47 protein-coding genes are annotated in these 51,357 nt (G+C 57.2%); 27 read left to right on the forward strand and 20 right to left on the reverse strand.

Features of this window, described 5'->3' with window-relative positions; genetic code table 11:
- On the forward strand, positions 1 to 387 hold a 387-nt coding region (locus tag KYG_RS00730), incomplete at its 5' end, for a hypothetical protein (protein WP_237707176.1).
- 329 nt (positions 388 to 716) lie between these two features.
- On the opposite strand, the gene KYG_RS00735 is transcribed toward KYG_RS00730, so the two are convergent.
- The 4 genes from KYG_RS00735 to KYG_RS00745 form a co-directional block, all read right to left on the reverse strand.
- The gene (locus tag KYG_RS00735) at positions 717 to 1,370 is read right to left on the reverse strand and encodes a DNA-binding protein (protein WP_008902883.1); all 654 of its coding nucleotides are present in this window, start codon (positions 1,368 to 1,370) and stop codon (positions 717 to 719) included.
- A gap of 180 nt (positions 1,371 to 1,550) precedes the next feature.
- Entirely contained in the window at positions 1,551 to 2,513 is a 963-nt protein-coding gene (locus KYG_RS24185; RefSeq protein ID WP_139019256.1) for a hypothetical protein, read from the reverse strand.
- A 1,579-nt stretch (positions 2,514 to 4,092) separates the two neighbouring features.
- Complete coding sequence (locus KYG_RS00740) at positions 4,093 to 5,190, reverse strand: ParB N-terminal domain-containing protein (RefSeq protein WP_085942461.1); 1,098 nt, start codon at positions 5,188 to 5,190, stop codon at positions 4,093 to 4,095.
- A complete protein-coding gene (locus KYG_RS00745) occupies positions 5,187 to 6,338 on the reverse strand; it encodes a ParA family protein (protein ID WP_139019257.1) in 1,152 nt (383 codons plus the stop codon). The genes KYG_RS00740 and KYG_RS00745 overlap by 4 nt, the downstream gene beginning before the upstream one ends.
- A gap of 413 nt (positions 6,339 to 6,751) precedes the next feature.
- On the opposite strand from KYG_RS00745, the gene KYG_RS00750 reads away from it, so the two are divergent.
- Entirely contained in the window at positions 6,752 to 7,078 is a 327-nt protein-coding gene (locus tag KYG_RS00750; protein WP_008902886.1) for an H-NS family nucleoid-associated regulatory protein, read from the forward strand.
- 151 nt (positions 7,079 to 7,229) lie between these two features.
- Here the strand turns inward: KYG_RS00750 and KYG_RS00755 are convergent, their stop codons facing one another.
- Together KYG_RS00755 and KYG_RS00760 are read right to left on the reverse strand one after the other, a co-directional pair.
- Complete coding sequence (locus KYG_RS00755; protein WP_008902887.1) at positions 7,230 to 8,318, reverse strand: hypothetical protein; 1,089 nt, start codon at positions 8,316 to 8,318, stop codon at positions 7,230 to 7,232.
- Positions 8,319 to 8,327: 9 nt separating this feature from the next.
- On the reverse strand, positions 8,328 to 9,383 hold the full coding sequence (locus KYG_RS00760) for a hypothetical protein (RefSeq protein ID WP_008902888.1): 1,056 nt from the start codon (positions 9,381 to 9,383) through the stop codon (positions 8,328 to 8,330).
- Positions 9,384 to 9,398: 15 nt separating this feature from the next.
- Between KYG_RS00760 and KYG_RS00765 the strand changes: the two genes are divergently transcribed.
- From KYG_RS00765 to KYG_RS00785, 5 genes are all read left to right on the forward strand, one after another.
- A complete protein-coding gene (locus KYG_RS00765; protein ID WP_008902889.1) occupies positions 9,399 to 9,800 on the forward strand; it encodes a hypothetical protein in 402 nt (133 codons plus the stop codon).
- A gap of 364 nt (positions 9,801 to 10,164) precedes the next feature.
- Complete coding sequence (locus KYG_RS00770; protein ID WP_008902890.1) at positions 10,165 to 10,677, forward strand: ProQ/FINO family protein; 513 nt, start codon at positions 10,165 to 10,167, stop codon at positions 10,675 to 10,677.
- Between the two features lie 156 nt (positions 10,678 to 10,833).
- On the forward strand, positions 10,834 to 11,640 hold the full coding sequence (locus tag KYG_RS00775) for a CBS domain-containing protein (RefSeq protein WP_139019258.1): 807 nt from the start codon (positions 10,834 to 10,836) through the stop codon (positions 11,638 to 11,640).
- A 744-nt stretch (positions 11,641 to 12,384) separates the two neighbouring features.
- Positions 12,385 to 13,221 carry a plasmid replication initiator TrfA gene (trfA, locus tag KYG_RS00780; protein WP_034692446.1) on the forward strand — a complete coding sequence of 279 codons (837 nt, stop codon included), beginning with the start codon at positions 12,385 to 12,387 and terminating at the stop codon, positions 13,219 to 13,221.
- A gap of 443 nt (positions 13,222 to 13,664) precedes the next feature.
- Positions 13,665 to 14,339, forward strand: coding sequence for a hypothetical protein (locus KYG_RS00785; RefSeq protein ID WP_139019259.1), 675 nt, complete (start codon positions 13,665 to 13,667; stop codon positions 14,337 to 14,339).
- A 9-nt stretch (positions 14,340 to 14,348) separates the two neighbouring features.
- Here the strand turns inward: KYG_RS00785 and KYG_RS00790 are convergent, their stop codons facing one another.
- Positions 14,349 to 14,855 carry a hypothetical protein gene (locus KYG_RS00790; RefSeq protein WP_008902894.1) on the reverse strand — a complete coding sequence of 169 codons (507 nt, stop codon included), beginning with the start codon at positions 14,853 to 14,855 and terminating at the stop codon, positions 14,349 to 14,351.
- Positions 14,856 to 15,005: 150 nt separating this feature from the next.
- On the reverse strand, positions 15,006 to 15,299 hold the full coding sequence (locus KYG_RS00795) for a hypothetical protein (protein WP_008902895.1): 294 nt from the start codon (positions 15,297 to 15,299) through the stop codon (positions 15,006 to 15,008).
- Between the two features lie 287 nt (positions 15,300 to 15,586).
- Here KYG_RS00795 and KYG_RS00800 point away from each other — a divergent pair, with 287 nt between their 5' ends.
- The 8 genes from KYG_RS00800 (at position 15,587) to KYG_RS00835 (ending at position 24,502) form a co-directional block, all read left to right on the forward strand.
- The gene (locus KYG_RS00800) at positions 15,587 to 15,898 is read left to right on the forward strand and encodes a helix-turn-helix transcriptional regulator (RefSeq protein ID WP_008902896.1); all 312 of its coding nucleotides are present in this window, start codon (positions 15,587 to 15,589) and stop codon (positions 15,896 to 15,898) included.
- Positions 15,895 to 17,226 carry a HipA domain-containing protein gene (locus KYG_RS00805; protein ID WP_008902897.1) on the forward strand — a complete coding sequence of 444 codons (1,332 nt, stop codon included), beginning with the start codon at positions 15,895 to 15,897 and terminating at the stop codon, positions 17,224 to 17,226. Before KYG_RS00800 ends, KYG_RS00805 begins: the two co-directional genes overlap by 4 nt.
- Before the next feature lie 10 nt (positions 17,227 to 17,236).
- Entirely contained in the window at positions 17,237 to 17,593 is a 357-nt protein-coding gene (locus KYG_RS00810; RefSeq protein ID WP_008902898.1) for a hypothetical protein, read from the forward strand.
- Positions 17,594 to 17,625: 32 nt separating this feature from the next.
- Positions 17,626 to 17,931, forward strand: a complete 306-nt coding sequence (locus KYG_RS00815; protein ID WP_008902899.1) for a hypothetical protein — start codon at positions 17,626 to 17,628, stop codon at positions 17,929 to 17,931.
- Positions 17,932 to 18,008: 77 nt separating this feature from the next.
- Entirely contained in the window at positions 18,009 to 18,350 is a 342-nt protein-coding gene (locus KYG_RS00820) for a hypothetical protein (RefSeq protein WP_008902900.1), read from the forward strand.
- A 120-nt stretch (positions 18,351 to 18,470) separates the two neighbouring features.
- Positions 18,471 to 20,081 carry an ATP-binding protein gene (locus KYG_RS00825; RefSeq protein ID WP_008902901.1) on the forward strand — a complete coding sequence of 537 codons (1,611 nt, stop codon included), beginning with the start codon at positions 18,471 to 18,473 and terminating at the stop codon, positions 20,079 to 20,081.
- Between the two features lie 3 nt (positions 20,082 to 20,084).
- The gene (locus tag KYG_RS00830) at positions 20,085 to 23,564 is read left to right on the forward strand and encodes a hypothetical protein (RefSeq protein ID WP_008902902.1); all 3,480 of its coding nucleotides are present in this window, start codon (positions 20,085 to 20,087) and stop codon (positions 23,562 to 23,564) included.
- Positions 23,565 to 23,608: 44 nt separating this feature from the next.
- Positions 23,609 to 24,502 (forward strand): hypothetical protein, encoded by an 894-nt coding sequence (locus KYG_RS00835; protein ID WP_008902903.1) that lies wholly within the window; start codon positions 23,609 to 23,611, stop codon positions 24,500 to 24,502.
- Between the two features lie 308 nt (positions 24,503 to 24,810).
- Here the strand turns inward: KYG_RS00835 and KYG_RS00840 are convergent, their stop codons facing one another.
- The 4 genes from KYG_RS00840 to KYG_RS00855 all read right to left on the reverse strand — a co-directional run bounded on the left by KYG_RS00840 (position 24,811) and on the right by KYG_RS00855 (position 29,869).
- Positions 24,811 to 25,368, reverse strand: coding sequence for a hypothetical protein (locus KYG_RS00840; RefSeq protein ID WP_139019260.1), 558 nt, complete (start codon positions 25,366 to 25,368; stop codon positions 24,811 to 24,813).
- A gap of 273 nt (positions 25,369 to 25,641) precedes the next feature.
- On the reverse strand, positions 25,642 to 27,345 hold the full coding sequence (locus tag KYG_RS00845; RefSeq protein ID WP_008902905.1) for a hypothetical protein: 1,704 nt from the start codon (positions 27,343 to 27,345) through the stop codon (positions 25,642 to 25,644).
- Positions 27,346 to 27,498: 153 nt separating this feature from the next.
- Entirely contained in the window at positions 27,499 to 28,335 is an 837-nt protein-coding gene (locus KYG_RS00850) for a hypothetical protein (RefSeq protein WP_008902906.1), read from the reverse strand.
- A 58-nt stretch (positions 28,336 to 28,393) separates the two neighbouring features.
- Entirely contained in the window at positions 28,394 to 29,869 is a 1,476-nt protein-coding gene (locus KYG_RS00855; protein WP_008902907.1) for a hypothetical protein, read from the reverse strand.
- A gap of 238 nt (positions 29,870 to 30,107) precedes the next feature.
- Here KYG_RS00855 and KYG_RS00860 point away from each other — a divergent pair, with 238 nt between their 5' ends.
- The 6 genes from KYG_RS00860 (at position 30,108) to KYG_RS24190 (ending at position 33,923) form a co-directional block, all read left to right on the forward strand.
- Positions 30,108 to 30,800 (forward strand): helix-turn-helix transcriptional regulator, encoded by a 693-nt coding sequence (locus KYG_RS00860; RefSeq protein WP_008902908.1) that lies wholly within the window; start codon positions 30,108 to 30,110, stop codon positions 30,798 to 30,800.
- A gap of 2 nt (positions 30,801 to 30,802) precedes the next feature.
- Positions 30,803 to 31,078 (forward strand): hypothetical protein, encoded by a 276-nt coding sequence (locus KYG_RS00865; RefSeq protein ID WP_034692455.1) that lies wholly within the window; start codon positions 30,803 to 30,805, stop codon positions 31,076 to 31,078.
- 31 nt (positions 31,079 to 31,109) lie between these two features.
- Entirely contained in the window at positions 31,110 to 31,457 is a 348-nt protein-coding gene (locus KYG_RS00870; RefSeq protein WP_139019262.1) for a hypothetical protein, read from the forward strand.
- Between the two features lie 255 nt (positions 31,458 to 31,712).
- On the forward strand, positions 31,713 to 32,162 hold the full coding sequence (locus KYG_RS00875) for a LexA family transcriptional regulator (protein WP_008902911.1): 450 nt from the start codon (positions 31,713 to 31,715) through the stop codon (positions 32,160 to 32,162).
- Positions 32,163 to 32,169: 7 nt separating this feature from the next.
- The gene (locus KYG_RS00880; protein WP_008902912.1) at positions 32,170 to 33,465 is read left to right on the forward strand and encodes a Y-family DNA polymerase; all 1,296 of its coding nucleotides are present in this window, start codon (positions 32,170 to 32,172) and stop codon (positions 33,463 to 33,465) included.
- 215 nt (positions 33,466 to 33,680) lie between these two features.
- On the forward strand, positions 33,681 to 33,923 hold the full coding sequence (locus tag KYG_RS24190; protein WP_139019263.1) for a hypothetical protein: 243 nt from the start codon (positions 33,681 to 33,683) through the stop codon (positions 33,921 to 33,923).
- 1,265 nt (positions 33,924 to 35,188) lie between these two features.
- On the opposite strand, the gene mobI is transcribed toward KYG_RS24190, so the two are convergent.
- Positions 35,189 to 35,665, reverse strand: coding sequence for a conjugative transfer protein MobI(A/C) (mobI, locus tag KYG_RS00885; RefSeq protein WP_008902913.1), 477 nt, complete (start codon positions 35,663 to 35,665; stop codon positions 35,189 to 35,191).
- Positions 35,666 to 36,281: 616 nt separating this feature from the next.
- Between mobI and KYG_RS00890 the strand changes: the two genes are divergently transcribed.
- The 3 genes from KYG_RS00890 (at position 36,282) to KYG_RS00900 (ending at position 38,513) form a co-directional block, all read left to right on the forward strand.
- Complete coding sequence (locus KYG_RS00890) at positions 36,282 to 37,274, forward strand: ParM/StbA family protein (protein ID WP_034692458.1); 993 nt, start codon at positions 36,282 to 36,284, stop codon at positions 37,272 to 37,274.
- A 579-nt stretch (positions 37,275 to 37,853) separates the two neighbouring features.
- Complete coding sequence (locus KYG_RS00895) at positions 37,854 to 38,258, forward strand: hypothetical protein (RefSeq protein ID WP_139019264.1); 405 nt, start codon at positions 37,854 to 37,856, stop codon at positions 38,256 to 38,258.
- A 27-nt stretch (positions 38,259 to 38,285) separates the two neighbouring features.
- On the forward strand, positions 38,286 to 38,513 hold the full coding sequence (locus KYG_RS00900) for a hypothetical protein (protein WP_008902916.1): 228 nt from the start codon (positions 38,286 to 38,288) through the stop codon (positions 38,511 to 38,513).
- Between the two features lie 119 nt (positions 38,514 to 38,632).
- On the opposite strand, the gene KYG_RS00905 is transcribed toward KYG_RS00900, so the two are convergent.
- Genes KYG_RS00905 through KYG_RS00925 form a run of 5 tightly spaced genes read right to left on the reverse strand, consistent with a single transcriptional unit; the run spans position 38,633 to position 42,222 of the window.
- The gene (locus KYG_RS00905; protein ID WP_139019265.1) at positions 38,633 to 40,162 is read right to left on the reverse strand and encodes a hypothetical protein; all 1,530 of its coding nucleotides are present in this window, start codon (positions 40,160 to 40,162) and stop codon (positions 38,633 to 38,635) included.
- Positions 40,159 to 40,755, reverse strand: a complete 597-nt coding sequence (locus tag KYG_RS00910) for a chlororespiratory reduction 6 domain-containing protein (protein WP_008902918.1) — start codon at positions 40,753 to 40,755, stop codon at positions 40,159 to 40,161. The genes KYG_RS00905 and KYG_RS00910 overlap by 4 nt, the downstream gene beginning before the upstream one ends.
- A 16-nt stretch (positions 40,756 to 40,771) precedes the next feature.
- Positions 40,772 to 41,350, reverse strand: a complete 579-nt coding sequence (locus KYG_RS00915; protein ID WP_008902919.1) for an RES family NAD+ phosphorylase — start codon at positions 41,348 to 41,350, stop codon at positions 40,772 to 40,774.
- A gap of 12 nt (positions 41,351 to 41,362) precedes the next feature.
- A complete protein-coding gene (locus KYG_RS00920) occupies positions 41,363 to 41,833 on the reverse strand; it encodes a hypothetical protein (protein WP_008902920.1) in 471 nt (156 codons plus the stop codon).
- Positions 41,834 to 41,856: 23 nt separating this feature from the next.
- On the reverse strand, positions 41,857 to 42,222 hold the full coding sequence (locus tag KYG_RS00925) for a ribonucleotide-diphosphate reductase subunit alpha (RefSeq protein ID WP_008902921.1): 366 nt from the start codon (positions 42,220 to 42,222) through the stop codon (positions 41,857 to 41,859).
- 314 nt (positions 42,223 to 42,536) lie between these two features.
- Between KYG_RS00925 and KYG_RS00930 the strand changes: the two genes are divergently transcribed.
- Positions 42,537 to 44,945, forward strand: coding sequence for a site-specific integrase (locus tag KYG_RS00930; RefSeq protein WP_008902922.1), 2,409 nt, complete (start codon positions 42,537 to 42,539; stop codon positions 44,943 to 44,945).
- Positions 44,946 to 45,376: 431 nt separating this feature from the next.
- On the opposite strand, the gene KYG_RS00935 is transcribed toward KYG_RS00930, so the two are convergent.
- Positions 45,377 to 45,961: a hypothetical protein gene (locus KYG_RS00935; RefSeq protein ID WP_008902923.1), complete on the reverse strand. Its 585-nt coding sequence runs from the start codon at positions 45,959 to 45,961 to the stop codon at positions 45,377 to 45,379.
- A gap of 117 nt (positions 45,962 to 46,078) precedes the next feature.
- Positions 46,079 to 46,726, reverse strand: coding sequence for a hypothetical protein (locus KYG_RS23165; protein WP_008902924.1), 648 nt, complete (start codon positions 46,724 to 46,726; stop codon positions 46,079 to 46,081).
- A gap of 142 nt (positions 46,727 to 46,868) precedes the next feature.
- Here KYG_RS23165 and KYG_RS00945 point away from each other — a divergent pair, with 142 nt between their 5' ends.
- Together KYG_RS00945 and KYG_RS00950 are read left to right on the forward strand one after the other, a co-directional pair.
- On the forward strand, positions 46,869 to 49,112 hold the full coding sequence (locus KYG_RS00945) for a Tn3 family transposase (RefSeq protein WP_008902925.1): 2,244 nt from the start codon (positions 46,869 to 46,871) through the stop codon (positions 49,110 to 49,112).
- 118 nt (positions 49,113 to 49,230) lie between these two features.
- Positions 49,231 to 51,357, forward strand: a 2,127-nt coding sequence (locus tag KYG_RS00950) for a Tn3-like element IS1071 family transposase (RefSeq protein ID WP_008902926.1), incomplete at its 3' end; no start/stop codon positions are given.

Raw genomic sequence — 51,357 nt, forward strand, 5'->3', positions numbered from 1 at the left:
GTGGGTCAGGTTTGCATGGAAATTAACACTGGACGGATGGAACCACCCAAACATGTGCTCAAAAAGCTCAACGAACTCTTCGTCGCGAGGAACGATCAGATCGAGATGGTTCGGAAGGTCTTTGAGTCTGTACCTGGCGCTACCTACGACGAGTTTTGGCACCGCACCATGGACGAATGGATGGCAATTGACGAACGCGAACCTGAACAGTTTCGGGTAGTGCAATCTGTCAATGCGCTACTCGCTACTGAGTTTCCAACGCAGTTCAAGATCTATCCATTCGATCTTGCTGAGTTCACTGCCTGGGCCGGTCGTAGGCCTGCTACGGATGAGCTGCAGGCGCAATACTTGGGAATGATCACCTCTCCTCGTCCCATCGAGAGCTGACAGCCCCCTACCCTACAGGTGCCGCGATGGCCCCCTCTAAAAGGCTCCTTCAAGGGAGCCTTTTTTCGTTGTTTCGAAAGGGTTAGTCACCCTATCTGCTGCAGACAGGGGGTTGGGCCCCACTGACTGCGAAAACCGGGGCTTCTGCTTGTTTGTAGGCTCTGTAGTAATGTAGGCCTACACACTACATATCAACCCGCTTCCCGCTTGTCGCTCCACAGTCGCTCCATTGAATGCGGCGCATCTTCCTTGTCGCCCTGCAGTCGCCCCATCAAGCACCTCGGTTTGCCAAACGCCCCACAGTCGCTCTATGGTGCTTAGCGTACCCATCACGCCTTTGGTCGATTGGGTGCGGTCGCCAGGATGATTGCGTTCTGATCACTGAGCGTCACGAGTTGTGCTCGCAGACTTTGAATTTCTTCCTGCAAGCTTGATGGTGCTGCCAGGGCTTTGGCATCAGCCAACTCCAACTTCAACTCTTCAGCTCGGACCTCCAGGTTGCCTAATTTGGAAGTCAATATTTGCGCTTGCGTTTCGGCTTCTTGCTTGCCTTTTGTAGCCAAATCCAGCTTGGCTTGCATGTCAGCCATCTGCGAATCAAAGGTGGTGATGCGACTCTCCATCCCCTCCGCACTCCGCAAGATCTCAGCCATCTCCTGCTGCAGCCGTTGGTTCTCGACTTTCAATGACTCACGTAGCGCTGCCACACCCATTTGCGCCTCCCCTTGCGCAACTTTCCAAAGCTCTGAAGCAAGTCGAGCCGCTAGGCCGGAGACGGCTTCCGGTGGGGCCTCCTGACTTGCCTGCGCTTTTTCGCGCTCAGTTCGCCACTCGCGTAAAGCCCTGGTGATGGTTGTATAGCTGCCGCCGACTTTCTGCTTGATGACCTCAAGGCTTGGTGTTTGACCACCCTCGGCCATTTCGTTAGCAGCCTCAAAAACCAATGCCTTGCGGCTGTCATAGTCCATGCGTTCTTTCGACATTTCTCCTCCATTCATTCCCAGTGTAGTTCTTGCGACTTGCTAACAAAGATTGGATCTTGCTAGACCGTTCTGCCTTCCACCAGGCAGGTTATCCACAAGCTGCAACGCATGTATTTCGTTAGATTGTTTATCTACGGATATAGAAGCCGCTGTTCTGCGACATAACCCCCCTTCGACTTCTCACTCCCCCCATTGTCTGGGCACGAGCTTGCCGGCCTCAATGGCGTCAAGGAAGGCACGCGTGAAGGGACTCATGCTCGATTTGCCTTCATACGTTTCCCGTACAGCGCCAGACTCAATTTGGTACGTTTTGCCAGTTTTTCGCGAAACAAATGTTCTTCCTTCAAAAATCTCAGATTTCTCTAAAAGATAGGCATTTTCGCGAGTTTCATCGGATTTGCGTTGATCTTCACGATGACTAGCGGAGAAATCTCGACCGCTGCCAAGGAGCGTTTGCAGGTAAGCGTAGAGCTGGTTTGATTTCAGCTTGTCTAGGTACTTGCGTGCAGCAAGCACCACATCTGACAGCCGCTGTGACGCCGCCCTAGCTCGCTTCATCAACCCAAGGACAGCGAAGGGTGACAGGCCTTTGGTGCATAGCCAAATCAGGTCTGTAGGCAGGCTCACGTTACCGATTCGGGTGAAGCCTCTGCCATCGCGATCTGCTGGACTGGCTAGGTTTTCAACGGTGCCTGTTTCTTGCCAGGTATTTGCAGATCGGGGGCTGAGGGGTTCAGTTGAGGGAGGAGGGCTGGAGGGTTTCTTCTTCTGCTCGACTGAGATGCCGCGTTCGTCCACCAAGCCCAGTGCTGTGAGCAGTTTTAAGGTGGGCACCAGGGGAGAGCGGGACCCGCGAAGGCCTAAGCGCGCCTTCCGTTCACGCTCAATAAAACAGTTCTGCTCAAGCCATTGGATTGCGCGGTGAACCGTATCCGTGGATTTTCCTGCCTCATCTGCCAAGGTTTGACGGGATGCGAATATTTCAGAAAAAGGATTGCGAAGATTGATCTTTTGAACAATCTTTAAGACAACGCGAAGAAAGCCATCAGGCATTTCAATGAACGTCGAAAGGTATGGAAGCTCCGAACACGCACGAACAATTGCGTAGGGGTATCGGATTTCAGTAGGCGCGAGTTTATCCATCGCAGTCTCCAAGTAAGGACACGATTTCCTTGACGGCGAGGCTTGGAGAAACTACTATTCATTCCTGAGTGGTCTGCTGTTTACCGATTGGCGTCGGTTGCAGAATGAATAGCAGAGTCGAGCATCACCATCACGATGCAAAGAACCCTGGTAGTTAGTCGCTACCGGGGTTTTTTATTGGCCGGTTCTTAGGTCATGTTCAATCTCCATTTCCCATACCCCAGATGAACCGAACCCCGCTCTAGGCGGGGTTCGGTTGTGTCACTGAAGTCGGATCGGTTCAATTGGTGTGAAGCAGGTGAGGGGAGCCGAATTTCAACTCCCTTGAACCCCGATGTCTGAATCCTCTTTGCCTGGCTCAGGGTGAGATGCCAAAGAACATCCATGCCTGGATGGCCCTGCGCACCGACCCTTGTACGTACAAGGGAGACTCGTTCCACGACTGATGCGCGAGCTACCCCACAGGCAAAACGATTCACGGATGCGCTCTGTATGGCTTTGCCACCAAAGAGCATTCGAGAACGGTTGGATTGGCAAGTCAGCCCTTGTACGTACAAGGGCCCCTGATCAGCCTCTGATCCTTGTACGTACAAGGCTCCACCAACGGACCCAGACCCTTGTACGTACAAGGGAGGCAACCTGGGCATGAGCCTGTGTGTGGAGATGGTCATTGGGAGCGTGTGCAACTGAGTTGCCTCCGGCCCTTGTACATACAAGGCTCTACCAATAGACCCCAACCCTTGTACGTACAAGGGTGACGAGCGAGTTGCCAAAGCAGCGTGAGAGTGTGTTGCGCATGACCCGTGTACGTACAAGGCTGGCTCTGAGCATCCCAAGCTAGCGGTCGGCGATGTAGCCCGCCAACTCGTGCTCAAGCTGCGTTGGCTCTTGCGCCGACCAGAAGGAGCTGAAGATTTGAGCCAGCCGTTAATGGGGCAAAGTTCTTTTGGCTTTCTCGGTATGGGGCGGGGTTGAAGTAATGTGTGTGCCTTGTACGGACAAGGCTGATCGACAGACGGGCGCTGTTCAGGTGTAAGCGTGGAAGCCTTGTACGTACAAGGGTCTGCGTCCAGCCGACCAGTGCCACCTATCAAATCACCCTTGTACGTACAAGGGTGGCGCAAAGAGCGATGCAGATGGCGGACTCCAGTTGCAGGCAGGTAAAAACGAAACTCAACGTTCTGTATTGGAGCCTTGTACGTACAAGGGTCTGCGTCCAGCCCACTAGCGCTGACTGCAACTGGTAAGTCGCCCTTGTACGTACAAGGGTGCAGTGCGAACTGGTTGGTTGGGTTCACCGGCATGAGAGCCTTGTACGTACAAGGGTCTGCGCCCAGCCCACTAGCGCTGACTGCAACTGGTAAGTCACCCTTGTACGTACAAGTCTCAGAGTAGGTCTCGATCATTACGACCTTTTTGGCAAATGCTTGAGATGATTTAATTAAGCAGAAACGGTTGGCAAATAGATCTACCACCCCAAGAGTCACCCTCTTTGGGGGAAACAACAATTCTGGTCGCCCATAAAGAACAAGGGACAGCGAGTGTCCCTTGTTGGTTTCATGAGCGAGGCCCAAATAAGTCATTCTTGACCGGTCGAGGTAGGCGATGAAGGCTCAGCTCCATCCTCCGGGCCTACAAAGAACGGGGCCAAAGATTTCTCGATCAGAGCGTTGAACTCTTCGAGTCTTTCAGGCGAGATCGTCCCGGTAATCTCTACTTGCCCATCCGTGCGAAGACGAAAATGTCCGTTGGGAAAGCGACGCTGGAAATTAACCTGGCTTTTCTTTCGGCCCGACTTCTTGCCAGCGGCCTCACTCGCAATTTCAACCTTTTGCTTCAGCCAGCGAAAAGTTTCGTCTTCATCAACGAAATGTCTGCACACTTCGACTGCGTAGTCTCGATCTTTGAGTTCAGTGAGTCGTTTGAAGTGAGAAATCGCATTGACCGTCACTTTCTCTGGATGACGTTTCGCAAAGTCAACGAGATCAACATCGAGATTGTCGTAAGCGCTGTATTGGTAAAGAGTACCTATTGGAATGCCTGTTTCGTGAGCTATCTGATCCCAAGTCCATCCGTTGTCGCGAAATTTCTTGAAAAACAAAGCTCTGTCGTAGTCACTATGGCCCCGACGTTCTTCATTCTCTGCATAGCCTAGCCAAGCCGCCTGCTGCTCAGTGAGGTCATAGTGAATGACCGCTTTGACTTTGCGATCCTGGAGATCCCTGGCACGTATTGCCTGTACTCGCGTCCACCCGTCGCCGATGATGAAACGGCCGGGTTTGGATGGATTTGGAATGACGTGAATTGCGTCCCGCTGCCCGTTTTCATGAATCGAGTTCGCAATTTCCATAATTGCGGTATCGTTGTATTGAGTGCGGGGAGGGTAGGCGTTTTCGTCTACATCGAACACATCAATCCAGAATGTTTCCTCGACCATCACTAGGCCTGTTGAGGACGCTACCGATCCATCCTGCATCTCCGAAACATGCATCGAGGTCGTACGATTCGCCTCATCAGCTGCAGAACCGCTCTCAGAATCTGCTGCAACATCGCCGTCCTCGACTATCTTCGGCAATCGCAATGGTGGTACGAATGGCGTAACTTTGGTCCTCTTGACCGCAGCTGGTGGCGTAGCCGTTTGGTCGTCCTCTACCGGAGCAAATCCTCTCCGCTTCATGATGGGGCCCCCTTCTGGTCTGGTTGCGACCTTTTCTCCTCGATTGCAATCAGTCGCTTAATCAAGTGATCTGTGAATAGCTTGTATTCGTTGCTTGCCTGGCTGAGTGGCTTTTGCAGGCTCATCGGGATGTAGCGCTCCAGAGATTTGGGGAACTCTTCGGATACAGAAATCGAGACCGGAGCTACCTGCTTTTCATACTGTTGGAGAGCCTGATTCATCCGTTGAATCCGAGACAACTGTGCGGCAAAGTGGGTTGCGAGAATTACCAATTCGCTGTGAATTGCGTCTTTGTAAGTCTCGCGCAGTAGCTTCAGCTCCTCAATCACGCGCGAAAGCCCCTTAACTGCAAAAGCGTCAAGACGAACCGGTGCAACAACGATGTCTGCAGCTGCAAGGGCCGCTGTGCTTGTCATCGAAACGTTTGGCGGGCAATCGAAAACAATTACGTCGTATTTACTTGTGTCGAACCCAGGCAGCTGACCTGTTTTCGCCAGGTTCAAGAGCTTGTCCAGCGCCATCTCGCGGCTCCCTTTTGCTGTACTTAGAGCGAACTCGATATCACCCAAGTTGGCATCCGCAGCAATCAGGTGAGGCCCGTTCTTGCCAAAGGGCATTTTGATCAAACTACCGACCGATTCGCCAGGTGCTCGATTCAAAAACGGGCAGACGACATGCGCAAAAGTTTGCCCAACGATGGCGTCGAGGTTGAGCCCGTAGCTGGCCAAATCCTTCTCTGTGAGGTCTGCCTCATAACCCATGTACTGGGTCAGATTGGCCTGCACATCGAGGTCGATAGCCAGTACACGCAATCCAGCCAGCTGCAGGTGGAGTGTTATCTCTGCAGCGGTGGTGGTCTTGCCAGTTCCACCCTTCACAATGTCCACAGTGATGACGTACGGGCCATTCTGCGGAGTCTTGAGGAGGTTCTTTTCTCTGCGCCACTGGGCAATTTGAAAGAGCGTGTCTGGATCAAACAACCTGACGGCCACGGACTTCGTTCCGTCATCATTCGCACGCCGCACCTGGATGTTTGACTCCTCCAAGTAACGCTTGGTGGTGTTGTCAGTGATCCCGAGGAGGGCCGAGGCTGCTCGCAGACGGTACTGAAGGCCCGAAGGGTCAGAGTAGGTTGATCGCAAAGTCATGGCGCAGCCCATCAAAAAGATGAGCAATTATGGGCATGGGTGATAGGGGTGTCAAGATAAACAAGCCCTGGTGGGCAAAACACCGGTCTACGGCGAAAAAGCCACCAATGATAAATTTGTAACGGAGGCCCTTTTGGCGCATGTTGTTGCAAATGCGTTGCTGTTGCTCTTCCCCACCTACGTAAAGTGAAAGACAAGATTCTAGGAAGCCTAATGCTCCGAAAGGGTGCCGAAAAGTAAGCAAAAACATGACGTTTAGCCTTTCATGGGCATCTGAGAGGCTGCTGAGTGTCATCTATATGCATTCACATTGACACAATGGAAGCTGGAGTTGCAATTAAATGTGCAATACAATCCAAAGTTATTGCGCCTCAAACAATGACGGATTGCACATTCGCAACTAGGACAGGACCATGTCAGAACTGAAACTACCTCAGGCCCTTGCTAAAAAGGCTGAACTTGATGCCAGTCTTGAAGCGATCCGGCTAAGCGAACTTGATACCGTGATTAAGGAGGTTCAACAGACCATCCAGTTGTATAAGCTCACGCCTACCGAGTTGTTCCCCGATATGAAGGTTGTGCCTCGCAACACCGTCCGCAGAAATGCGGGCGAGCGGCCGGTGAAATACCGAAATGAGTTGGGTGAAACCTGGGGGGGTGGGGTAGGGCCTCGTCCGAAATGGATCAAGGATGCAATCGCGCGTGGCGAGGACATTGAAAAGTATTCCGTCGCAAAGTAGCAAATGCTCTCGGACCGCCAGAAGGAACTCATTGCGAGTTCCTTTTTTGTTTTCTGCACAGTTACATTCGAGCCCCAGCTCAAATGCTTCTGGGAAATTGTTTTGGGCAGTTCGTACTACCCTTTTTGTGGCCGCACACCAATGGTTGACATCACACCCCCAACAGAGAGCCTATGCGTTCTTGCAGGGGCTTCACTGGTGATGGCTGTGATGTAGGAAGCTGCTTTTCTTGCGGGGTAGGTTGCAAAAGCAATCGTCGGAGAGTCTGGTTTTCGACCTCCAGCGTGCGGTATCGGTCTTGCAGCGCATCGACTTCACTTTGACGTGATTCAAACCCCTCATTCCATTCGTAGGCAAGTGCATCCTCGTTCTGGCGGGCGCGCGCATCCTCGGCGGCGCTCAAAATTGACTCACTCTCCATCAACAGGCCTGTTCCTAAGCTGCGAATGATGGTCCGCGCTATGTCGTCAAATGCAGAAGTCGGCCCTTTCGGGTCGCTACCTTGCGCCAACTGCCGTGCTCGCGTATCGAGCATGAGCCGATCCATTGCGTACTGGTTCTCATCGGGCCCGCGAATCAGATCTTTGGCGAGGAGCACCCGCGCGAGGGATGGCCAGAGTTCATCTCGCCAAATGTCAAGGTCCAGCCGATGCCACCCCTTCGGAGAAACGAAAAACACCTCAGGCAGTTCAACTGCGCTGGTCGTTGATGCAACGGCGAAATGAACCGCCAGATCGCGCACTGCGATCCCAAAAAAGTAGGCACCTTGCGTCGGCCCAGCCTCCAGTTCTTTAGCCGTGTTGGCAACCACCTCATCAGGTTGCCAGTTGGAGGCCAAGATGGCATTCAAGGGGAAGTGGCCTGAGCTGAACTGAGTGTCGCCATCTCCGTTGAGGAAGATCCGCCCATCCAGGCCAAAGCCCGCATAGTGAGCGCTGGGGTTCGCCTGCAGCAGTGACACCATACTCGTGGTGTATTTCCTGAGCCTTACCCATTCAGGGCTCTGAAACCGGGACTCTCGGTCGCTGGTTGAAACACTCTTTCCACCCCCGAGCCGTAGGACAGCAGCATCAAGCTCCTCCTGGGTGCCGGTGCCCTGCAGCGCTTGGGTGATAGCCATCATCAAGTCGTCAACCTTCTTGAAGTGCCGGTTGTCTTCGTGCTCGCGTCGCAGCCTGAGCTTGCGCTCCTCGCGTTTCTTCTTCTCGCGCTTTTGGTCCTTGGTCAGTTTGGATGCCACGGGTGCGCCTCAGGTGTAGCTGGTAGGGAGATGGGATGGCATGTGCCCGATGACCACAAGCTGCGAGCTTTCGTCCCAGCAGAAGTAGACCCGCATGCAGTACCGCGGATCTCGGGCGCCGCCTTTGCCCAGGTGCTGATCGAGAAACCGCCGCCTGCCGCCCAGACGGATGAAATACAAGTCGCCCAGCTCGCCGGCAACGCTGGGATCAACGGAGCCCCCGAAATCAACACCCATGGCCTCGGCCTTGGCCTTGAAGGCGTTCCGGTCGGCCTTGCCAGTTTTGACCGCTGTGTACTCGGTGGCCAGCAACTCCAGGCAGGCGTATAGAAGGTCTGGGTTCTCGAACGAGCTGCGCTTGGTCGCCGAAATCGCACGCTGCAAGATCGTGATCCGGTGAGCATTGGCCTCTGCGTACTCCGCAATGTCTTTGAGCCCCCACTTTCTGGGTGCGGTAACGCAATCCGAGGGCGCGGGTGGTGAGTCTGCGGGTGGGGGAGGGGTGTAGACACTCTCGCGGGTGAGCGCTGCTTTGCTGAGCGATGTGGCTAGGTGCTTCCAGTAGTCCACATCGGACTGCAGCCTTGCAACATGTGCGGAATCGTCCCTGACAGCGGTCACGCCTGACGGGTTGCTCCCAGCGGCAACCAGCTCGGAGAACGCCGGATACCTAGCTTGCGCAGCTGGAGAGTCGATCGCTTCACCGAAAACCTCAAGCCAGAGGCCATCGAGCACTTCAAGTGCAGGGGTGTCGCCCATGCAAAGTCTCCGCCCAGCCATCGGCTGGCCAGCGCTACCCGGCACCAGGAAAAGCTCCCAGGCACTGCGCGTAGCCTTATCAAACACCTGTGTGGCAAACCAGCCCCCAGTGTGATCTGTCCACCATTGAACATGCAGCCGCTCGCCGCTCACCGAACCAATGGTGTCAGGCGCTGGCTCACGCATGTGCGGGTCGAGCTTGGCAAGCCATCCCCAGAAAGACTTGGCCAACTTGCCGTGCTCGCCATTCAGGCTGAACACCTCGCCTTGTTGGCACAGCGTATCGACTTGTGCACTGATCTCCATGCTGAGAATTTGAACATGGCTTTTGTGCTGGCGGGCACTATCTCGCGCAACTCGCAGAGTCAAACCCTACAGGGGGGTGAAATCGTTCCGATTGCCAGAATGCAACGCTTTGGGTTCGCGCCCCCTGTAGGGTTTCGGAAAAAGTTGCTTCAGCGGAAAACTGTGCGTATGCATTTCGACGCCACAGGAACTGTCATGAAAACCTTCTTCAAAAGCCTTCTCGCCCGTGTGCCTGGTGACGGGCTGCGATTGCTCATCTTTTTCGTCATCGTTGTCATCGTCGGCGCCGTTGTGGCTGATCGCGCGATCAGCAAGGGCATGAACGTGTCGTTGACCGTGGCGAGCTTCTTGACGCTCACGGCAACTACACCGGCATCCCCGTATGCAGAGCCCCAACCCCCAGCTGTTGACCCTTGAGATGGCTGGAAGCGGGTTCGCGAATCTGTCAATGCAAAAAGGCCGTCTTTTCATCCGTGGTATTTGCACCAAAAGGTTGGCCCAACCACTTCAGCCGTTCCCCTGGCCACGCTCACGAACGGTGAGGCGGCACAGCCGTGCGATGTCCTAAAACGGCAGGCCCCCGAGCCTGTTCACCCAAACTCGACCAGGACCTGAAGACTGGTGCGGTCAGCCCAACTGATTCACAGCATGGTCGATGTGCGCTGCTAGATGCGCACCAAGGCATGCAAAATGCTTCTTCAGCCGTGACAGCGAGCTGCCGCAGTGGCGTTACTACCCCCTTGCCTGCCCACTGCCAGAACAACTATCGAGGGAACAACCCATGACAGCAGATGCGAGCGTTCTTGAATCTATTCAAGCAGTGGATACCGCAGTTGCCCGCGAGGTGGCCACCTTGTGGCCCAACCTGTTCGGACCCGGTGTGTTCGTTCCGCTGAAGATCGGCATCGACAAGATCCTGGCCATCGACGCCCAGCGTCGGGGCTCCGAATTGACGCGGGCGAAGATCCGCCTTTTCTTGGGGTGGCATGTGAGGCGAGCCCCATACCTTGAGGCAGTGAAGCAGGGCGGACCTCGCCACAGCATCAACGGTGCGGCCGAAAACGCGCGGACCGTTACCTCAGCCAATGCGGCATACGCTCAAGAAAAGCTCCAGGCCTTACTGAAGCGCGATGATGTGCCGTCCACAGAGCACTATGACGGCGAGGAGGGAATGTCTTGGTGGAACGGCCTCGACCGCCGCGAACGTGCGAAGTGGATGAAGGCTGCAGGTGACACGGGCGTACCCGCTGATGCCTGGAAGGCGTTCAAGGCTGGGCTATCGGCGTTGAAATGATGTTTTTTTGAACGGGAGCATTGAGTGGGACGAGTAAGACACCGGAGGCACGGCAGGAGGAGAAGCGCTGAGCGGCAGGGGACAGTCATCGTCGTCGCGGGCATTGTCTTGATACTGTGGTTCCTGTTTCGGTGAGGGCATTCGCCCCACAACAGAATGTTGATGACACCATCATCTGCGCCAGTATCAGCAGGCAGTGATTTGCTGCCGCAAGAGCGCATCTTCTACCGTGACCGCCTGCGTGAGGCTCGGTACGCCGCTCTGGCCGATGCTGAAGGGTTTGGGGCCATTTGCTTTGCCCTCGAAGCTCTGGGGCTCCGACTCCTGAAGAAACAGGCAGCTTTGGGGTCATACAGGGAAAAGATTGCTGAGCAAGCACTGCATTCCCTTGTCCTCGTGGACATGGCCGCTGTGTTTCCGTCGAGGTTCAAGTCGTTCGAAGCGCTCTACACGATTGTCAACAATGCACGCAATGACGCGATGCACACGGGTGCCTACGCACGGCATGCTACCGAAGCAGCCATTGAGTTGTGCATCGGACTTGAGGAGGCCTTGATGGCAGAAGTTGAGCAAACAGTGGGCAACCTGATGGTTTCATCGCCCATCACTGTTGAGCCGTGGCAACCAGTGGCTCATGCGCGGCAGCTCATGCTGATGCACTCGTTTTCCTTCTTGCCTGTGAGACTGGGTGAAGCATGGTGCCTTGTGTCTGAGCTGGGGCTGGCCAAGTACCTCAGCCTCGGTGCACGAAAGGCGCGACTGTCGGAGTCAATCGCAACCGCCAGTGAACGCGGCATGGAGGTTGTGGTGATCGAGGGCAGGGGGCTCCTTAGAGCTTCGATGCCTGTTGGTGACGTTCTTGCCGGCGCTCGTGTACAGGACGGGCCCATGCTCTGGCTTGTGGTGGAGGAGCAGCATCCAGAACGGCTTGCAGGGGTTCTTTCCCCATTTGAATTGATGTAGGGCGCGGGAATCCAGCCGGTGTTCAACACCGTCACTGTCGCTCCTGAATTTCGGGTTTGGTGTTGATGTAAACAGGCCTGTCACGCCCAGCGGAGCAGGAGTAGCGCCTACTCCGCAGCGTCACCGTTGATGCTTGATCCGTAGCTGACCGGGAGGCTAGTTCAGTGGTGACACCTGGCATGGGAGAGCAGGGCCCATTTTTTACTTGATCAAACGCGTTTTCGACAACTTGTCCACAAGCGCATAGCTCAACGGTGACATGAGTGTCTCTGTATTAAAAGAAGGCATTAAGAAGACATTAGCGCCTGAGGACAATTGAACTAAGTGCCTGTTTTCCTTGTAGTTTCAGGGTGACGCTGTCACCGTTGAACTCGTGGATGTCACCGTCGCACTACGTCGTGCGTCACCCATAAACTGGGGGCAACTTCCGATGTCACCCTTCCACTAGATGAGGGTGTCACCATTGGACTATGTGGCCTTGGGAGGGTGTGGGGTCCGATTCGGGCCACTTTCTGAAGCCGGTATGCCCTTTTGTCACCGTTGCACTATGCCCTGGGCTGCAAAGAGTGTCACTGTTGAGTTGTCGGTGTCACCGTTTGACTATGTCGAGGCCAGTGTAAGGATGGCCGCGTCACCCTTGAACTATGGAACGTCACCGTTAAGCTATGCCTTGTCACCGTTCCACTATGGACGCGCGGGGCACAGGCACCGCACACTCGCGCTTGCAGAAACCCACGCCCGCCCATGAAACCTCGATCTAGTGCAACAGTGACAGACACCAGCCAGCTTCAGCTGCCCATCTGGCCCCAGGATCTGCGCGGGTTGCCCAACGCCTTTGCCAGGTCTGCCCTTTTCACGGTGGCCAACATGCGCAAGGGAGAGCGCAAGCACATGAAGCGATCACTCATCGCCACGGTGTCTGGCATCAAAATCGAGTACACAGGGGAAGAGCTTAGGCAGGACGACGAGGACTGCTTCCTTCAGATTTTGCACATTGCTCGAAACCAGGAGCTGGGCACGGCTGTCCGGTTTACAGCGTATTCCATGATCAGCGAGCTGGGCTGGACGAAAAACACGTCGAGCTACAAGCGGCTGGTGGACTGTCTGGACCGCATGAAGGCTTCCTCCATCACGCTTACGGTGGCCGCAAAGCAAGGCGGGCAAGAAGGCTACTCGGGCTCTCTCATTCGGTCGTTCAGGTGGCGCGAAGAGGGCGATGGACAGACACCCATGCGCGAGTGGGAGATCCTGCTGGAGCGAGAGATTATCAGTCTGTTCAATCCGCACAGCTACTCGCGCTTGGACTGGAAGATGCGCCTCAAACTTCCGGCGCTGGAGAAGTGGCTGCATTCGTTCTATCACACCCACGCGCAGCCGTTCCCGTACAAGGTTGAGACCATCCACGGGCTTACGGGCTCCGAGATTGCCCTGAAGGACATCCGCAAGTTCCGCTACAAGCTCAAGAAGGCGCTGGAGAACCTGGTCGAACACGGTTTTTTCGCCAGCGCCATGATTGATCCGCGCACGGACCTCGTCCACGTTCTGCGCAACCGCCAACACATCTCCATAGTCGAACGGTGACACTCTGAGCGCGTAGACCGCTCCCATACGGCGACGGGCTACGTGATGGGTCATACCCATGGAGTGGTCCGTGCCGATGACGATCTATGAACGCTTCAGTGGATGGTCGCAATCCATGAAAGGTAAGCTTGACGAAACGAAAGCACCGTCCACCGAAAGATGCGCCACCGGCCGATAGCAGTCAGTTCCTCTCAAGGTCAAGGTTCCTTGACCCGGTCACTTTCAAGTGTCCATGCGAGGGCGAAAACCCCAACTGCGTTCACTGCAATGGCAGCGGTCGAACCTCACGGCAAGTGGAGCTGCGGTCAAACCGTACCCTGTCACTCGATCACCCCTCTACCGAGCCTTTTCGGAGCAAGAGAGAGCGGCTGTTTGAGATCCAGATCAGCAATGAACTTCCGTACCTGAGAGATGCATACCTGCGGCAAGAGGATGCGAGCCAGGTGCTTTTCTTCACCTACCTCCGGCGTGTGGCTTTGGCGCTCGAAAACACCTCCGCGTCTAAGGGGTTGATTTGGCTACCTGAGTTGTGGGGTGATGGAGACCTTTCGAGTCTTGCAAGCCGCCTGGGCGGTGGCGGGAAGATCAGCGAAGACATCCGCATCCTGGCCAAGGCTGCGCGGTCCTGTCTTGACATTGTGAAGAAGGCCGCACGAGCTAAAAGCAAGGCAACCGGCGCTGGTCAGGAGCAACCGCGCAGGGTTGTCGGTAGGGATAGCCAATTGCTGCGTTGCCCCCACTGCGGCACCATGATCTACAACCAGGACCAGCACAACATGCTGTTCCACCGAGGTCTGAGGGCACAGCCGAAGCGCGTGAAGCCACCAAAGCCTGAGGCACAAGCCCCAGCGATCAAACCTCTGGGGGTAGCGCCAGCACCAGCCGCGCGAGTACCAGCAAAAGCGAAGCCCCGGAAATCGGCCCCTATCACCAAGGTGCGGACGAGCCCCACGTCCACAAATGTCAAGGACGTGGAGAAGGGGCGAGCCGACACGGGACCAGTGGAGCGCGACATGGATGCGCGGCGAACATGGGGCGGCAGGTTCCGGGACACCGATGGCACCTTTGGCTCCCATCCACTGCATGACAGCATGGATGATGAGTCGAACGCCGGGTGAAGTAGCGGACTAGGCCTGATGAATGCAAACTGCAGTGGGGAATGCGCGGGAAACCCATGCTTCTTTGGCTGTCTCAACCATAAAAGGCACCTCTGATGCACCAATGGCCCGCGCGACAGTGAGCCTATGGTTGCCGTCAGAGACCAACCCTTTGTCAAGACTGCCGTGCTTCACAAGAAAAATTGGCGAAAGCGCTGTGCCTTGAGCCCAGGCATCGATGACACCCGCAATCTTTGAGCGAACATGAATATTATTCGACCAGAGGGTGTTCGATTCATAAAACTCCGGTCGGTCTAGCCCAGCCCAAAGTTCACCCATCTGGCAGTTGTAGATGCTCAGTCCAGATGACACGATTTCCTGGTGAATGTCATTGAACGAGATTGACGCAGGGGAGGCATCCCACTTCGGGACAATGGCAGGCATTTTATTTCTGTATTTGCGGATCAGTTTTTCAGACGCTGCAAATTCCTCCAGCGCTTTTTCTCGTTCCGCCATAACGCTTTCAATAGAGATCATGTTGGCTCAAGGCATGCGCCTGAGTTTTGCGTTTAAACACTTAAACCGTTGATTTTCAAACAGTTTTTTCTGCATGGGCTCTTGCAGAGCGACTGCATTTAAACACTCGCTCAGGGAGATAGCCAAGTAGGGCAGAGGTGTGGATTGCCTTCATGTGCGGACCGTAAGCGTCATCTTCTCGGCGAGCACCAGCGCCCACTTCGAGCCGTAGTCCGCAGAACCCCGCGCGTAGCGCTCCGCAGCAGCGACCTGCTCCAATGTCGGTGCATGTAGGCCGTGTTCTGCCGCATAGCTGCACGCTGCGCGGTGGACGGCCTCCAGCTCCAGCCTGATCCACTCCTCCACGTCGCGGCCCTTGCGGTGCGTGGCTTCTTCCTGGAAGGCGTCGTAGAGCACGCTGGCCGGGGCCTGTCGGGGCCTGAAAAAGTCGTGTTCGATGGTCATGGCATCCTTTGTCCTCTCTGCGCGATCATAGGCAGAGTGAATGATGGCCGTTCTCGGCGGGCCCTGATGAGGTTGATCGCCCCTAAGCCCCAAACACCAGAATCGCAACGCTCGCTGCGAAGTTTGACCTTAACCATGGGGTTGCACTCTTTTCGAAGAGAGCGCTTAGTTTTAACCCCGACCACCACCGCAATGAGTCAAAAACGAATAGTTCGTTGCGGTTGGCTTGTGGCCCGAGTCCATAATCGCTAGAATCTAAGCGATCATTGCGATATAGGAGTGCGACCATGCTGATACCAGTAACGTCAGTTGAAACGGTGGGTGCGGCCATCCGCGCTATGCGCAAGGTCAGCGGCATCCGTCAAGATGATGTTGCAGGCGTAAGCCACATGTTCCTGCGCGATCTGGAGAAGGGCAAAGAGACCGTGCAGTTCGGGCTCGTGCTCAAGGTGCTCGATGAACTGGGCATCCACATGTTGCTGGAGGTGCCGGAATCACAGGAACAAGCAGTGGCGATGGCTATGAATCGCCTCATGGGCCGTATGGCGCCTATGGCCCGCATCGTGCACACCCGGACCATAAAGAAGGACGGCGAATGACCGTCCGCACGCTCCAAGTCCTCATCAACGGTGCCCTGGTGGGCACGCTGCGTGATGCGGACAACATCTGGGCGTTCCAGTACGCCAGCACCTGGCTGGAAAGCCCCAGCGCATTTTCGCTGGCCCCCTCCATCCCTTTGGTCAGCGAATGGCAGGTGGACGGCGCATCGGTGCGGCCCGTGCAGTGGTTCTTTGACAACCTGCTGCCCGAGGAACTGATGCGCCAGGTACTGGCAAAAGAGGTGGAAGTCGAGTCCACGGATGCTTTTGGCATGCTGGAGCGCATGGGCATGGAGTCCGCTGGGGCTCTGGTGCTGCAGGCAGAGGGCGCAGCGCAAGCCGAAAAGGGCACGCTGCCGCTTTCCTGGAACGACCTGTCACAGCGCATCCGCAACCTGCCCAGGGCATCACTGAACAAGGACGCTCCCAAGCGCATGTCTCTGGCCGGGGCCCAGCACAAGATGGTGGTCCTCTTCGACCCCGAGCGCAAGGAGCTGAGCGAGCCCCTGAAAGGCACACCGTCCACCCACATCCTCAAGCCGAACTCCACGGCCGAGGGCTACCCCAACTCAGTGATCAACGAGACGTTCACCATGTTGCTGGCCGCGCGCCTGGGGCTCAACGTGCCTGAGGTCTGGAACTTGTACCTGCCAGAGGCTGCGTTCATCATCACGCGCTTCGACCGCGAACCAGGGCCAACCGAGCCGATCCGCCTGCATGCGCTGGACGGCATCCAGGTGCTCAACGAGCCCGCCCACAACAAATACACCAGCGCGACCCTTCCAAAGCTCAAAGTCCTCATCGGCCAGTGCCGCAACAAGGCGCTGGCGCGCATGGAGGTGTACCGCTGGATCGTCTTCAACACGATGGTGGGGAACTCGGACGCGCACTTGAAGAACATCTCGTTCCTGGTGGACCATGACGGCAAGCGCGTGGCGCCTTTCTACGACCTTCTGTGCACCGCGGTGTACCACACGCGGGTGTACAGCGACGACGCTGTGGTGTGGCCCAACGAAAAGCTGGCATCCCCCATTGCTGGAGCGAACTTCTTCTCGGACGTGACCTACGAAAAGCTGATCGATACCGGCATGGAACTGGGGCTTCCCAAGTCCACCGCAGCGCGAGAGGTTGGAAAGATCGTGGGCAAGCTGCAAGATGCCGCCGACGAGATCGCAGCAAAGCTGGAGGGCATCATGCGCGATCCAGGCGCCCCGCAAGGCGCTCCGACCAGAGAGACTATGGGCGCTGAAACCCATCTGCTGCGCTCCATCTGCAAGATCGTGATCGCGGACATGCTGGCGCGTGTGCGCTTGCCAACCCACCCGTGAAGGAGCCCCGATGACCAAACCTTTCAGCGTCAGCGCAGCCGTTCCGAAACCGAGCCGTCGCAACCCCTTCAAGGCAGGGGGACAGCCCGCCCGCCAGTTCGAACAAATGCGCAAGCTCTACGCTGAGGGCCACCGCGACCTCTTGCGCTTGGGACCGGCACGGTGCATGGGCAACAACATGGCCGTGGCCTTCTGGCGGGGCTACGACAGCACCCCACCGCACACCATTGCCAAGGACACCCCCTTGTGGGCCTGCTATCGGGCGGGGCAGGCCCAGCGTCTGCTGGACGATGAGCAGGACCGCTATGTGCCGCCCCGGACCAATTCCATCGTGCAGGTGGAAGCCCACGCAGGTGCTCCCCGCTGACGGGCGCACCATGCCCAGATGGAGCGAGTCCTGTGAGCACTGACCTGAAGCCCCAGCGCAAACTTTCCGCCACTGAACAGGCAGCGCTACGCGTGCTGCAGGAGCAAGGCGGCTCCCTGATCGAGTGGCGCGTGCCCGAGACCACCGACAAAGACCCGGTGTTCGGCACCATCACCCCCGGCATGCCCGTGTACCGCAAGCTGGAGCGGCAGGGCTTGGTGTTCTTCACGGAAGAAGACCCGTTTGACCTTCCTGGCGACCCGCTTGACGGCTTCCAGTTTTCCAGCGAGATCTACCTGACGGACGAAGGCAAAGCGGTGCTCCGCTCAGCGGCATAAATCCATCAATACATTCATATAGCTATTGCATTGCAATTAATTGCAATTGATAATTGCAGCAACTGCAATTCAATACTATGAATCCTTCCCACCTGTGTGATGCCCGCTGCGGCGGCATGTCGCCCGACACCCTGACGCCGGTCCCGAGTCTTCAACCCGTGCCCGTTGTCACCGAGGAATCGGCCTCTGACGAGCTGGTAGAGGCTCCCCCGCATCAACTGAAATCTGCCGGGATTGACCAGGTGCTGGGAGCGCTTCGGGCTGGGGGCTCCATCACCAAGCTGCCCAGCAGCTTCTACAGCGGCGGCTACAGCTACACCCATGTGCTAACGACGAAGCGTGGTACGCAGTACCGCGTGAGCAAGCAAGTCATGCGCTGGGTGCCAGACACCGCGATTGCTGGCCAAGCGCAGCCCTGACCCATTCACCAAAAGCAAATCGCAAGTCATTGATTCTGATTGTGATTTCGAAAATTTGAACAGCGGCAGCACCAAGGGCTGGCACGCACACCAGCCTCACGCACACGTTTTGGAGAACCAATGTCCCTGACAGTCAGCCCCGAACTCATCGCCGCAACGAACTCCAGCTTGCTTCAAACCTATCGCGAAGATGCTGACAGAGCCCGCCGCGACGTGGAGATTCACACAGCGAAGTTGAGCGATGAGGGCATGAGCGACCTGATCGCTGCGGCCCGTGCTGTGGAAGACAACAAGACCGAACGCGCACTCGAATCCATTTTGCTGGCCAGGGCTGGCAAGTTCGACAAGCCGGTACCGAATTTCAAGGCTTTCCAGGCGGTTTTGCTTGAGTTCATCAAGGCTGATCTGATCGACGGGTGGATTTACGTGACCGGCCCCGATGGGAAGCTGTACCCCCAGCTCGTGACGGATGTCACCTTTGAAAGCGGCCAGGACTATCGGCGCAACGGGACCCCAATGGTGATGATTGCGACCGCCAGCTACGGGTTCAGCCGCGACGGCAACTACAAGCCCACTTTTGGCGTGTTCACGCGCCGGCATGCGTTCCATCCCCAGATCGTTGCAAAGCGCCGTGTCGCGGACATTCTGGCCGAGCAGGGTATCTACAAGGAAACGCCAGCACTGAAGGCGGCGCACCAAGAGAGCCTGAAGCTGCACTACGGGGGTATTCAAAGCGCCTTTTCTCAGCAATTCCGCATCAAGGGGAAAGCCTTCCACTCGGAGTCCCGTGACGGCAATGATGGCGATGACCTGACGGGGCGCCGAGTGATCCACGATCTCGATGCCGGGGACTACGAAGCCGTGGTGCGCCATACAGACTCAGCACTATTCGATGCGGATGATGGCGTGGGCCAAGTGCCAGAGCATCCAGTGGTCAGGGTGTTTGACTTGAGCAGCCACGGTTTCTACTGGGTTCACGCGGACAACATGGAGCCCTACGTCTACGACGAATCGCTACGCCACAAGCTGGTCCTGCCCGACACTCACCGCGATCTGTTGGACGTTCTCACCACGGACCTCGATGCCTTCGTGAACGACATCATCGAAACCAATAGCGCCACCAACGTGATCTTGTGCAAAGGCGTGGCGGGCGTCGGCAAGACGCTGACGGCCGAGGTGTACGCCGAGCTGATCAACCGGCCCCTGTACGCCATCCACGCGGGCACCTTGGGCACCACAGCCGAGGAGATCGAAAAAAACCTAAAAATGGTCTTTGACCGTGCCACGCGCTGGGATTGCGCGCTGCTGCTGGATGAGGCGGATGTGTTCGTGGTCAAGCGCGGCGACAGCATCGAGCAGAACGCCATCGTGGCTGTGTTCCTGCGAGTGCTGGAGTACACCAAGGCGCTGATGTTCATGACCACCAACAGAGTGGACGACATTGACGACGCCATCATTTCACGGTGCGCGGCCATCATCGAATTCGCCGTTCCGGGTGCGGAGCATGCAGCGGCCATTTGGAAGGTGATGGCAACCCAGTTCAAAGCCGATTTGTCCCTCGATCTGATCGCCCAACTGGTGGACCTCTTCCCAGGCATTGCTCCGCGCGACATCAAGATGCTGCTGCGGCTGGCATTGCGCGTCTCGAAGGCCCACGGCGAGCCCCTCGATGTGGCCACGTTCCGCCGCTGCGCCATGTTCCGTGCCATCACCATGAAAGCCGAAGCCTGAGCCATGACCAACCACCCAGTGGCGCACACCGACGCTGAAGTCCACTCTCTGGGACGGTTCCAGACCCTTCAGGCGGGCCAGTATTGGCGCTCCCTTGTCAACGTGCCCGAGGAGGGCATCGATGCGGGCATGGTGCTGCTGATCCAATCTATTCGATTGGTGGATGACAAGCCCCATACGGTAGTTCTGCGCCCCCACCCCCTCAAGTTGGGCCAGTCCCTGTATCTGGAGATCCCTCAGGAGGAGGGCGGCACACTGCGGTCATGGTTCCGCTACGCCGAACACCGTTTCCTGCTGGACGACTTCCTGTCCCGATTTGAGTTCGAGCCAGACCACCAGAAAATCCGAAATGCAGAGGTGCAGGCGGTGCAGGCACGCATCGGCGCGCTTCAAGACGAGCTGGTGCAGGGCCAGAGCAACCCGGCCCTGATCGCCGCCCTCGTGCACGAAAAAGAGGCCGAGAAAGCCGCTAAACAGGCCCAGGCCGAGAAGCAAAACGACTCTGAGCCCCACGCTGGCCAAGAGCCCCCCAAGCTCCCCGCGCAGCTGGAGCCTCCCGTGAATGCCGCCGAGGTGGTGGACATGGCCACTGGTACGGTTGCTCAGGCCATCGAGGGCGGACTATCGCCGGAGCGGATGGCCGCGCTGCGCGCCGCTGCGAATCGCCAGCACGAGATTGCCACCGTGCGGGCCCAGTGGATCGAGGGCAAGACAAAGGAAATCGCCAACGTCATCCAGCAGCTCACACCCTTTTACAGCGAACAGGCTGCAGCAGCCCTGGCGCAGACCGAGGACGTGCGCGCCTTTGTGTCGGATCTCCTGAGGGGGATTGAGTCGCTGGACCTGTACCTGGGCAAGGATGTGGAGGTGCAGACGGTGCGAGAAGGGAAGGGGGCTTCCCGCGAGGTGCCTCTGACCTTCGTGCAGCGCAAATTGCTGGCCGACGAGGAGCTGGCTGTCTGGGCGGATGTGGACGAGAGGTTCGACCACACAAGTGACGATCAGCTTTTTGACGCGCTGCGCGAGCATGACGGCCTGGTTGAGCAGATCTTCCCCACCGAGCGCTGCGTGCTGGTGATGGCAACCACACGGCGCAATATCGACTATGGGGATTCGTGGTCGAACATGGCCCGCAATGCCCAGAACAAGGTGGTGTACCTGCTGGTGCGCGACGGCATGAACATCCACCGGGTGTTTTCGCCCGTGGAGTCCCACCTGGGGGCTGACAGGCTGTTCCCGACGCAAGACGATCAGGATGGGGTTTTCCGGGGGCTCGACGGCACCCGAATCAAGTTCGAGGACGTGGCCTACACGGACCACCTGCGCAAGCATGAGCGGTTTGCCTTGCACTTCAAGCGTTTTCTGCTGCTGGCCTGCGGCCTCGACCACCGGCTGAAGCTATTCGGCGACTTCTACGAGGGTCCCGAGTCGCTGGACTTCGTTTCCATGGTGTTCCAAGAGCGGTATTGCCGGTTCCTGCATGACGACGACGCCAGCACCATGATCGCGGGTGGCACCAAGCGTCCGGGATTTGAGGAATGGCTCTCCAGCATGAACGGCTACCTGCGCTCCGGTTCGCGGGTGCTCTGCAACTGGTACAGCCTGATGACCCCGCAGACGGCGCCGGGGGCCTGCAAGGATCTGTACGGGAGCAGTCGCGAAGGTGTTCATTTCACGTCCAAGCCGCTCGCGCGGGTCGAGTGCGCCGTTGTCTACCGCGAGGTCGACCAACTGTGCGTGGACGTGCGGGTGCAGAAGGACACGTTTCGCAGCGACCGGAAATTCAACTGCAAGGTGTCCCTGCTCAAGCTGCGGCGCTCGGACTGGTCAGGCGATGAGGTGCCGTTCCTGGTGCTGGATGCCGTTGATCCGGTTGACCTGCGCTGGTACATCCAGCACCGGGGAACGCGGGCGAGGCATCTGGAGTACATCCGGTTTTTCAAGCGGGCGCTGAAGCTCATCGAGAGCGACCGTGCGTCCGAGGCCGGCGCGAGGGCCCAGCTGCTGCAGGCCTTGCGTGATGGCGGTGTCGGCGAAGTGGCAGAGCGCTCCACGCTGGTCGACCGCGCGGTGATTGCATGGCGTGCAGCGAACCGGGGCCAGGCGCTGCCGCAGTTCGACGGCGCCAGCCCCGCCGATGCCAAGGCCTGGAAGTCGCTTCTGGACCAGATGTTCGTGATGGCGGGCGACGGCAAGGAGGACACCCGCAAGGCTGACGCCGAGGCCTTGGCGCGGAGGCTGGGCTACGAGCCCCTGCGGCTGGTGCTCTCTGGCGATGCGAAGTACATGCTTTACGCAGCGCCCAAGGACGACGAATGCGACAACCGGCTGGAGCCCCACGCTTGGGTGCACCGGATCAGCCTGGAACGGGGCTCAGAGGGGTTTTCTGAGGTGCGACGCCGCTGGGAGATCCTGCCCGAGCGTGATGCCTCGGTCACCGTCTTGGCCCAGTGGCCCGATCCCCTGGGGTGGACGGCACGGCGCAGCCGGTTTGCCAGCATCGGCCGCAAGGCAAGCATCTTCGCGGTGGTGGAGGAATGGCGCGAGCAGCTCGCTCCTTTCACCGCGCCCATGGATGAGGCTACCTTTGCCCACACCATTGCGCAGTGGCGGCGCTCCCGCGAAGGCATGAAAAGCAATGGCTACGTGAGGGTGATGCAATTGGCCATCCCCTTTGCCGCCGTTCTGCATGAGGGGCTGGTGTGGTACCTGTGCGTTGGATCGACGCAGCCTCAGGTGTTGATGTCCCGCTTCGCGCCGAGTCAGAAGTCCGTGGAGGATTTCAAAGCCATCTTCGTGAAGTCCTACGGGGACAAGAGCAGAGGCCGTGCGTTCTTCAATGGGAACCCTGATCACCCCGCATGGGGGCTCTTCGCAGTCTCTGCCGCCGACTACCTCGACCATGACGGGGTGTTCGTTCACGATGACATGGGCGTTTCGGTCGAAAAACTCGCAGGGGGCTCCATCAGTCCGCTGTTGGGGGATTGGTTCGAAGCCTGGCGTAGTCGCTACCCCAAGTCGGCGCTGTGGACAGCACCGGGGGTGGTAGATCCAAACGGACGGCTGTCCCTTGACGCGATCCTGTCCATTGCCCTGCCAGAGGACTACCAGCCAGTGCGGGTGCGAGAGATCACCCTTCGGCCCCACGATGACCCGGACAACACCCCGGAGTACGGGCACTGGTTTGACCTGTCGCCTCTACCGGATGCCGACGTGGATGACGATGGCTCAGGGCGACCTGGAGCCTTTCGCGGCCATGGTGTGCTGGATGAGTTGGTCAAGGGCCCCATATCGAGGGTGCGCGGTGGCTCAGGGTGGTCCAGCACATCCTGGGATGCGATCAGCCCCTCCAAGGCCGTCGCCAAGCTCCAGCGGGAGCACCGCCATGTGGTGGCTGCAGCAAATCTGCCAGAGGCCCCCCAGCCGCCCGAGGGCTTCGAGCGCTGGTATGTCATGCGTTTGAATGAAGGAAGTAGCGTGTAGAGGCGTCGACGAAAATCTCCTTTTGTTCTTCAACAGGGAATGACATGACAGCGCCGCAGCTTTCAATGATCGAACAGATTCGCAAGCACGCACAGGAGGTACAAGAGGAACTGCCTGAAGCATCATGGGAGGACCATATTTACACATTGGCGGTGAGGTTGCTGAACACGACTTTCGGCAAAGACTGGTTAGAGCACCACGTACTAGCCAGTGATGACAAGTCTCCCTTCTTCCGCAATCTCAATGCCGCCGCTGGGGACGACTCGTTCCATCGGGCGCGTGTCGTTGATCTCGCCGAAACCATCCTCAACCTTCAGAAGGTTCCAGGCGTGATCGATGTCCTGCGCGAGATGAAGCTTGGCCACATCGAAGATCGATTTGCTGAGCTGGAGGTGGGCAAGATGCTGGCTTTGGCGGGCACAAAGTTCAATTACGTAACACCTAGTGGCCTTCGCGGCAGCAGCTACGACCTGGAGATCGCGACGCCGGCCGGAGTGGTGTGTGCGGACGTTAAGTGCAAAGTCGAGAGCAACCTCACCCCGAGCGGGGGCGCGATTGTTACCACCCTCAAGGGGGCACGCACGCAGCTGCCAGATGATCAGATGGGGGCGTTCTTCCTCAAGTTTCCGCAGTCCTGGGCACCCGACGGCGACATCAAGCCGCTGATTCCGATGCTGGAGCAAGCTGCTGGCGAATTCTTGCGCGCAACGAGACGCGTCGTAGCGGTCGTGATGTACTTCAACTTTGTCTTGCCCATAGCGGGTGGTCTAGGTGTCTATAACGTGTATAGGCAGGTGCCCAACTCGCGGCACAAGTTCGGAACGGGTGAGGTCTTCGTTCTGCCCCCAGACCACCAGCCGTTCATGGCACCGCGCCCAGACTGGATTCGGTTGGCCGAAGTCTGCAAGTTAGCGCCACCGATTTCGCCCAGCACATGAGCGTGGTCAGTGGTACGGCGCAGTCAATCAGGTAGCCGTGTGCGCGGAAATCGCGTACTGGCAACTACGCGGCCACCCAAGCATTCGCAGCCGAGGCCAGAGGTGTGCAGTGGTTGGGCTATGAATCGGTGAGAGCGCCATGTGAGGCCTGTGCCGTGGCGTTCGAGCCTGAGGCACTTTTCGAGCCTCCTGGCTGTATTGACTCGACTCGCCAGCGCTGGATTTGCCGCAGCAAGATCATGCTGATGGCGAGCGGGATTTCGAAGGTTAACCCAGGTGCACGCTGTGGAGGTGCACTCAGGGGTTAGTCAGCGAGGTAGCCAGCCCTTTTCGGTTTTAATCATTTCGAAAGTGCCTTCGATCACTGGACCTTCGCCCTTGGTAATAGACCGTCCATAGAGGTGCTGATTTGCTGGGATGTTCACAATTGATTTCATTAAAGTCGCATACTGCGCTGGGCAATTGTCCGTCCAATACTTATCGGCCTGTCTTTGAGCTTTACCTGCATCATGAAGAGCGGCATAAAATTTGGCCGCTGAATCCGAGTCGTGCATATTGTAGTCGTCCATACTGACCTTGGGCTCTTTTGCGGAATCGGACCAAAGATTTTCGTATGCAACGTCTTGGACGAAAGCCATCTTATATGAAAAGTCCACAATATAATGGTCGCCTCGGTCGGCTCCATTCGTCTTGGTAATGTCAGTGGGTGTGACCATTTTGCACCCGCTCCAGTATTCATTGATCGGAGCGGTCAAATCTTTTGCTTCGGGAATAGAGGATGGTAGACATCCTGTTAATAAACCAATGAAAACTAATGCGACCGCTTTTTTGGCGTCACTACTGAAAATCCTGTTTTTTTGGCGCATAAATTAGTTTAATGAAATGTCTTGTTACAGTCTACATTGATTAATTGGGTAGTCAATAGCAGGCCGCGCTGTGGGGCCACTGGGCAGTGCCGCTGGCGCGGCTTCAGGGTAGTCAGCGGAGGCAATTTTGAAGGGCAAACGCAAGCGCAGCGCAGCGTCTCCGGGGCCATCCAACAGGCCAGCAAATTGACCACTTGCCAAGCTGGGGCTCAAACAAGAAACCAGGGTTTGAGTCCCAGCGCGAAAGGTCTACGGCCTCCCTTCGCCCCCCAGTCAGGACACGAGGTAGAGGTGTCCAAACTCTGCCTCGTCTTTCTCCTTTGCGCCCACCAGCATAGGCATCATCCAGATCAACTTGCGCAAGGATCGGCCTTGCCCGTGCACCTGGTTGCGCCAGTGCCCCCGGCGCCAGTGTGTAGCCATGCCGCCAACTGTCGGAGCGGCCATGTGCAGGCGGTCCAGCTGTTCTGCGATGCGCTTTCCGCAGATGTGTACCGGAACATAGCCCAAGGCGGATAGCTTGGAACGTGCGCGGGCTTGTTCTTTCCCCACACCAGAGACCGCCTTCTTCAGCAGAGCCTCAGGCGTTCCGGGAGGCCAAGCAGTATCAATGTCGTCTGGGTAGGCAGCGACGTAGCACAGCGCGTTGACGACCAACTGGATAGCGGCTTTATAAACCGGGAACCGGTGCTGCGTGATCTCTTCACGGACACCAGCCATCTTGGAGCTGATATCTACCAGATCCAGGTCCTTCGGAAACTCGCGCCCTGTAGCAGCCGCCTCGGCTTGGATCTCCTTGGTGATGTTTCCTCCAGCCCTTTCCTTGGCCTCTCCGAAGGTGGCAAGTCGCTTCGCCAGTACGGTGTCGATGGCGGTGGCAAGATCCATGGTTCGGAACTCGCCCACGAAGTCCTGGCTGAACTCCGGTTCGGGTCGTACATACCATTTCTCAGATTCCGCGTGGTCCTTTGGAACGGCGGTGATGGTGACACGCAGGTCACCCACCTCACCGCGCTGCTCTACGTAGGCCCCGTCCACCAGCCACCCTGGCTCAAGCTCTAGCTCAGGCTGCGGGCCGAAATGAACATACTGGGAGGCGTATGGCATTCGGATCGTGTTCAGCGGAATGTCGTCAATATCTGTCTTGGACAGCATCTCCGTGAGACTTGGGGGGAAGTCCATGATCTGCCTGCCGGCCTGCACAAATCGGCCATACGCGGTGCACAGAGTTTGCTCAGCGTCCACGATGAGTGATGGCCCCGGGCCATCAAGCGTCAGGCGCCTGGGGTGGTTCATTGCCTTGGCGTTGAGTTCCAGCACGACATGCCCCATTGATTCGTTGAGCTGATCAATGGTCATGAATCCAGTGTGAGGATCTACCCTTTGCCGGTACATCTTGCCAATGGTCTCTGCATAGGTACGGTTGGCCTTGTAGCGCTCCGGGTGGTAGCGGTACATCGGCGGTTCGACTCGTACGTGTGGTTTCGGAGCGCATTCGTAGAAGGCGAGTTCGAATTGGTCGGCCACAAGAACATAGGCCATCACCGGGTCTTCGAAGGATTGGGTCCACCGATCCCACACGACGCGTCCGACCCGCTTATCCTGCCAACCGATTTCCATGGTGACCTCTGGACCATGGTTGGTGACCTTCAGGTAGTCCACATAGTCATTCTTCCCCTTCAGAAACTCATGAAGGTGATCGAACGACTCCACCACCTTGAAAAACAGTGCATCTTGCTCTTTGGTGGCATACCAATTGAATAGATGTTTTAGTTGCTCGTCGCCAGCATCAATATCCAACGGCGGGTCCATCTCAAAGAGTGCCGCGTATGTCTTGCCCAGTAGCGCAACCTTTTGTGGGCTGGTCTGGATCTGACGGGTGTACTCCTTCAAGTCAGAGTTGTAGCGTTCACCAAAAAGAGCTTTTGCACTTTCCATGTCGATTGGCCCACCTTGTGGCTGCTGTTGTTGCGGCATGCTTCGTTTCTCCAGATTCTCAAACGGTAGGGCGTGAGGTGCTCGGAATATCATTCCAGGTTTGGCTCAATTCACGCATTTTCTCAACCATCTTGGCCGGGGCCTGGCGGGGGAGGTAAAACCGTATTCCTGCTCTCCTGGATACCGCGTTTGTCAAATCGTCTTCACGGTGCCGCCCGTGGGGCTCACGAAGAAAGTGCCCTTGAACCCGAGCAGGCGCAATAGGTACTCGCGGATGAGGTCGTTCGCAGCATCGTATTGAAGCTTCTGCTGTGCATGCGTCAGGCTTGCCACGCCCGTGTGAATCACCTCGTTTCTGAGGTCAACCAGCGCTTGCAGGTTGGGCGCCATGCCCACTGCGCCAAACATCAGGATCATCATGTCTTTGAAGCCGATTTGGGCTTTCGTCACCGGGTCCTTGAACTTTCCACCTTTGAAGACGTACTGCTGCTGCATCGCGTAGGTTTGCTTCATGTTCTCCAACAAAACAAACATGAAAACCAACTTGCATTCCATGGGGAGGCCTGGGCGAGCTGCCTGGAGCATGTAGTCGATGGCCACGCGCAGGCTTCGCGCGTTCTCCAGCGTCTTGAATGCAGGGTAGGTCTGGTCCACGAATTCACGAATAGCGGCTCCATCCGCTGGCTCTATGACTGGATCAGTGTTTTGCCCCGCGCGATTGATGCTTGTCAGCAAGCTGGGCCCGGAACCATCGGGATAGTGATGTCCGTAGCAGGCGACCTGTGATTGCGTTGCGAAGGCAAGAAGCCAACAGATGCGCTCAATCGATTCAAGGGTTGAGTCTTTCTGCGCTGCCGTCACGTTCTCGACAAGGATCTCAGCCAACTGTTCGCTCATCGTCTTCATGACGAACTTCTGGCCGTCGCATGTGAAGACCAACGTGTCGCGGCTAGCCTTTCCATCCACCTCATCGCTAAATGACTCCCCTTGAACTTTGGTATTCATGACAAATGCGCGGAGGTTGGTCATACGGTTGGCCTTATGTGGGTGTGGGGTGATTTAACCCTGCACAGTCTAATGACCACCTCTAGCCTTCGTTCCATCGGGCGCCCGCCCGAAAGCCTTCGGCGTATGCGTTCTTGACGATTTCTTCGATGGCCTCTTTCCCGAGCCCCGCTGCTAGGGCCGTCTCAATCATCGGACTCGCGTCGGAAGTCGCCAACCATTGTTTGGCAATCAATTCTGAGGCGAGATGAATGCTGCCTTCCTCATCTGTCTCCTCTTGCGACATCGGTTCAAGAGTGTCAAACCAATCGTCAAAATCTTCCCAGATTTCACTTCCAACATACCCAGGGTGGAACATGGCCGGGTCGTGGGTGGAAATGGCGAGAGCCAGCGCAAGATCGCTGGGGACTGCTATCGGGCCTTGGAAATTATTCAGTACGTTGCGACTAAGTGCTGACTCAGCTATGCCCCCTTTTTTGAACAGGATGATCGTGAGTTCACCTAAATCGGGGAGAAACAGGAGCACCCTGTACCCGTCAAAGTTGGTTGTGGGGCTCACTGCCTCAAAGCAGAATGCAACGTTTCCCTGGTCAGTCATGGTGTTGTAGACACACGCGACGTTTTCCTCGGTGTCTGCTACCAGCAAACATCCTCCCTCAGGTCGTAGGGTGGGCCTGGTGTCGTCGTCATCGCCCAGATACAGCATTTCGCAAATCGATTCGTACTCATCCTCGCCTATGGGGCCTTGGACCGAAAGCCACGACTGCAGTTCGGACTGTGTGACACCAACTTCCTCGCAGAAGGCGTTCGCTCCAGATGGCCACATCGACATGATCGCTTTCACGGCCGGAGCTTCCGAATCCAGCCATACCGGCTTAACGAAGGCCCTGCGCTTTGCGGGAGCCGAACGCACAACAACTGCGTCGGCATCCCAGTCCGCGTGTACTGAGGGTTGCTCATGCAGGTAGCCCTGACCCCGGTGAAGCCAGTGCTTGAACATTGTGAGGTCGGCTTGTTTCATGCCGGGGCGAATGCCCGCCGCCATGTTCTCAATGGTTTTTGTATCAAACGCGACGAGCGCGGCGTTTGCGTCCAAAAGGGACTGTGGGAGGCTTTCCCCCGTTCCTCTTCCCGCGAGGGCGGCATAGGCAACATCCAGCGTTGAGGTGGAATAGGCTGCGAGGGCTTTGGCCTGCGTCGGCGGCTCGCACTGCACACCGATTGATTTGGCCCATTGGACGAAGCCTCGGTCTGAAGCCAACAGCCCCGGTTTCATCTCCAGCCGCAGGGGCATCCCGAGCACTCGTTTCAAACCCCACGCTTGGGCGAGAAAGTGAGATACGGAAATGGGGGCTGCGGCGTCAACAAGCAACCGGGTCTGGCAGCGGAAGGCGGGGACCACGATGCTGTACACCAGCACAGGTCTGAGCTGCTGGGACTGCATGCTTCCAGCGGAGCTTTCATAGAGAGCGAGACGGTATTTTGGATCGAGCCCCACGTTCCTCGCCTGCTCAATGAGCAGGTACTGCAGTTCTGCGTCGTAGATCTTTGTCGCCATTGGCATCACTCCTCTGTCTGATTCTCGCCGCATCACGCCTCCAATCTCCTCATTTGCCCCGACCAAGGGTGACGACTATTCCGCACTTCAAACGCGCAGTCGCCAATGGGCAGTCCCTTGGGTCATCTTTCGAGGTGTGACGGCTTGGATTTCTTCTGAACGCATGTGCGTGGCACATCTTGAGTTTGCGCCTGCTAATTATGCTAATATCATTAATAAATTAGCGAAAGCATCGAAAATGGACGATCAAACCAATACGAGAGGCGCGGAGCTGAGTGCAATTCGACTTGCGAATTTGAAGATCCTGAAAGAAGGTATGACGCAGCAAGAGTTTGGAATGATGGTCGGATTTTCACAATCCGCAATTGCGCAGTTCCTGACCGGAAGGATGCTGATGAGTCGTTCGTCCTGCGAGCGCGTGGAGAAGGTCCTCAATCTCGCGAACGGCACCATGGATAAGGAGGGCGGTGTATCACCGTCAATGGTGCAGGAGTTTTTGACGCGGATGCATGCACAAGATTCAAGTTCGGAAGCGGCGACTGCAAAAGCCCCAATCCAGGCGAAAACTCTGCCCTTCACGGTTCTTCCCGCAACGGCAATGCACTATGTTTTGCTCGACTCTCTGGCCAAGCTGCTCGCGTCAGGCCAAGTCGGCGATGACCAGTGCAGAAAATTGCTCACCAAGTTCACTCTGATGCGCGCGGGAAGGAATGGACAGCGGGATGCAGAGGTGGATGGAATCCTCGCGCGGCTGGCCATCAATGAATTCCGCGTCGTCTACACGGGCGAGGGCCAGCAAGAGGAGGCTGTCAACCGGCTGAATGATGAGTTCGATCCAGCTTTTGCATCCTCCGTAAGCCGCTATTTGGTGGATGCAAGCCAGATGCCCGAAGAGATGAGGCGCGAATTTTGCAAGTTGGTGGGATCGTGAGGGTGCCGCAACCCCGCATCGATGTGACGGTTGTGAAAGACTCCAGTGACGCCTTGGTAGCGGCGCGGAGCGCGCTTTTGCAGGTGGATCTGATAGCAACAGTCGTGGACGTGTCTGCCGCGAGCGACCCCTCGGGCGTGAAAACCAAAATCACTTTGTCTGAAATCACCGATGGGCCCAACGGTGGCCAGCGTGGGGCTCGCACGCTCATGGTGATGGAAAGCTACCAGGCTGTGTGCATGCTTATCAAACACGCGGAAAACAATGAACGCACCTGACCCCAGCGCGCAAGCCACTTTGGCAGACACGTTGAAGCTGCTGGAGGAGGTGTCCCAGTATCTCAAGCGACTTCCGCATGTCCCAGTCACGGCCCAAATGGTGCGCAAGATCGATGCGCACCTTGAGAGCCCCCAAACCATCTCCGCACGCCGACTGGCCAGCGAGCACGAGCGTGCGCAAGGGGCTCGAAGCGCGGTTTTTTTGGACCCGCTCGGGGTTCCGCTGGTCGAGCTGGAGGTGTATGCAGATCGGGTGACTCTTCAAATCACCCCGGATCACCACTTCCGCTCAGTTGCGATTGCACGGCTTCAGGCCAGGGATGTGTTGGAGTTGCCGCTGGTGCCGCTTCGCAGAGGGCGCGGCGCCAGGTTTTTTTGACTCGCAAGCAAGAGTTCTGCTTTGCGATCTTTCAAAACTTTTCACCAGTCTTAAAGCGCCATAGACACTGCCAGCAATGGGTTTATTGCTATCATAAACCGTATTTGGATTACATGACGCGCCCCTAGCGCGGGCCCGACCTTGCTTGGGTTCGGGGTATCAAATCGCGAGTGCTTCGCACTACAAAAAGGGCGCGCCGTGGGGGAGTAGGGCGGTGCGCAACCGCAGCAATGGTCGCGCGTTTATACTGTGGTTATGTCCAGTATTCTGCGCGCCGAGACCCCGATTGCCGTCGAAAACGGCAACTTGGTCCTGCCCATGGCAGGCTGCAGCGTGCGAGGTGGTTTTCCCTCTCCGGCCGAGGACTTCCACGTAGATCGCCTGGATCTGACGGCCATCTTGGTGACGCGCCCCCAGGCAACTTTCCTTCTGCGGCTGCGGGGCGATTCGATGCGGGAGGCGGGGCTCTTCGATGGGGATCTATTGGTGGTCGACCGCGCGCTGAAGCCTGCGCACCAGGACGTGGTGGTTGCCGTGGTCGATGGTGAATTCACCTGCAAGTCGCTTTGGCTCAAATTTGGGCACATGAAGCTGGTGGCGGCGAACCCCACGTTCCCGGAAATCGTCCCGAAGGACGGCCAGACAGTCGAAATCTGGGGGGTCGTGACGGCTTCGATCAAGCGGCTTCGCGGGGGCGGGAGGTGAGGTGGCCATGTTCGCGCTTTTCGATGCATCGAACTTCTACGCGGCGGTAGAACAGAACTTTCGACCCTCCCTGAAAGGCCGACCACTCGTCGTACTTTCGAATAATGATTCTTGCGCAATTGCCCGCAGTGAAGAGGCAAAAGCTCTCGGGATCAAGATGGGGGCACCCTGGTTCAAGATTTCCCATCTGTGCGAGTCCCACGGGCTGCTTGCGCTCAGTGCGAACTTCACCCTGTACGGTGATATGTCCTCGCGTCTGATGAGCCTCATTGCGGGTTTTGGGCATAGCACGTACGTCTATTCGATTGACGAGGCATTTGCGGGATGCGATGGGATACCTGGAGACCTGACCGAGAGAGCTTTCAAGGTACGTGCGCGAATCGCGCAATGGCTCGGGCTTGAATGCGGAGTGGGTTTGGCGCAAACGCTGACCCTTGCGAAACTCGCAAACCACGTATCGAAGGACGCGCTTAGAAAACCAGGCAGCTATCCGGCGCACCTGGCGCAGGTTTGCAACTTCGCGGCCCTGAGCGCGGATGAGCAGAGGGCGATCATGCAGGCGACCGCCGTGGGTGATGTCTGGGGGGTGGGGCGCAAGATTGGGGCCCAACTCGCTGAGGGCGGCGTGCTCACCGCATGGGATCTTTCGAGGTTGGACCCAGCGACGGTTCGGCGTCGATGGAGCTTGGTGCTCGAACGGACCGTGCACGAGCTGCGCGGGCTATCGTGCATGTCGCTGGAAGATGTGCCCACCGATAAAAAGCAAATCGCGGTGACGCGGTCCTTTGGTCGACCGGTATCCGAGTTGGAGCCGTTGCTGGAGGCCGTGAGCGAGTTCGCATCGAGGGCAGCGGAAAAACTCAGAAAGCAGGGGAGCTTCGCTGGACAGCTTTACGTCTTTGCCCATAGCTCGCCATTCCGGCCACCACCCCAGTTCTCGCGCGGGGTAGTCGTTCCATTACTCAGACCGACCGCGGACACGTCCATTTTGGTTCAAGCAGCTCGCGCCGGGGTTCATCGGTTCTATGAACGCGGGTACCAGCTTCAAAAAGCAGGCGTCATATTGCTGGATCTCGCGAGTTCGTCGGTACACCAGGCAGAACTCGATTTGGGTGATTCGGGCCAGGATGACCAGTCCCATTTGATGACCACGATTGACCGGATAAACAGTCGATATGGGCGCGGCACTGTCTTTGTGGGTGGAACTGGCATGGGAGCGGAGCGTGAATGGGCGGCAAAGCAAATGCGGCTGACGCCGCAATACACCACGCGGCTTAAAGACATTCCAGTTGCGCGGGCGTAGCCGACCAGCGCAGTAATCGGTTGCTCTTAAAGACTCAATGATTGATCGTTTGGGGCTCAAAAGCGGATCAAAGCGAGTGGTAATGCCAAATTAATATGCCACTGGCGCGAATCAAATGCATTTAATATGCGCCATATGTATTTGTGCGGCTATCCTCAGACCGGGATAATGAGGGGCAATCATTCGTAGGTAATTCGTTGATTTTGGGAGTTGGTGTGCAAAAACTTGATCTTGTTGAATACGACTGCGGTCCCGGTTGTTCGTCGTTTGGCCAAGTCATTGCAGCTAACGAAGAGACCGAAATCGTAAAAGTGCGCGATTTAGAGGATGGTTCGGTTTGGCAGGGCCAAATGGAGCACGCAAGGGTTCTTGGGGAGGAGGAAGTTCAAGAAGCCCTCCTTTTTGCGGGCAGTCTCGCGAAAAAACTGTTGCCGCCCTTCGAAGCACCAATGTCCTGACCCGCCGAGGTCAGTTTTGAGAGGGTTTGCGCATAGAGGCCGCAGGAGGGCTTTGGTGCGATTCGCACGCTGCACCCGAGCCGAGGGGCTTTGGGCCCTTCCTGGGGCTCCCGCAGCCTTCTCTGGGGGTCTTGAAGGTGGAGCCCATCCGCGTCTTCAATCGATAACTGCACTGAGCCCCCTGGCGGGCGGGTCATGGGCGCACCGAAGGGCTGACGCCCCCAGCAGAAGCTGGCCTACTCCAGCAGAACCGAGATCCAGAGTCGGGGCCGGGGCCGGGGCCAGGCAAGCGCAAGGGGCTTTCTCCGAGGGCCGGGGAATTGAGCGCGTGCCCAACTTCGCAAGGGGATCAGCAAGGCAAACGCGGGGCCTCATGCGATGAGCAAAAGCGCCGACCCGGAGCGCAAATGGACCGGGGAAGCTTGAGCGCAGATGCAGGGTCAGGAGAACCAAATCCGAAGGGCGGGGTTTGAGCCCCACGCCCGAATAGGCCATAGCACCGCCCGAACCAAAAGCCACAAAAACCAATTGCGTTTTCATAGGGCGCCATCGCATGCTCCCGCTATATCGCGACCGCTGCCGCCAGATTCAAACCGGGAATTTTGAAACCGGGAGTGCAGTTTCGAGCCGGAGGGATAGCCGCAACTGGGATCAGCTCAGGCCAGCCAAAAAAAGGCCGAGAAAAACCGGGTGTGTGGAAACCAAATGCAGATCGCCATGAGTAAGGCCTAGGGCGGGCTGAGCCAAATGACGCCGGGGGAAATACAGCGCACTCCGGGGGCTTTTGAACGAGCGGGGGAGGGCGAGCGACGTGGATATGAAAACGAAATGCTATTGCATAGATATGCATCTACATAGGGCCTGATCGAGCGCCGTGATCTTTGAATCTGACCGGGGAAACATCAACGAACTCCGCATAAGTCGAATTCCGGGGATCAGCACGCGTGAATCTGGAGCGATGAAGGGGCCAATGGGTCTTTGATGCGCCTGTTGAGCCCGTCGATGTGGAGCCGGAAGGTGAAACAAGGAAACCCAGGTAAGAAGTGGCCGTAGAAAAAGGCAAATATCCGGGGGAAGGGTTGAAGAACTCCCCGAGCGCAGGTTTAAGGGCCTGAAATGATCGAAGCCCTATGCGCAACTACATAGGGCCTCGTGAATAAAGAGCGCGGGCTATAAAGATAGCGGGCGTGGTAAGTACAGGGTCATATGCATCTACATAGGGCACCAGGCAGCGTGCCGGGGGGCAATTGGATTTGCGTTGAACGCTACTCTTGGTCCTCATCCTCAGGCATGTCCGTTTCCGCATTAGCCTTTGCGACCCTTATCGCATTGCGTACGGAAATGATCGCTTTGACAATGTGTCGTGATTTGCGACGGATCACCTGTAATTTCTGTTCTGCTTTCATGACTTCCTCTATCTCCCATTCTTTAGCGAAGACTTTCAATTTATCTTCGGTATAGGCCATGGTGGTTGTGTTCTTGGGAATAGAGACTCTTATGCTGGTACGAGCAGACTGTTTTCCATACCATTTAACTCCAGTCCACTTCAAATCCAAGTGGTTGCCTTTTCGTGTGCATGAGAGCTGCAGCGTGCTCCGCGACTGCCATCCCTTCGCATTTTTCTCAACATGGTCCACGAACTTGAGGTAGGCGCCAGACACATCGGCCGCTTGGTCATAGAGTTCGCCGATGCAGGTTTCAAGAGCCTCAATCGAGGCCTGGTACAGGTTCACGTCATTCATGGGTAAATCCACATCTTTACTTTGGATTGATCCACCCTGTGCATCCACCCAAAGAAAACACACTTTCGAATTGCAGTTTCTTCAGGATGGAGCTGCCAGGTCGATTTCACCTAATAGGATGGAGATGCCTACATCATCTGCAAGGGAACGATGGGCATGGAAAAGGCGTTCCCCCTAATAGGATGGATCTACCCTACGTCTCCATCCTAATAGGATGAACTACTTTTTTGAGCATTCCTCAGCCGAGGACCTTCGAGTGCATCTTAGCTGGTAGGAACAACACCGTCCATCATACACGGGATGGATTGCAGGGGTGAATCCATCCTACTAGGGAGATTTCAATGCGCGAGCAAACAACCTAGTGGTACGATCAGCACCAGCAATGTCGGGATGGATTCACCCTATGGATTCATCCTATTAGGATGTATTGTATCAAAATTGGTCTTCTTACCAATTTCACCCCATCCCGTGCCCCGTTGGGGCGACTGTAGGGCGATTCGCCCATGCTGGGCAGTTCGCCTTTTCGTTGACCATGGAGCGACTGTAGAGCGTCATGAATTGCAATGAATTGCATTTGATGTACAATTGGATTGCAATTTAATTAGGGGATTTTGTAATGAATGTTGTCGGCATTGATGTTGGATACTCGAACCTGAAATTAGCTTATGGTCCAGCGCAGGGGAAGATGAAAATTCTTATCCGTCCTGCAGGTGCGGCACCAAAAGAGCATTTTGGGACACGCTTTGATGGTCGATCACAGGATGATTTTCTGCACGTCACCGTTGACGGTCAGGATTTCATTGCAGGGGTTTCCACAGATCGTGCGGAGATGTGGGAGCGGTCGCTTCATGCTGATTACGCAAAGACCGATTCCTACAAGGCGCTTTTCAACGCGGGATTGCTCCTCACAGAAATGAAGGAGATCGATGTTCTTGTTACTGGTCTGCCGGTGTCGCAGTTTCAAGATGATCAACTTCGTGCTGATCTAGTGGCGCGTTTTACCGGTGAGCACCGCGTCACACAAAAACGTACCGTCACTGTGAAGCAAGTCAAAGTGGTCGCTCAACCTATCGGTGGTCTGCTGGATTACGTGAATCAGGTTGCTGATGGCCCAGAGGAAGAACGAATTACCGACGAGCATCGGATTCTTGTTGTTGATCCAGGCTTCTATTCTCTTGACTGGGTTTTGGTCAGCAACGGGCAATTGCAGCGCCAGTCCAGTGGAACAAGCATTAAGGCATCTTCCGTTTTGTTGGAGCAAGCGGGTATTTTCATTGCCGAAGAATACGGTGCGAAGGTGAGTGTTGAGACTCTTGAAAATGCCATCCGCAACGGCAAAGAAAGTATTTTGCTGTTGGGTGATCGCGTGGTGCTGGCGCCATTTCTGAAGAAGGCTAGTGAAACCCTTTCTTCCGTCACTGCCACTTCTATCCAGAAAGCGCTGCGTGTGGAAAGCATGTCGCCAGACGTTATTGTTTTGGTCGGCGGCGGCTCGAACTTTTTTCAGCAGACCATCCAGGATGCTTTCCCTCGCCTGAAAGTCGTTTCTCCACAGAATCCGGTGCTTTTAAATGCCCGTGGTTTCTGGCTGCTGGGCGCAGCTGCATGAAGGAAACAAGCCTCAAGGTCGTGGTGAAGATTACTGAGGCATACCCCACACTGCAAAGTACCTTTGCGTGCACATCGCAACAGAACAGGGCTGAGCGCCTTCGTTCTTTGGCGATGGTGGGTTTGTCTCTTGAGGAGAATGGTTCTTTCATTCAAGGCGCAAAAAAAGCAGGGGAGGTAGTCTCAACGTCAACTCAAGTGCCAGTGGAGCCGGTGAAATTCGCGGTCGTGTTGAATGAGGCCCAGCCCAAGCTATTCCAAGCTGTCGCAGAAACTCCGCCTCGCTTTCGTGGTGAGCGGTTGCGGACTCTGGCGCTGTTGGGGTTGCACGTCGAGGTGGGAAGGCTGGTTATTGGTGGCACCGAAGACGGTGCCCCTGAACGAACTAAAGCCCCGCCGCCACCGACTTCATCTAAGCCTGCAGCAGTACGCTCGGGTCACAGTCCTTTACCGGCACCTGAGACCACCGTGATCAAGCAGGCGCCAGCTCCAGAAAATGCAGTTCCGATAAAAGCCCCCGATTCAGTGGACTGGGTGAGTAAGGGCGTCCGTAGTTTTGCAAGGTCCTTGGGATAATCGCATGGCAGAAAAGAAACAGAAAAGCGACCCGAAAGGGTCTATCAGTGGTTGGACGCCTGGAGTACCCCCAGCGGGTATCTGGCTTGCTATTGCCTGCAGGAAGTGGTCAGGTATTCACGATGGTCGATATCTAGAGGTGATAGCCGACAACCCTTCCGTGTACCTTGAAGCGCAAGGTATCGACGTGACGATGAAACCAAGTGTCACTGTGATTTATGGGAGTGTTTTCATCAAGGGGGGCGCCACGTTCATCCTCAATGAACATGGCATGCCTGTTGGGGCCTATCCCAATTCGATTTTGGCGTGGACCAAGGTGCCCGAGGATTTGCTCCTGAACCTGCAGGCTGCGGTATTGACTGACCTGGCCGTGGGTCGTGCGAGCCGCCGCTCGAAGTCGTCGCCTTAGGTTCGAACCTGGTTCTGTGGAGCGCGCATGCGTCAGGAATTTGTTCGAGGCAAACGGCGGTACATCCTGAGCCTGGATGTTGACCTGTTCGAGGCCTGCGTGATCAACCGTCATTGGTACGGTGAAACGAGTCGCCGCCATGGCCGCAGGCAGGAGCTTTTCACCGATCTGGAGTTGGCCAAGATCAGGTTCACGGCGGTACAGGCCTACCTTTTAAAGCGCGGCTACCAGCTACCGCGCCATCTCCCACTGTAGGCGGGCTGCGGAAACCTGGGAAATTTTTTCCCTGTGCTATCCGGCCGGGAACTCGCCACCGTTACGGTCGAAGGTATCGCGGGAGGTAGATTTGGGGTGACCAACAATTTGGTCGAACCTCATGAAGCACCAGACCAGTTGGTCCTTTTGAATGTCGCGGAGAGATCTTGAACGGATACCTCGCCACGCCAGTACCTTAGGAAGCACTGTCGACCACCCTGTAACTCTATTGGCACCTCGCATGCTGCAAAGTAGCCTTGGCCTGTCCACTGCCCAGCCTCAATCGCGTAGGCCAGTCGGTCAATGGCGTCATGCAAAGTGGGGCCTGCCAACGCTGCATCAAAAAGTCTGTCGGTGTATTTCCATTGGCCTCCACGCAGGATATCGCTCCGTGAAACTACCTCCGAGGCCAGAAGAATGCGGCGGACTATCCAAAGTGCATTCTTTTGCCAACCTGTGGGTAGGTGTGACACATCGATGCGTACGCCGAAAGGATGAAAGTGAAAAACCCCGTTTCCTATAGCGGCGGCCAAGAAGGCATACAGGTCTGCGCCGTCCTCTGTACCCAGAAGTAGCGACTCCCACGCCTGGGCGCGTAGATGCAGTTGCGGTGACCATTCACTGGGTGGCTTGTCCCAGCACTTGAGAAGCCTGCTGTTTGCAGTCCAGCATCCATCGAGCCGCATCACGTCAAACCGCCAATCGACCTCCTGGCTGTGAGTGCGAAAATTCAGAATGCTTCCATCGGTAGTGCGATCAACGGCGGCGGGGAAGATGGCGGTTCCCCTCACCATGGTCGCGAAGTCGCTGTCAGGATCAAGGGTCTCGTCTCCCGTCAGTCCAAAGACGACATTCAGATGTGCTTTTATGAGGACGCGGCCTGCAGGTGCCTGTCTTTCAACACTGGCGACCCACCCAGTCACCAGGTCAGCAACCTCCGAGACGGTCGTCTCGACTTCATCGTGCACATCGCCGGTTTCCATGCTGCCGGATAAAGGTTGGTGTATGTAGGCGGGGTTGGTGACGGCGCTTGGTTGGGCGGGGATTTTGTATGCAAGGGGCGACTGCCTCACCATTAGGGCCGTTTTACTTTGCGGGATGTGCTGAGGTGCAACCAATCCCGAATAGATCGGCTTGGAGGTTGAAATGCGCAGTGCGAATTCGGTGATGCATTCGCGCTTGACCGCTTCAGGGTCAAGTTGAGTTGTCAGATCAAACGGTACGTCTCCCCTGTGCTCATTAATTTGCTTCCATATGGCTGCATCTACCGCCTTCGCTCCAATCGTGGGTTGGCACTTCGCAATATCGTCGTCATGCACAGCAAGCATGACAGCACGCTCTCGGACTGCTTTCCATAGGCGAAGCTCCCATGCCTCGTACTTCCCGTTGGGTCCGTCAATGATCCCGTGATCTGTTTTACAAAGCCAGATGCCGTTACTTGCGCTTCGTAACTCCTCATGGGAAAGACCTCCCCAGCCGCGTTTCCAATTCTCTGCAGCACTATGGATGTGACATGCGTCGGCAATATTGGTATTTTGGCCATCCGATGTCAGGCGAAGGCAATCAGGCTTGGTACAGAGACCGCCAGCCTGTTCGCGGATTTGCTTGCGAACTGGCTCGCTGAACTTCGTCTTATTTTTCTCTTTCATCGGTCGGTCTTTCGGACATCCTGGGGTGCCTTCGCATCGCTGCGAAGATGGCTTTCATTCTGGGTAGGAGCCAACTCTGCACATGCGCTATCTGCGGATGCTTGGGCCTCGGCTTCACTGATACCAAACGCCTGAAACATTGCATTGCCGCGCTCGAACAGATCGATCATTTTTGCTGCCAACTCCTTGCCGTCAAGGAATTCGGTGCCAGTCCTCAGACCTGCGCGGTGGATCTTTATGCGGCACAGGAGCGCCATGAGCAGATGGATCGCGCCCACTTGGCGATGCAAGAACCACAGCCAATGGGGCCACTCCAGAGTCAGACGGGCGAAAAAGGCGCGTACCTCCGGGATTTCAGCCAGCTCTCGCGGATCATCGTCGTAGCCCACAACCTGAATGACCAGACTCTCCTTGTAGCGCATGGCAGTCTCTCTGGACTCCGCTACTGCATGCAGGCGCTCCAGTGAGCTGGCAATGCTGCCTGCCTCGATTTCACGCTTGCTGATCTCCAGGACCAGCAGCGCGTCATCTGTGAATGAGGCAAGGCCTGTTGCGTCAGTTCGAATCACCGTGGGTTTTGATGGTGTCTGCATGGTGGGCGTTCAATGATTACGGGACCACTGCCACTTGAGAGCGCAAGGCTGCGAGCACCACACTGCGGTGAAGGCGATCACTGCCAGGCTGCACGAGGGGCATGCTGGTGAACTTGGCCATGCGAGATATCGCCCGCTCGAAGAGGCAGATGCATGCATGGTAGGGGTGCTGCGCGGACGCAAACATAACGCCATGGGCGCCCGCTTTTCTGGCGTCGGCGGCGAACGCCTGGGTTGACTTGCTGCGTTCCGATTGGAGAACGGGGTACTGTTCTTCCAGCCCGCGCAGGTCAACGAGACGAATTCCCGGTGCCGTGCGGAATTCGATCAGGGTGCGTTCCCGGAGCTGGTCCAGCGTGTAGCTCAGCGCATCGCGACGAAAAATCGCCTCATACATCGCCGTCAATTCGCTATCGGCAAGGTACGCGGTGGACTCATCTGGCAGATCGAAGCGGCCGATGGGTACCCCGTACGGCGGCAGGATGAAGCCGCGCGTGCGCACGCTGCCTTTGCGCCAGCTTGTGCGCTGGATGCGATACCAGGACTGTTGATCGGGAAGTTCAATAAATGGCGGATTGAGATCTGTCAGGTTCATGGAGCGAGGTCATCAGTGAGCCTCAGCCGTTGCCAGTGCCAGGATTCGCTTGCCTGGCACGCCTTGTTCAAGTGCTGCACGCGGTGTCAGGCCGTGCAGGGCCAGCGATGGCGTCTCCAGGAAGGCGAGCATTTGCCAGCCATCCTTCGCGCCAAGGGCTGCGGCCAGTGGCTGCAGCACAGGCCACACGTTGGGCTCGAACTGCCAGCTCGGCAACTTGAACCCTCGGCGCAGATTGGACACGCCGATGCAGCGGCGCGACTTGATCCAGGCGTTGATCGTGACCCGGCTCGTGCCGGCCAAGAGAGCAGCTTCGTCCGTCGAGACCATGTCGGCGGCGTCCATGCGGTTGCGGCGGAACTGGGCGCCCGAGCGCAGCACAGCGGCCGACTGGGCTGCAGATGCGTAGGGATCGGACGACGATGTCTGGCTGTCCTGGACATTGAGGTGGGCAAACGGTGAGGAGATGGAAAGGGTGTTCATGGGGACTTCAAACCGTGGTGCGCTTATGGCGCGTTGCGCAGGTTGGGCTTTGCCGCCGAGAAGAAACCAGCTGCAGCTCCGTCGCGAAGGACAGTGTTGTCGCGCCGCCGAGCACTTGGGCGCGCGTCACCGGCCATTTTGAAAAAATAGGTATGCAGCAGCAAGTGGCTGCGCCACTGTGTGACGCGGCTGGACAGAGGGCTCACCAAGCCGGTAACCGACAGCCGGGTGGGAGCCGCCCTGGAAGTTGCCCAGACAGCCATGAAGGCTTTCATCATGGCCACTGCAATCATCTGGTGTTCAAAAGGAACCACGGCGCCGTTGCGGCGAATGATTGCGCGGTGAGCCGTTGTGCTCGATCCACTGGGGCCGTTCAAACAAACATGCATTTCGATCTCCTGTGGGCGCAAGGTGGGCAGCTGTTGTCCGCGCTTGCGCTCCAGAGGGAAATGTACAGCCGCACGGTCAAATTCGCAAGATTGGAAAACTCCGTAATTCTCGTTACGTCTGTTAAGTTCGTTAAGTTTTCAATCGATTTATTTTCCAATACATTTAACATTCACTGTTCGTTAAACTCTGTTAACGTGGAGCAAATGATAAAAATAAAAAGAGGAGGGGGGTTTCCCGGCTCCTCTATCGCTTAGTTGTACCTTTTGGCCCGGTGGTAGACCCGCTGGCCAATGTTCAAGACAATCGGTTTTTCATGGTCATGGCCCACACTACGTCCGAAATTCCTGCAGCGCAACCGCCCGCTGAAAACGGCGCCATCCCCGGCGCCGGAAATCTCGCGGTCGCGGATTTTGACGGTGGCCAGCCGCTGGAGGCCGCGCAGCCCGCCAAGCCCGCGCGCCGGCGCGGTCGACCACCAGGTTCGCGCACCAAGATCGCCCACGACACCGGCGCGACGGCCGACGAGTTCGCCATGCTGCGCGCGGTTGCCCAAGGTGTGGATCTGACGGTTGCCGCCCGCCAGTACCTGCTGTGGCCAGGCCGTGTGCCAGAGCGTCCAGCGCTCATCAAGAAATACCAGGAGCTTCTGGATCGCATCGAGGCTGCGGCCAATGGCATCGAGCAATCTCACGAGGCGCGTGCCATGGTGAGGGTTCTCAGGGACCACCAGACCATTGTGATCGAGGAGCCGCGGACTGCCGCCAGTGAGCCCGGTGCCCAACCATCGGCCCTTGCAGCGCAGTCCGTTGCCGTTTCCGAGCCGGTGGCAGCTCAGGCACCCCAGCCGCCGACACTGGAAGAGTTTGCGGCGCAGTTCGACCCGGACATGTTTTCTGAAGCGGAGCTGATCGAGCGCTATGAGGATGAGCTGGTCGAACTTGCCGCTGCCGCTGCAGCAGCCCTGCCCGCCACCGAGGCCGTACCTTCACCCCCACAGGCAGAGATCGCCTTGGCCAGCGAATCGACATTGATTCACGTCGAGCCTGTACAGGCGCTGGAGCAGGCCCGAAGCGCGGCTGAGCGCATGAAGGACGTGCTGCATGCGATCAACTGGCTGGATGAACACCTGGGCACCAAGCCCGAGCGGGCTCATCGTGTGGAGCAGTGGGTGATCATGTCGGCCGCACAGATGCAGGCGCTGCGCACAGCGGGTGTGATCACACTGGGGAACCTGGTGGACTGGATGTCACTGCAAGGTGCCACCTGGTACGACGCCCTGCCTGGCTATGGGGTCAAGCGGGCAGACAACCTGTTGGCGTGGATTTTGCGCTGGAACCTGGTGCCCGCCGAAGGACTGTCCCAGCTCCCTGCCCTGGCCAGCGCCTCCACCAATGCCACCTCCACCGAGCTGCAGATCTCGGACGACAACGGCCTGCAGCCGCTCACCTTGATGAAGTGGCCTGCAGATCTGATGGGAACCAAGGGCACGTTTCGCAAGCACGGCGTCAACACCATGAGTGCTTCCAACGACCTGGAGGCTGTGAAAGGATGGTTTCGCAAAATCAAGGATCTGTCGCCGTTCACCCAGGAGGCGTACCAGCGCTCCATCGAACGTTTGATCCTCTGGGCCATCCACGAGCGCAAGAAGGCGCTCTCTTCACTGGACGAAGGCGACTTTTTTGAGTTCAAGGATTTCTTGATCGCCCCGCCCCCTCACTGGGTTCAAGCTGCCAAAGGCGCGCCGAAGAAACAAACCACCGGCTGGAGGCCCCTGCGCGGGCCCCTGAACTCCATGAGCCTGAACGTGACGTTCGCCGCTGTGCGCAAGATGTTCGCGCACTGGAAAGAATCGGGTTACATCGGCGCCAACGCAGCCCAGGCCGTCCACGGCAAGAAGCGTGAGGAGGAGACGATGGACGTGTTCCGCTCGTTCACCGAGGCCGACCTGGAGGTGGTGGGCAAAACATTCGCCGACCTACCGGAAGGTGCTCCCAAGCGGAGGCTGCGCGCATTGTTCCGGCTCCTCGAAAACGCAGGGCTTCGCCGTGCGGAGGTGGCGCAGGCGCGATGGTCGCACGTAGAGACCGACCGAGCGCTTGAACGCAATTCTGAAGCGCGCGTGCTGCAGGTGCTGGGCAAGGGCAAAAGGTTTCGCAAAGTGCCTTTGAACGCCGAGACTATGGAGGCGCTGCGTGAGCACCGCAGGGATCGACAGGAGCTTGTGAACCAAGGCAGACTGAAATACTTCTCTCAAGTCAAACCCGAGGACGAGCCGCTGATTGGCGTGCTGGATGACCGCTGGATCTGGACAAAGAACAAGAAGCTTGAAGAGGATCGCAACGAGCAAGCCCAGGCATCACGGGACAACGCTGCATTGCCGTCGATTGAGATCGAGAGCGTCGCCGTGGCCGGCAAGCTCAAGTACACCGTCAACGAGCACGGAGCCTTGTGCGGCCACATGCTGTATCAGATCCTCAAGGGATTTTTTGCGATGTGCTCTCTCGCCGCTGGTGAAAGAACGGGCGAGGCCAAGGGGCCGTTCATGCTTGCCTCCACCCACTGGCTTCGCCACACCTATGCGCACAAGGCGCTGGAAGAGGGAAATCTCAGCGTGGTGCAGGGGCTGCTGGGCCACAAGAACATCAACACCACGGCCATCTACGTGAAAGCAGGCATGTCCGAGCGGATCAAGGTGGCGGAAAAGCTGAAGTCGAGTGTTTAGCTCACCGATGGTCAACGAGTCACCGAACAGTGCGACCCTGACCTATCTGCACCCCTACTGAGCCGCACAGATCTATACGCGGTGAAATTAAATAGCACCCCACCTGAAGTTACGGGACTATTATTCTTTGCCACGTATGGGGATTTGTTGCAACACTGCATGAAGCGGAAAAACCCCTCGATAGAGGGCTTCCTCCAGTCTGTCGTAACCGTATGGGCTTTGGGTTGAAGCCATCAACCACCAGTTTGCCGGATCAACAAAGTGTTTGGCGTATTTACGATAAAGCGTTAATATGCCAACACAAAGGCCGATATCCGCAAGCGGGAAAGATGGTGTCGGCGCCGCCTTACTTGAAAGAGTAGGGTCCCACCTGGAGTGGGATTGAAGAGAAGCCCGCATGCGACAGCCACCCTCGGGTGGCTGTTGTCTTTTCAGGGCCTGATCTTCCTGTTCTCGTGCACTGCGCGAAGAAGGACTTTCAAGTTCACCTTCCCGGACTTCTTCTGGCGAAGGGTGAGTTGCTCCAGCACATAGGCAGACTGGACACGGAGGATGAGTCGCTTACGGCGAGCGGCGTCTTTCTTCACCGTGAAGAAAACGGCGTAGGTGACTGAAACGCCTGAGCTGTTCAGCGCTTGGAAGGTTGCGAAGTTGCCCTGTGCGTTGTCCAGGACGCGGATACGGCTGGATTGAATCCATTGAACAAAGTTGGGTAGGTGAGCCTTGGACAACCGCCAGCGTTCCTCATTGAGCACCCGGCGGTCATTCCCATCCAAATAGATCTCCTCTGCGGGGATGCTAAGACGGGGATCATCCCTGTAGTCATGGGTGAAGCAGTGGCAGCTGAAGAAGACCACAACGTCTACTTCAACGCCGGGGGACAGTTCCTCACGGAAGGCAAACGGCTTCAGGTGGTGGAGGTCCCAGGCAGCACCGCGCAGCACGACCAATTTGAATTGTCCTGAGAGAGCAATGTCTTCGTGTTGGCTGATCAGCGGAGGTGTTGCGGCGTCCATGAGCACTCAAAGGGCACGCGACGCCAACATGGCTCTTCAAAATGCCTGAGGACCCACTCTAACAGTGAATGAGGCCCCCCTCACGCCCCACGCCGAGTGCAAGCCAGGATACGGCCTTCAAACTTGCATTGCCTGCGCAAAATGGCCGGGGGGCAGCACCATCCATTTCACCTCCAGCTTCGTGGCGAGTTCCTCCAGATCATCTGGGAGCTGCTTTTGCACCACCAGCACTGCCATGACTTGGATCTCTGCGCCTGCAGGTTCGTGAATGAACGCCTGAGCGCGCATGACGGCCAGGTACTTCACGCACTGGTAGATACCGCGTTCAAGGTCGTCGTATCCAGACCGGATGGATTTGACCTCGACGCCGACCAAACGTGTCTGCGTTCGGAAGAATGCGTCCAGGCGATCACCCGACAGGAGCGGGTACTCCGTCTCTGCGAGGAGCGTGTTCTTCAGGTCGAACAACTCCGGCCTGGCCAAGACATCGAGGCGCAGCTGCTTGTGCTCCTCTGACTCGCCTCCACCCCAGCCGTAGCGTTTGTCTTTGCCGTTTGCTGAATCGGGAGCTGCCGGCGTCGGTGGGGTGCCAAGGCCCACACTTTCGAGGACCTGGAGCCATCGATCACCGTAGGCCAGGATGCGGTCGAATTCATCCCGCACCTTTGCCCGCTTCTCAGCCGGTGTCAGCGCCTCGAATCCGGGCCAGTAGTCCTTGACGCCATCGCTGGGGAGACCGGCTGTGGCCCCCGATTTGGCGACCACAATGGGGTGATCTCACTTTCCGTGCAGAAAACCCGGTTAAGAGCTACGGGTTAACCCGCAATTTTTTATTGTCTGGAATTATCAGTAGCGAATACGTAGACTGCAGCAGGCTTGCGACCACGCCAGCCACGGGAGGACCAGCTTGTCTAGCTACTACCTACGTTTCGTTGGCGCCGATACCCTGCCCAAATCGCTATCTAAGCGGGAAGTCGAAGAGTGCTTTGGGCTGAGCATTGAAGACATCCAGGAGCTGCGCCCGCCCCGGTTCAGAGGGACTGCACGCCTTGGCGCTGCAGTCCAACTGGTCATGCTGCGCGCCACCGGGCGGCACCCCGATGCCTTTTCAGGCCTCCCCTCCGTTTTGCTGCGGTACCTGACCTCAGCGCTTGGTATGCATGCGACGGATATCGCTTCGGTGACCTCGCTGTACAAGGACAAGGACACGCGATACGAGCACCAGCTCTGGGCTCGGGAACGTGTCGGCTTCGCGGTAGTAGACGACACCACCAAGCCGCTCCTGGCAGATGCTTTGGGGGAGCTTTCCGCCTCAGCGGTATCAGTCGATGACCTGATCCAACAGTCAGAACACTGGCTTTTTGATCGACGGCTCGTCCTGCCTGGTGACCGGACACTGCGCGACATGGCGCGCATGGCATTTGCTGAACAGGAGAATGCAGCAATCGCAGCGGTCCGCACCTGTGCGCCACCCAAACAGCTTCAGGCGGCTCTCTCGCACGCATTCTCAAAGCGATCAGGGCCCGGCGGTCACACAGTGCTGGAGTGGCTGCGCACACCCCCAGGGAAGCACGGACAGCTCACGCTGAGCGAGGTCACCAAGAAAATCGAGTGCCTCAAGTCACTGCAAGTTCACAAGTGGAAGCTGTCGGCGATTCCATTGAATCGTCTCAGGGCGTACAGCCAGGAGGTGATCAATCGTCCACCCTCCGCGACGAAGTTTCTCTCTGAGGATCAGCGCGATCTGCGCATCGTCTCTTTCCTGCATGTAACCCTCTTGGATCAGACCGATCTCGCCGCAGACATCGGTGCGCGATGTCTCACGGATCTCTATCACAAGGCCTCTGGCAAGGTACTCAAGAAGCAAGCCGAAAGTGCTGTGGATCTGCGTGCTGAGCGCGTCAAGCTGAAGGACATTCTCTACGACACGCAGTTGACCGATGCTCAGATCGTCGCGGCGATGCGCGACCTGGTGCCCAAGAATGGAGAAAACTTTGCCGGTACGCGGGCTCAATTCGTCCGGGAAACACTGGTGAAAGAACAAGCGCCGCGTATGTCGGCCCTGCTCAATGCCCTCGGAGTCCTTGAGATCAAAGGCGAGGAAACGGACAAGGCGCTCAAGCAGCTCAAGACGCTGCGCGATTTGTCCAAACGCAGCATCAGCAGCCTTCCCGAGGGGTTTGATGTGTCGGTTGCGGACCCAAGCTGGCACTCGCTGCTGGAAGGCCCTGATCGCAAGGTTGCTCTTGCAGCTCTCAAAGCAAGCGCAGCGACTTCTTTGAAGAAAGCGATCAAGGGCGGAAAGCTGTGGCTGGAACACAGCAGCCGCCACCGCAACCGTGCCGATCAGCTGATACCCGAAACGCAGTGGGCCGAAAAGCACAAGTCGCTGATCCGAGCTTTGAGCTTGACGGACAATCCAGATAAGTTCCTGGAGCGCGTGCTGGGACGGGTCAAAGCGGGCATCGGCCAACTGGTGCAGGCCGTGGAGGACGGGGCCTTGACCATAGACAGCCAGGGGCATATTCACATTGCACCGATTCAGGCGCTTGAAGTCGAACCCCAGGTCACCAAGACACGCGAGAGCATGTTCAACATGATCGGCGATGCCCAGCTTGGCAACATGCTGGTCGAGATCGACGCAAAAAGCGGATTTAGCCAGGCTCTGCTAGGCCGCAGGGCCAAAGACATGGCTGAACTGAAGGCCGTCTACGGCGCCCTATACACACACGGAACAGAGAACACTGCCAAAGGTGTATGCGCGATGATCCCAGGCCTGCAGGTGTCTCAGGTCACTATGGCCATGCGTGCAACGGAGGCCAGTGGCCGTTTGCGGGAGGCCAACTCACGGGTCATTGAGTTCCAGCAAAGCATGCCTATTGCCAAACTCTGGGGCCAGGGCGACAAAGCATCCTCTGATTCGATGACGCTCGATACGTCACGGTACCTGCACTCGGCGCGTATGGAATACCGCCGCAAGCAGCATGGTGTTGGCATCTATGTGCACATGCTTGATACCTGGGCACTGTTTCATGACCAGCCTATAGTGATCAATGACCGGCAAGCAGCGCCAGCGGTGGACGGTGTCGAAGCGCACAACTGTTCCCGCCGCGAGGACCAGATCGGGGTCTCCTCGTTTTCAGTGCAATAAGTGACGGTACGCAAAGCTAGCACTGGCGCGGGGGTGGTCTGGGTAGACCGTTGATTTCATTGACTTTCCTGTTCGCTTTGTAAACGGGTATGGTGGCCTCCCACTTTTGAGGTTCACGATGCAGGGTTGGCACACAACGTTTTTGGGGATGCGTGGGCTCCCCCGCGATATCAGCGACTTCGAGATGAAGGCATTTTTCACCTTCGATGGTGCCGAGCGCGACGCAATCAATGCACGCCGAGGTGATTCCCACAAGCTTGGTCTGGCGCTCCATATTGGTTTCCTGCGCATGAGTGGGCGTTTGCTCGGTGCCTTTCGGGTAATTCCAGTAGCCTTGTGGCGCCACCTTGGCAACGAGCTTGGCATTGCAGCACCAGAAGTCGCCTCGCTGAGAGCCATGTATGAACGCGGGCGCACGCTATTCGATCACCAACAAGTAGCCTGCACGGTCCTTGGATTCCAGTGGATGAGCGAGCACCAGCGCCGCTCACTGGTACGTGAACTGCGCGACGAAGTGGCGCGCTGCGCCGACCGCGATCAGCTACTCGTGCGGGCGCGTCAATGGCTGTACAAGAACAAGCTGGTGATCGTGCACGAGCGGGCAATTCGGACACTGATTGCGGCGGCACTTGCCCAGCTTGAAGTTGAAACAGGCACCGCCATCGCCGCCAGCGTTGATCCAGCAACACTTGATCGCTGGCGAGCCTCAGTTTCAGAGCTGCGCCCAGATGGACAAACCCAGCAGAGTTGGCTATGGGCTGCACCGGCGAAACACTCAACCCGCCAAATCAGCGAGGTACTGGAGCGCATCGACCTGCTTTACACGCTGGACGTTCATAAGCACCTGGCAGACATCCCCGATCTCATCTTGCGCCGCTACGCGCGCCGACTTGTCTCCAGGCCGCCCTCAGCCGGAGCCAAGATCAAAGAGCCAGCGCGCACCGTGGAGGTCGCATGCTTTCTTCGGTATTGCCTGTTCACCACCACAGACCAGTTGATCCTTATGGTGCAGCGCCGGATCGCCGATCTGTGGCGTCAGGCTGCCGCCGATGTCCCCGCTACCGTCAATTGGGCCGCAATGTACAAAACGCTGCTCGGCGAACTTGTTGCCTTGAGCGCGCAAGGTGCGGTGCCAGATGCTGAGTTGCGTGCCCGTCTTGAAGCCTTGATCACCGAAACCCAGAAACGCAAACCACCGAGCAGGGCCTCCCTGGTCCGCGAGGGATTGATTGATGGAATTCGCCCCGTGCGGTCGTTGCTCGTCGCCATTGCAAAGCTGCCCTGGCAGGCCACCGGCGAGCATCCTGCCATCGAGTACCTTGCCAAGCTGCAAGCTTTATATCTCAAAGGATCCAGAAAGCTGCCAGTTGAAGTGGTGGCACCAAGTCTGGGAATGATCTGGCAGGTTTCGATCTCCAGCCCAGACCGGGAACGGGCGTTTCAGGCGTTGGAGGTGGCCACCCTGTTTGCCCTGCGCCGCGCGGTGCGCAATGGCTCGGTCTGGATTGAGCACAGCCTGAGCTTTCGGGGTCGTGCGCGCTTGTTCTTCACGGACGAGCGTTGGCAGGCAGAGTCCAAGAAACACTATGCCCGTCTATCGTTACCCAGCAAGGCTGCCACTTTCTTGAAGCCTTTGCTGGCCAGAGTAACTGCCGGTGTCGATGCGGTGGCCGCTGCAGCCCGCAGTGGCGTACTGCGCGTGGATGATGAACTCCATTTGTCGCCATTGCCCGCAGAGGACGAAGACCCAGAAGTGACCAAGCTGCGCGCGGCTTTGGATCACCGCATCGGTGAGGTTCAATTGCCGGAAGTGATTCTGGCCGTTGACGCCCAGGTGCGCTTTAGCTGGATCATGCTCGGACGTGAGCCGCGCTCTACCGACGAGCTGCTGATGGTCTATGCCGGCATCATGGCCCACGGCACCAGTCTGACTGCGGTCGAATGCGCGCGCATGATTCCGCAATTGTCTGCCACCAGCATTCGCCAGGCCATGCGCTGGGCGCGGGACGAACGGCGTCTGAGCCAGGCCTGCCAGGCTGTGCTGGAATTCATGCAGCGACACCCGATTGCCGCCACCTGGGGGCGGTCCGATTTGGCATCTTCTGACATGATGAGCATGGAGACCACCAAACGGGTGTGGCAAGCCCGGCTTGATCCTCGGCGCAACACACCTTCCATTGGAATCTACTCCCATGTAAAAGACCGGTGGGGCATCTTCCATGCGCAGCCCTTTGTGCTCAATGAG

Source organism: Acidovorax sp. NO-1 (genome assembly GCF_000238595.1).
Lineage (GTDB): Bacteria > Pseudomonadota > Gammaproteobacteria > Burkholderiales > Burkholderiaceae_C > Acidovorax.

Coding starts and splice junctions, on each gene's coding strand:
- KYG_RS00735 (WP_008902883.1), bottom strand. CDS start 1,370: ATGTCGAAAGAACGCATGGACTATGACAGCCGCAAGGCATTGGTTTTT.
- KYG_RS24185 (WP_139019256.1), bottom strand. CDS start 2,513: ATGGATAAACTCGCGCCTACTGAAATCCGATACCCCTACGCAATTGTT.
- KYG_RS00740 (WP_085942461.1), bottom strand. CDS start 5,190: ATGAAGCGGAGAGGATTTGCTCCGGTAGAGGACGACCAAACGGCTACG.
- KYG_RS00745 (WP_139019257.1), bottom strand. CDS start 6,338: ATGACTTTGCGATCAACCTACTCTGACCCTTCGGGCCTTCAGTACCGT.
- KYG_RS00750 (WP_008902886.1), top strand. CDS start 6,752: ATGTCAGAACTGAAACTACCTCAGGCCCTTGCTAAAAAGGCTGAACTT.
- KYG_RS00760 (WP_008902888.1), bottom strand. CDS start 9,383: ATGGAGATCAGTGCACAAGTCGATACGCTGTGCCAACAAGGCGAGGTG.
- KYG_RS00765 (WP_008902889.1), top strand. CDS start 9,399: ATGGCTTTTGTGCTGGCGGGCACTATCTCGCGCAACTCGCAGAGTCAA.
- KYG_RS00770 (WP_008902890.1), top strand. CDS start 10,165: ATGACAGCAGATGCGAGCGTTCTTGAATCTATTCAAGCAGTGGATACC.
- KYG_RS00775 (WP_139019258.1), top strand. CDS start 10,834: ATGTTGATGACACCATCATCTGCGCCAGTATCAGCAGGCAGTGATTTG.
- trfA (WP_034692446.1), top strand. CDS start 12,385: ATGAAACCTCGATCTAGTGCAACAGTGACAGACACCAGCCAGCTTCAG.
- KYG_RS00790 (WP_008902894.1), bottom strand. CDS start 14,855: ATGATCTCTATTGAAAGCGTTATGGCGGAACGAGAAAAAGCGCTGGAG.
- KYG_RS00795 (WP_008902895.1), bottom strand. CDS start 15,299: ATGACCATCGAACACGACTTTTTCAGGCCCCGACAGGCCCCGGCCAGC.
- KYG_RS00800 (WP_008902896.1), top strand. CDS start 15,587: ATGCTGATACCAGTAACGTCAGTTGAAACGGTGGGTGCGGCCATCCGC.
- KYG_RS00805 (WP_008902897.1), top strand. CDS start 15,895: ATGACCGTCCGCACGCTCCAAGTCCTCATCAACGGTGCCCTGGTGGGC.
- KYG_RS00810 (WP_008902898.1), top strand. CDS start 17,237: ATGACCAAACCTTTCAGCGTCAGCGCAGCCGTTCCGAAACCGAGCCGT.
- KYG_RS00820 (WP_008902900.1), top strand. CDS start 18,009: ATGAATCCTTCCCACCTGTGTGATGCCCGCTGCGGCGGCATGTCGCCC.
- KYG_RS00825 (WP_008902901.1), top strand. CDS start 18,471: ATGTCCCTGACAGTCAGCCCCGAACTCATCGCCGCAACGAACTCCAGC.
- KYG_RS00830 (WP_008902902.1), top strand. CDS start 20,085: ATGACCAACCACCCAGTGGCGCACACCGACGCTGAAGTCCACTCTCTG.
- KYG_RS00835 (WP_008902903.1), top strand. CDS start 23,609: ATGACAGCGCCGCAGCTTTCAATGATCGAACAGATTCGCAAGCACGCA.
- KYG_RS00840 (WP_139019260.1), bottom strand. CDS start 25,368: ATGCGCCAAAAAAACAGGATTTTCAGTAGTGACGCCAAAAAAGCGGTC.
- KYG_RS00845 (WP_008902905.1), bottom strand. CDS start 27,345: ATGCCGCAACAACAGCAGCCACAAGGTGGGCCAATCGACATGGAAAGT.
- KYG_RS00850 (WP_008902906.1), bottom strand. CDS start 28,335: ATGACCAACCTCCGCGCATTTGTCATGAATACCAAAGTTCAAGGGGAG.
- KYG_RS00855 (WP_008902907.1), bottom strand. CDS start 29,869: ATGGCGACAAAGATCTACGACGCAGAACTGCAGTACCTGCTCATTGAG.
- KYG_RS00860 (WP_008902908.1), top strand. CDS start 30,108: ATGGACGATCAAACCAATACGAGAGGCGCGGAGCTGAGTGCAATTCGA.
- KYG_RS00875 (WP_008902911.1), top strand. CDS start 31,713: ATGTCCAGTATTCTGCGCGCCGAGACCCCGATTGCCGTCGAAAACGGC.
- KYG_RS00880 (WP_008902912.1), top strand. CDS start 32,170: ATGTTCGCGCTTTTCGATGCATCGAACTTCTACGCGGCGGTAGAACAG.
- mobI (WP_008902913.1), bottom strand. CDS start 35,665: ATGAATGACGTGAACCTGTACCAGGCCTCGATTGAGGCTCTTGAAACC.
- KYG_RS00890 (WP_034692458.1), top strand. CDS start 36,282: ATGAATGTTGTCGGCATTGATGTTGGATACTCGAACCTGAAATTAGCT.
- KYG_RS00895 (WP_139019264.1), top strand. CDS start 37,854: ATGGCAGAAAAGAAACAGAAAAGCGACCCGAAAGGGTCTATCAGTGGT.
- KYG_RS00900 (WP_008902916.1), top strand. CDS start 38,286: ATGCGTCAGGAATTTGTTCGAGGCAAACGGCGGTACATCCTGAGCCTG.
- KYG_RS00905 (WP_139019265.1), bottom strand. CDS start 40,162: ATGAAAGAGAAAAATAAGACGAAGTTCAGCGAGCCAGTTCGCAAGCAA.
- KYG_RS00910 (WP_008902918.1), bottom strand. CDS start 40,755: ATGCAGACACCATCAAAACCCACGGTGATTCGAACTGACGCAACAGGC.
- KYG_RS00915 (WP_008902919.1), bottom strand. CDS start 41,350: ATGAACCTGACAGATCTCAATCCGCCATTTATTGAACTTCCCGATCAA.
- KYG_RS00920 (WP_008902920.1), bottom strand. CDS start 41,833: ATGAACACCCTTTCCATCTCCTCACCGTTTGCCCACCTCAATGTCCAG.
- KYG_RS00925 (WP_008902921.1), bottom strand. CDS start 42,222: ATGCATGTTTGTTTGAACGGCCCCAGTGGATCGAGCACAACGGCTCAC.
- KYG_RS00930 (WP_008902922.1), top strand. CDS start 42,537: ATGGTCATGGCCCACACTACGTCCGAAATTCCTGCAGCGCAACCGCCC.
- KYG_RS00935 (WP_008902923.1), bottom strand. CDS start 45,961: ATGGACGCCGCAACACCTCCGCTGATCAGCCAACACGAAGACATTGCT.